The organism is Microbacterium sp. NPDC087592 (assembly GCF_044743585.1).
GTDB lineage: Bacteria > Actinomycetota > Actinomycetes > Actinomycetales > Microbacteriaceae > Microbacterium.
In genome coordinates, this window is sequence record NZ_JBIUWT010000001.1 from 2,091,235 (window position 1) to 2,147,712 (window position 56,478).

Annotated in this window: 52 protein-coding genes (2 of these 52 cut by a window edge); 31 read left to right on the forward strand and 21 right to left on the reverse strand. The window is 69.1% G+C overall.

All coding sequences use genetic code 11. The annotated features are described in order from the left end of the window. Positions 1-242: the end of a gamma-aminobutyraldehyde dehydrogenase gene (locus tag ACIOTO_RS09930; RefSeq protein WP_400857661.1), read on the forward strand. 1,210 nt of this gene lie to the left of the window's left edge; only the last 242 of its 1,452 coding nucleotides appear in the window; the start codon falls outside the window, past its left edge; the stop codon is at positions 240-242. A 52-nt stretch (positions 243-294) separates the two neighbouring features. Here ACIOTO_RS09930 and ACIOTO_RS09935 read toward each other — a convergent pair whose 3' ends face one another. Next, positions 295-1,599 carry a peptidoglycan DD-metalloendopeptidase family protein gene (locus tag ACIOTO_RS09935; RefSeq protein ID WP_400857663.1) on the reverse strand — a complete coding sequence of 435 codons (1,305 nt, stop codon included), beginning with the start codon at positions 1,597-1,599 and terminating at the stop codon, positions 295-297. 268 nt (positions 1,600-1,867) lie between these two features. Between ACIOTO_RS09935 and ACIOTO_RS09940 the strand changes: the two genes are divergently transcribed. From ACIOTO_RS09940 to ACIOTO_RS09955, 4 genes are all read left to right on the forward strand, one after another. Further along, positions 1,868-3,412 (forward strand): DUF222 domain-containing protein, encoded by a 1,545-nt coding sequence (locus ACIOTO_RS09940; RefSeq protein ID WP_400857664.1) that lies wholly within the window; start codon positions 1,868-1,870, stop codon positions 3,410-3,412. A gap of 124 nt (positions 3,413-3,536) precedes the next feature. Further along, on the forward strand, positions 3,537-4,685 hold the full coding sequence (locus ACIOTO_RS09945) for an ROK family transcriptional regulator (RefSeq protein WP_400857665.1): 1,149 nt from the start codon (positions 3,537-3,539) through the stop codon (positions 4,683-4,685). Positions 4,686-4,739: 54 nt separating this feature from the next. Then, the gene (locus ACIOTO_RS09950; protein ID WP_105711960.1) at positions 4,740-5,669 is read left to right on the forward strand and encodes a polysaccharide deacetylase family protein; all 930 of its coding nucleotides are present in this window, start codon (positions 4,740-4,742) and stop codon (positions 5,667-5,669) included. Then, the gene (locus ACIOTO_RS09955; protein ID WP_400857666.1) at positions 5,666-6,991 is read left to right on the forward strand and encodes an MFS transporter; all 1,326 of its coding nucleotides are present in this window, start codon (positions 5,666-5,668) and stop codon (positions 6,989-6,991) included. Before ACIOTO_RS09950 ends, ACIOTO_RS09955 begins: the two co-directional genes overlap by 4 nt. A gap of 1 nt (position 6,992) precedes the next feature. Here the strand turns inward: ACIOTO_RS09955 and galE are convergent, their stop codons facing one another. The 3 genes from galE to galT are packed head-to-tail and all read right to left on the reverse strand — an operon-like array spanning position 6,993 to position 10,427. Continuing rightward, entirely contained in the window at positions 6,993-7,973 is a 981-nt protein-coding gene (gene galE / locus ACIOTO_RS09960) for a UDP-glucose 4-epimerase GalE (protein ID WP_400857667.1), read from the reverse strand. A gap of 49 nt (positions 7,974-8,022) precedes the next feature. Beyond that, the gene (galK, locus tag ACIOTO_RS09965; RefSeq protein WP_400857668.1) at positions 8,023-9,216 is read right to left on the reverse strand and encodes a galactokinase; all 1,194 of its coding nucleotides are present in this window, start codon (positions 9,214-9,216) and stop codon (positions 8,023-8,025) included. Continuing rightward, on the reverse strand, positions 9,213-10,427 hold the full coding sequence (gene galT, locus ACIOTO_RS09970; protein ID WP_400857669.1) for a galactose-1-phosphate uridylyltransferase: 1,215 nt from the start codon (positions 10,425-10,427) through the stop codon (positions 9,213-9,215). Before galT ends, galK begins: the two co-directional genes overlap by 4 nt. A gap of 148 nt (positions 10,428-10,575) precedes the next feature. Between galT and ACIOTO_RS09975 the strand changes: the two genes are divergently transcribed. The 7 genes from ACIOTO_RS09975 (at position 10,576) to ACIOTO_RS10005 (ending at position 17,870) form a co-directional block, all read left to right on the forward strand. After that, a complete protein-coding gene (locus ACIOTO_RS09975) occupies positions 10,576-11,526 on the forward strand; it encodes a LacI family DNA-binding transcriptional regulator (protein WP_400857670.1) in 951 nt (316 codons plus the stop codon). Between the two features lie 123 nt (positions 11,527-11,649). Then, positions 11,650-12,813 (forward strand): Gfo/Idh/MocA family protein, encoded by a 1,164-nt coding sequence (locus tag ACIOTO_RS09980; RefSeq protein ID WP_400857671.1) that lies wholly within the window; start codon positions 11,650-11,652, stop codon positions 12,811-12,813. A 7-nt stretch (positions 12,814-12,820) separates the two neighbouring features. Beyond that, complete coding sequence (locus ACIOTO_RS09985; protein WP_400857672.1) at positions 12,821-13,993, forward strand: dihydrodipicolinate synthase family protein; 1,173 nt, start codon at positions 12,821-12,823, stop codon at positions 13,991-13,993. Further along, on the forward strand, positions 13,990-14,856 hold the full coding sequence (locus ACIOTO_RS09990; protein ID WP_372468837.1) for a sugar phosphate isomerase/epimerase family protein: 867 nt from the start codon (positions 13,990-13,992) through the stop codon (positions 14,854-14,856). Before ACIOTO_RS09985 ends, ACIOTO_RS09990 begins: the two co-directional genes overlap by 4 nt. Positions 14,857-14,900: 44 nt before the next feature. Beyond that, a complete protein-coding gene (locus tag ACIOTO_RS09995; protein WP_262001564.1) occupies positions 14,901-15,665 on the forward strand; it encodes a sugar phosphate isomerase/epimerase in 765 nt (254 codons plus the stop codon). Between the two features lie 28 nt (positions 15,666-15,693). After that, positions 15,694-16,764, forward strand: coding sequence for a LacI family DNA-binding transcriptional regulator (locus tag ACIOTO_RS10000; protein ID WP_262001563.1), 1,071 nt, complete (start codon positions 15,694-15,696; stop codon positions 16,762-16,764). Next, positions 16,761-17,870, forward strand: coding sequence for a glycerate kinase (locus ACIOTO_RS10005; protein ID WP_400857673.1), 1,110 nt, complete (start codon positions 16,761-16,763; stop codon positions 17,868-17,870). Before ACIOTO_RS10000 ends, ACIOTO_RS10005 begins: the two co-directional genes overlap by 4 nt. A gap of 31 nt (positions 17,871-17,901) precedes the next feature. On the opposite strand, the gene ACIOTO_RS10010 is transcribed toward ACIOTO_RS10005, so the two are convergent. From ACIOTO_RS10010 to pgm, 6 genes are all read right to left on the reverse strand, one after another. After that, positions 17,902-18,945: an ABC transporter permease gene (locus ACIOTO_RS10010; RefSeq protein ID WP_258134250.1), complete on the reverse strand. Its 1,044-nt coding sequence runs from the start codon at positions 18,943-18,945 to the stop codon at positions 17,902-17,904. 47 nt (positions 18,946-18,992) lie between these two features. Then, a complete protein-coding gene (locus ACIOTO_RS10015; RefSeq protein ID WP_400857675.1) occupies positions 18,993-19,628 on the reverse strand; it encodes an ABC transporter ATP-binding protein in 636 nt (211 codons plus the stop codon). Positions 19,629-19,642: 14 nt separating this feature from the next. Further along, positions 19,643-20,758, reverse strand: a complete 1,116-nt coding sequence (locus ACIOTO_RS10020) for a peptidoglycan-binding protein (RefSeq protein WP_105711941.1) — start codon at positions 20,756-20,758, stop codon at positions 19,643-19,645. Continuing rightward, entirely contained in the window at positions 20,759-21,295 is a 537-nt protein-coding gene (locus ACIOTO_RS10025; RefSeq protein ID WP_146114865.1) for a hypothetical protein, read from the reverse strand. A 5-nt stretch (positions 21,296-21,300) separates the two neighbouring features. After that, the gene (locus tag ACIOTO_RS10030) at positions 21,301-21,639 is read right to left on the reverse strand and encodes a hypothetical protein (protein ID WP_105711939.1); all 339 of its coding nucleotides are present in this window, start codon (positions 21,637-21,639) and stop codon (positions 21,301-21,303) included. A gap of 115 nt (positions 21,640-21,754) precedes the next feature. Beyond that, positions 21,755-23,398 (reverse strand): phosphoglucomutase (alpha-D-glucose-1,6-bisphosphate-dependent), encoded by a 1,644-nt coding sequence (gene pgm, locus ACIOTO_RS10035; protein ID WP_400857676.1) that lies wholly within the window; start codon positions 23,396-23,398, stop codon positions 21,755-21,757. A gap of 78 nt (positions 23,399-23,476) precedes the next feature. On the opposite strand from pgm, the gene pheA reads away from it, so the two are divergent. Beyond that, entirely contained in the window at positions 23,477-24,427 is a 951-nt protein-coding gene (gene pheA, locus ACIOTO_RS10040) for a prephenate dehydratase (protein WP_029262458.1), read from the forward strand. A 45-nt stretch (positions 24,428-24,472) separates the two neighbouring features. Here pheA and ACIOTO_RS10045 read toward each other — a convergent pair whose 3' ends face one another. The 3 genes from ACIOTO_RS10045 to ACIOTO_RS10055 all read right to left on the reverse strand — a co-directional run bounded on the left by ACIOTO_RS10045 (position 24,473) and on the right by ACIOTO_RS10055 (position 26,359). Beyond that, positions 24,473-24,682, reverse strand: coding sequence for a hypothetical protein (locus tag ACIOTO_RS10045; RefSeq protein WP_029262457.1), 210 nt, complete (start codon positions 24,680-24,682; stop codon positions 24,473-24,475). Between the two features lie 119 nt (positions 24,683-24,801). Next, a complete protein-coding gene (locus tag ACIOTO_RS10050) occupies positions 24,802-25,842 on the reverse strand; it encodes an LLM class flavin-dependent oxidoreductase (protein WP_400857677.1) in 1,041 nt (346 codons plus the stop codon). A gap of 94 nt (positions 25,843-25,936) precedes the next feature. Next, complete coding sequence (locus ACIOTO_RS10055; RefSeq protein ID WP_029262455.1) at positions 25,937-26,359, reverse strand: Hsp20/alpha crystallin family protein; 423 nt, start codon at positions 26,357-26,359, stop codon at positions 25,937-25,939. A 126-nt stretch (positions 26,360-26,485) separates the two neighbouring features. Between ACIOTO_RS10055 and ACIOTO_RS10060 the strand changes: the two genes are divergently transcribed. Further along, complete coding sequence (locus tag ACIOTO_RS10060; RefSeq protein ID WP_372468852.1) at positions 26,486-26,809, forward strand: MerR family transcriptional regulator; 324 nt, start codon at positions 26,486-26,488, stop codon at positions 26,807-26,809. A 39-nt stretch (positions 26,810-26,848) separates the two neighbouring features. Beyond that, positions 26,849-28,579, forward strand: coding sequence for a sodium:proton antiporter (locus ACIOTO_RS10065; RefSeq protein WP_105711936.1), 1,731 nt, complete (start codon positions 26,849-26,851; stop codon positions 28,577-28,579). 65 nt (positions 28,580-28,644) lie between these two features. On the opposite strand, the gene ACIOTO_RS10070 is transcribed toward ACIOTO_RS10065, so the two are convergent. The 7 genes from ACIOTO_RS10070 to ACIOTO_RS10100 form a co-directional block, all read right to left on the reverse strand. Continuing rightward, a complete protein-coding gene (locus ACIOTO_RS10070) occupies positions 28,645-30,069 on the reverse strand; it encodes a dicarboxylate/amino acid:cation symporter (protein WP_372468855.1) in 1,425 nt (474 codons plus the stop codon). Positions 30,070-30,179: 110 nt separating this feature from the next. Next, the gene (locus tag ACIOTO_RS10075; protein ID WP_400857678.1) at positions 30,180-30,632 is read right to left on the reverse strand and encodes a TA system VapC family ribonuclease toxin; all 453 of its coding nucleotides are present in this window, start codon (positions 30,630-30,632) and stop codon (positions 30,180-30,182) included. Beyond that, positions 30,629-30,874, reverse strand: a complete 246-nt coding sequence (locus ACIOTO_RS10080; RefSeq protein ID WP_400857679.1) for a CopG family transcriptional regulator — start codon at positions 30,872-30,874, stop codon at positions 30,629-30,631. Before ACIOTO_RS10080 ends, ACIOTO_RS10075 begins: the two co-directional genes overlap by 4 nt. 39 nt (positions 30,875-30,913) lie before the next feature. After that, complete coding sequence (locus ACIOTO_RS10085; RefSeq protein WP_400857680.1) at positions 30,914-31,150, reverse strand: helix-turn-helix domain-containing protein; 237 nt, start codon at positions 31,148-31,150, stop codon at positions 30,914-30,916. Then, the gene (locus tag ACIOTO_RS10090) at positions 31,147-31,920 is read right to left on the reverse strand and encodes a hypothetical protein (RefSeq protein WP_400857681.1); all 774 of its coding nucleotides are present in this window, start codon (positions 31,918-31,920) and stop codon (positions 31,147-31,149) included. The genes ACIOTO_RS10085 and ACIOTO_RS10090 overlap by 4 nt, the downstream gene beginning before the upstream one ends. After that, positions 31,920-32,567 (reverse strand): hypothetical protein, encoded by a 648-nt coding sequence (locus ACIOTO_RS10095; protein ID WP_105711934.1) that lies wholly within the window; start codon positions 32,565-32,567, stop codon positions 31,920-31,922. The genes ACIOTO_RS10090 and ACIOTO_RS10095 overlap by 1 nt, the downstream gene beginning before the upstream one ends. Further along, positions 32,567-33,190: a hypothetical protein gene (locus ACIOTO_RS10100; RefSeq protein ID WP_105711933.1), complete on the reverse strand. Its 624-nt coding sequence runs from the start codon at positions 33,188-33,190 to the stop codon at positions 32,567-32,569. The genes ACIOTO_RS10095 and ACIOTO_RS10100 overlap by 1 nt, the downstream gene beginning before the upstream one ends. 176 nt (positions 33,191-33,366) lie before the next feature. On the opposite strand from ACIOTO_RS10100, the gene ACIOTO_RS10105 reads away from it, so the two are divergent. The 4 genes from ACIOTO_RS10105 to ACIOTO_RS10120 all read left to right on the forward strand — a co-directional run bounded on the left by ACIOTO_RS10105 (position 33,367) and on the right by ACIOTO_RS10120 (position 37,989). Continuing rightward, positions 33,367-35,898 (forward strand): ATP-dependent Clp protease ATP-binding subunit, encoded by a 2,532-nt coding sequence (locus ACIOTO_RS10105; protein WP_029262445.1) that lies wholly within the window; start codon positions 33,367-33,369, stop codon positions 35,896-35,898. Positions 35,899-36,010: 112 nt separating this feature from the next. Then, on the forward strand, positions 36,011-36,511 hold the full coding sequence (locus ACIOTO_RS10110) for an amino-acid N-acetyltransferase (protein ID WP_029262444.1): 501 nt from the start codon (positions 36,011-36,013) through the stop codon (positions 36,509-36,511). Positions 36,512-36,577: 66 nt separating this feature from the next. After that, positions 36,578-37,222 (forward strand): hypothetical protein, encoded by a 645-nt coding sequence (locus tag ACIOTO_RS10115; protein WP_105711932.1) that lies wholly within the window; start codon positions 36,578-36,580, stop codon positions 37,220-37,222. A 356-nt stretch (positions 37,223-37,578) separates the two neighbouring features. Next, positions 37,579-37,989, forward strand: a complete 411-nt coding sequence (locus ACIOTO_RS10120; RefSeq protein WP_029262442.1) for a hypothetical protein — start codon at positions 37,579-37,581, stop codon at positions 37,987-37,989. Between the two features lie 42 nt (positions 37,990-38,031). Here ACIOTO_RS10120 and radA read toward each other — a convergent pair whose 3' ends face one another. Continuing rightward, positions 38,032-39,399: a DNA repair protein RadA gene (gene radA / locus ACIOTO_RS10125; protein WP_105711931.1), complete on the reverse strand. Its 1,368-nt coding sequence runs from the start codon at positions 39,397-39,399 to the stop codon at positions 38,032-38,034. Positions 39,400-39,499: 100 nt separating this feature from the next. On the opposite strand from radA, the gene ACIOTO_RS10130 reads away from it, so the two are divergent. From ACIOTO_RS10130 to moaA, 12 genes are all read left to right on the forward strand, one after another. Continuing rightward, positions 39,500-40,216 carry a helix-turn-helix domain-containing protein gene (locus ACIOTO_RS10130; protein WP_400857682.1) on the forward strand — a complete coding sequence of 239 codons (717 nt, stop codon included), beginning with the start codon at positions 39,500-39,502 and terminating at the stop codon, positions 40,214-40,216. Continuing rightward, entirely contained in the window at positions 40,203-41,618 is a 1,416-nt protein-coding gene (locus ACIOTO_RS10135) for a cytochrome ubiquinol oxidase subunit I (protein ID WP_029262439.1), read from the forward strand. The genes ACIOTO_RS10130 and ACIOTO_RS10135 overlap by 14 nt, the downstream gene beginning before the upstream one ends. 14 nt (positions 41,619-41,632) lie before the next feature. Beyond that, positions 41,633-42,661, forward strand: coding sequence for a cytochrome d ubiquinol oxidase subunit II (gene cydB / locus ACIOTO_RS10140; RefSeq protein WP_029262438.1), 1,029 nt, complete (start codon positions 41,633-41,635; stop codon positions 42,659-42,661). Next, on the forward strand, positions 42,658-44,334 hold the full coding sequence (cydD, locus tag ACIOTO_RS10145; protein ID WP_400857685.1) for a thiol reductant ABC exporter subunit CydD: 1,677 nt from the start codon (positions 42,658-42,660) through the stop codon (positions 44,332-44,334). Before cydB ends, cydD begins: the two co-directional genes overlap by 4 nt. Beyond that, on the forward strand, positions 44,331-45,998 hold the full coding sequence (gene cydC, locus ACIOTO_RS10150; RefSeq protein WP_400857687.1) for a thiol reductant ABC exporter subunit CydC: 1,668 nt from the start codon (positions 44,331-44,333) through the stop codon (positions 45,996-45,998). The genes cydD and cydC overlap by 4 nt, the downstream gene beginning before the upstream one ends. Before the next feature lie 146 nt (positions 45,999-46,144). Then, positions 46,145-47,455, forward strand: a complete 1,311-nt coding sequence (locus tag ACIOTO_RS10155) for an MFS transporter (RefSeq protein ID WP_400857688.1) — start codon at positions 46,145-46,147, stop codon at positions 47,453-47,455. A gap of 23 nt (positions 47,456-47,478) precedes the next feature. After that, complete coding sequence (locus tag ACIOTO_RS10160; RefSeq protein WP_400857689.1) at positions 47,479-51,225, forward strand: nitrate reductase subunit alpha; 3,747 nt, start codon at positions 47,479-47,481, stop codon at positions 51,223-51,225. Beyond that, a complete protein-coding gene (narH, locus tag ACIOTO_RS10165) occupies positions 51,225-52,910 on the forward strand; it encodes a nitrate reductase subunit beta (protein WP_400857690.1) in 1,686 nt (561 codons plus the stop codon). Before ACIOTO_RS10160 ends, narH begins: the two co-directional genes overlap by 1 nt. Next, positions 52,907-53,611, forward strand: a complete 705-nt coding sequence (gene narJ, locus ACIOTO_RS10170) for a nitrate reductase molybdenum cofactor assembly chaperone (RefSeq protein WP_400857691.1) — start codon at positions 52,907-52,909, stop codon at positions 53,609-53,611. Before narH ends, narJ begins: the two co-directional genes overlap by 4 nt. Continuing rightward, the gene (gene narI / locus ACIOTO_RS10175; RefSeq protein WP_029262431.1) at positions 53,608-54,366 is read left to right on the forward strand and encodes a respiratory nitrate reductase subunit gamma; all 759 of its coding nucleotides are present in this window, start codon (positions 53,608-53,610) and stop codon (positions 54,364-54,366) included. Before narJ ends, narI begins: the two co-directional genes overlap by 4 nt. Positions 54,367-54,387: 21 nt before the next feature. Beyond that, positions 54,388-55,692, forward strand: coding sequence for a nitrate/nitrite transporter (locus ACIOTO_RS10180; protein ID WP_400857693.1), 1,305 nt, complete (start codon positions 54,388-54,390; stop codon positions 55,690-55,692). A gap of 103 nt (positions 55,693-55,795) precedes the next feature. Continuing rightward, positions 55,796-56,478, forward strand: partial view of a GTP 3',8-cyclase MoaA gene (gene moaA / locus ACIOTO_RS10185; RefSeq protein WP_400858083.1) — the 5' portion only. Its footprint extends 334 nt past the window's final position; the window shows 683 of its 1,017 coding nt (coding positions 1-683); its start codon is at positions 55,796-55,798; the stop codon falls past the right edge of the window.

Here is a 56,478-nt window from a genome sequence, read left to right on the forward strand (position 1 = left end):
TGGAGATGGCGAACGACGTGCCCTATGCGCTCGCCGCCTCGGTGTGGACGACGGATCATGCCAGGGCGATGCGGTTCTCGCGCGACCTCGACTTCGGCTGCGTGTGGATCAACACGCACATCCCGTTCGTATCGGACATGCCTCACGGCGGGTTCAAGCACTCCGGATACGGCAAGGACCTCTCGCAGTACGGCTTCGATGACTACACCCGCATCAAGCACGTGATGAGCGCGCTCGACTGAGTGGCCGCGGCCGCGTGGACCGCGCAACGCGCCGACCGTTCGAGTGTGAGGGTCAGTTCACGTGCGTCTGGAGCCAGGGCATGGGGTCGATGGCGACGGTGTTGATGTGGACCTCGAAGTGCAGGCAGGAGCCGAACACGTAGCCGGTCGATCCGACGTCGCCTAGGTACTGACCTTCGTCGACACAGTCGCCGACCTCGACCGCACGGGTTCCGTAGTTCAGGTGCGAGTAGACGGTGCTCACGGCCTGTCCGTCGACGATGCTCTCGATCTGAATCGTCACGCCGTAGCCCTGGTAGCTCTCGGTGGAGCGGGAGACGCAGCCCTTCATCGCGGCGTTGATCGGGGTGCCCACGCCCGCGGCGAAGTCCTGGCCGAGGTGAGACCGGCCCGGCCGTGACGCACCGAAGCCATCGGTAAACGAATAGGTCCCGTCTGCCATCGGCATGATGATGCGATCGGCGATGGGGATGTCGACGGCGCTTCCGAGCGGCATGCCGGCAGCGAGTGCCGCCGCGACGGCACGGGAGCGTGTCTCCTCGATCTCCTCGGGCGTCGTCGCCGAGAAGGTCCCGCGCGGAGCGATCTCCGCGCGGATCTCGTCCGAGGACGACGACGCGGACGTGGATGTGTAGGACTGCGCGGCATCGGCAGCGGCCGCAGTGGTGAGGCTGGTGGTGGCGCCGGCGACGACTCCTTCGCTCCCGGTGGCGAGTGCGGGCAGTGCGGCGCCGGTGACCATCACGCCGATCGCGAATGTGGCGCCGAGCGCCTTGGCCTTCGCCCACGGACGCTTCGCGCGGCGGGGACGGACCGGAGACGATGCGGGCTTTCGCGCGAGACGCCCTCGCGGGCTCCGGGGGCGGCCGGGCGTGCCGGTGGCCTTCGGGTGCGACGGGCGTGGGGTGTCCGTGGTGGCGGTGCTCGCGCCGACGGGAGACTGCGTGTCTGTGGGTGTGCTCGCGTCGACGGGAGACTGCGCGTCTGTGGCGGTGCTCGCGTCGACGGGAGACTGCGTCTCGGTGGCGGTCGCGGTCGCGGTGGCGGTGCTCGCGTCGACGGGAGACTGCGTCGCGGTGGATGCGTCGGCCGTGCGGGGAGGCTGTGCGTTCGAGGGCGCGTCCGCCGCGCGGGGAGCTTCAGGAGTCGTGGGGGCGGAGTTCCGCCGATCGCGCCGCAGCAGCGGGCGGGGTGCGACTGGTGCTTCTTCGGGGGCTTCCGGGGCGTCGTGAGCGCGCTCGGGTGGCAGGGAGTTCGTGACGGAGTCCTTCCGGAGGGCAGATGTACGCGGCGGTCGATCCCCCCGGATGCCACCGTTACCGATCTGTAATTTAGTTGGCGAACCTGTGAGCGTCAAATCGAAGAGCGGATGCTCGACGTCATTTCGACGACGGATGCTCGGTCTCCAGCGACATCGGTGTGTGCGGTGTCGACGTGGATACTCACACTCTGCCCTGGTGGGGGCGTCCGCGTGCGTCGCAGTGCGGCGTGCTCTGGCCAGTGTGGACAAGTGTTGCGTCGGTGTTTCTGTGGAGGGCGTGTCGGTGTTTCGCGTGTTTCGGAATATTGCTCTGAACTGGGGTTATCGGGGTTCGAATGTCGGTGGTCCCGGGTTGACTGGGGGTATGAACAACCCCGCGGAGCTGCTCGGCCAGGTCGTCGCTGACCTGGATGCGGTGCTGCGCTCTGACGTGATCGCCCGGCTCGGTGACGACGAGAAGATGGGGTTGTTGCGGGTCGCGGGTGAGGTGCAGCGGCGGGTGGAGGCGGTGGTCGTGGAGGCGGTCGCGTCGGTCGATGAGCGGCCGGCGGGGTCGGGGGAGCCGGCGTTCTGCGGACGATATGGGTGTCGCACGGTGAACGAGTTGCTGCAGCGGGTGGTGCGCACGGATGCTGCGGGGGCGGGGCGGGTGGTGAAGGCCGCGAAGGCGGTGCGGCGGGAGGTGGGGTTGTCGTCGGGGGCGTGGTTGCCGGCGCGGTGGCCCGCGCTGCGGGTGGCGTTGGTGGACGGGACGATCGGGGTCGCGGGGCTGTTGGCGGCGATCGGGCCGATCGAGCAGGCCGGGTCCCGGGTCGGGGCCGCGGACCGGTTGCGGGCGGATGCGGAGTTGGCGGCGTACGCGCGGGGGTTCGCGGCTGCTGACGCGGAACCGGAACCGGAACCCGATGCGGACACGGACTCGGACGCTGGCGGGGAGGTTGGATCGGCGGCGACGCCGGAGGATCTGCGGTTGTTGGCGCAGGTGATCGTGCAGTATCTCGATCCGGATGGTGCGGAGCCCGCGGATGACATCGCGATGCGGGTGCGGGGGCTGACGCTCGGGCGCGCGAAAGACGGGGTGGTCCCGGTCCGGGGACGGTTGCTGCCGGAGGTCGCGGGACAGTTGCAGCGCCTGTTCGACGCGTACCTGAACCCGAAAGTCGACGGACCACCCGTCCCCGGAGTCGTGTTCCGGCCCACGGGGGAGACGAACTCGGAAACGAACTCGGAAACCCTCGATGACGGTGCGGGTATGGATGACGACGCGCTTCCGTCCGGTGACCCGGGACGGATGGTCGACCCGCGCTCCCGGTCGCAGAAGCAGCACGACACCCTCGCCGCGATCCTCGGCATCGCCGCCCGCCATGACGACACCCCACGCCTGGGCGGTGGTGCGCCCACCCTGGTGGTGTCCGTCACCGCAGAGGACTACACGTCCGGTCGTGGCTGGGCGCACGTCGACGGCATCGACACCCCCGTCCCCACCCGTGTCGCCGTCCACACCGCGTGCGCGGGCGGGGTGCAACGGGTGCTGTTCGACCCGCACGGGCGGATCATCGGCATCAGCACCACCGACCGGATCTTCACCGCGCATCAGCGTCGCGCGATCACCCTCCGCGACCGCGAGTGCCTCATCCCCGGCTGCCACGTCCCCGCGACCTGGTGCGAGATCCACCACGTCCACGAGCACGCCCACGGCGGTCCCACCCACACCGACAACGGCGTCGCCCTCTGCTGGCACCACCACAGAACCCTCGACACCTCCGGCTGGGAGATCCGCATGCGCCACGGCACACCCCACGTCCGCGGACCCGCCTGGTGGGACCCCACCCGACGCTGGCGCACCCCACGACCCCCGACACCACGACCCGCACCTGCGGCCCGCCGCTCGACTGCGCTCAGAGCATGAGCGGCCACGACCGGGCTCGGCGCGAACTGTCGACCTGTGCGACACGATGTGGCATGCTTGCGGGCATTGCGCCGGGCCCCGTTTCTGGGGCCGTCCGTGAATCGAGAGGTAGACGCCGGAACACATGTCCAGACCACTCGCGGGACCGCAGGGCCTGCTACGCACGCTCAACGGTCGCGCGATCCTGGAGGCGCTCGCGCGCAGCGGTCCGCAGACCCGCGCGGAGCTGATGTCGGCGACGGGGCTGTCCCGCACGGCCGTCACCCAGGTGCTGCGGATGCTCGAGGCAGCGGGCGCCGTCGCCTCGGCAGGCATCGACCGCGAGACGCGCGGGCCTGCCGCCGGTCGCGTGACCCTGCATCCGCGGCTCGGGTTCGCCGCCGCTGTGCACATCGACCACCACGCCGCGCACGTGGTGCTCGTCGACGCCCGCGGAGTCGTGCACGCCGAGGAGCACGCCGTACTGCCCATCCAGGAGGACCGCGTCGAGCACATCGTCGCCCTCGTCGACCGTTGCCGAGGCTCGGTGAAGGCGGCCAAGGGGGCGATCCACCTCGCCGTCGTCGGCATTCCCGGGATCGTCACCGCCGATGGCGGCATCCGCGACGATCTCGGTCCGGACGGCGGCGCCTTCCGCGCTGCGCTGACCGCATCGCTCGGCTGCCCGGTACGCATCGAGAACGACGTCAACCTCGCCGCCCTCGCCGAGCTCACGGCGGGCGTGGGCGGCGACCTCGCCAGTTTCGCGCTGCTGCTCCTCGACGACGGGCTCGGTGCCGGCATCGTGATCGACGGCGCACTGCACCGCGGATTCTCCGGTGTCGCGGGCGAGGTCATGTACCTGCCGCAGACTCCCCTCCCGATCGGGGCGCCCATCGTGAGCGACGCCGTGGTCGGAGATCTCGCACTCGGGGCGGGGCGAGACGCCGAGGCCACGCTGGAGGACCATCTCGAAGCCGCCGGTCGCGGTGACGAAGCCGCGATCCGGGTCGTCGCCGAGATCGGCACACGCATCGTGCTCGTCGCCGGCAGCGTCGGTCTCGTGCTCGACCCCGAGGCGTTCATCCTCAGCGGCAAAGCCGCCCATCCCGTGCTGGTCGAGGCGATCCAGCGCGTCGCCGACGAGTACGCGCCCCAGCTCCCGCTGCGGTTCCTGGTCTCGTCGTTCGGCCCGGAGGCCCCGCTGGTCGGCGCCGTCGACGAGGCGGCTTCCGCCCTCCGGAGCATGCTGTTCACCCGCATCCTGACCCCGGCGGCGAAGTCCGGCCGCTGAGCTCTGCCCCGATCGCCGCCCTCGATCGCCCGTCCCTACCCGACAGGATCCCCGATGACCGCTCCCTCCGACCTCGCCGACCGCCTCGGCCTCGCTCCCGGCGCGCGGGCGATCATCCTCAACGCCGACGACTTCGGCATGTGTCATGCGGCGAACACCGCGATCGTCGAGCTGCTCACGACCGGGCACATCGACTCGACGACCGTGATGGTCCCGTGCTCGTGGTCGCCCGAAGCGCTGGCCTTCGCGGCTTCCCGCACGGACCTCGACGTCGGCGTGCACCTGGTGCTCACCAGCGAGTGGAGGCGCTACCGCTGGCGCCCATTGACCGGCACGGGAACGAGCCTCGTCGACGCCGATGGTTTCTTCCCCGCTGATGTCGCGACCGTCGAGCGGGATGCGACCGACGACGATGTCGCCGCCGAGCTCGCCGCCCAGCTGCAGGCCGCGCTCGACGCCGGGGTCGACGTGACGCACCTCGACAACCACATGGGCTCGGTCTACGGCCTCGTCACCGGCCACGACTTCCTGCGCCCGGTGTTCGAGCTCGCCGCCCGCAACGGCCTCCCGTTCCGGCTGCCGCGGACGATGGACGGGGTGGGGGAGGATGCCGCATTGCAGGCCAAGCTCGACGACGCGGCGGCCGCAGCGGACGCCAGCGGCATCGAGATCATCGATCGGCTCTGGTCGCATCCCTTCGAGCTCCTCCGCGAGGGTGAGCCCGACGAGGAGACCTACGAGCAGGTGCGTGACGGCTTCATCGCGTTGCTGCGCGCTGTTCCCGCCGGCGTCACCGAGATCTACCTGCATCCGATGATCGACGACGACGAGCTCCGGGCCGCGGTCGACTTCAGCGCGGCGAAGCGTGGGTACGAGCTGCGTCTGCTCACCGACCCCGCCGTGCTGCAGGCCATCGAGGACGAGGCTCTCGTGCGCATCGGCTGGCGTGACCTGCGCGACCTGCAGCGGTCGTCCGCGCGATGACGGTTCTGGGCGAACGCCTGCGCGATCGACGGCTGGATGCGGCGCCGACCAGGGCGCAGACGATCGCATTCGGGGCATCCGGGTTCCCGACCCAACTGATGGCGCAGACCTTCTCGGCCTTCATCGTCTACTTTTACGTCTCACACCTCGCGGTCCCAGCCGGATGGGTGGCCGCGGCGATGATCGCCCACGGTGTGCTGAACGCGGTGCTGAATCCGGTCGTCGGCACGATCTCCGACCGGCTGCGCACTCCCTGGGGTCGGCGCATCCCGTGGATCGGTCTGGGCATCGTGCCGCTCGTGGTCGCCTTCGCGCTGGTGTGGATGCCGCCCGAGCTCCCGGCCGCCGGCCTCATCGTGTGGTTCCTCGTGGTCGTGGCCGTGTACGACATCGCGTTCGTCGTCGTGGTGCTGAACATCTCCGCGCTGTTCCCCGAGATCTTCCGCACCACCGAGGAGCGCGCCCGAGGCAACGTGCCGCGGCAGATCTTCGCGATCCTCGGCATGGTCCTCGGCACCGCCGGCGCGCCCGCCCTGTACAGCGCGCTCGGGTGGCCGGGGATGGCCCTGGTGCTGGGCGCCGTCTGCCTGGTGTTGCTCGTGTGGTCGTTCCTCGGCGGGATGATCGAGCGCCGGGTCCCGGAGGCGGCGTCCGAGGCCATGCGGTGGGGCGACCAGCTGAAGTACACCTTCCGCAATCGTGCCTTCGTCCCCTACGTGCTCGGGTCGCTGTTCGTGCAGACCTCGATCGCCGTGATCCTCGCCGCGATCCCCTTCTACGTGCGGTACTCGCTCGGGGCTGCCGAGGGGGAGGGGAGCCTGCTGCTCGGGGCCATCTTCGTCACTGCGATCCCGTCGATCGTGCTGTGGAGCGCGGTCGTCCGCCGCACCTCGCCGCGCACGGCGGTGCTGTGGAGCGTGGCGGTGTTCGGCGTCGCCGTGCTCGGCTACCTGGTGCCGTCGGACGTGATCGGCGCGGTGTCGGTCGGCGTCGCGGTCGGGGTGGGCGTCGGCGGCCTGCTGCAGCTGCTCGAGGTCATGCTCGCGCAGATCATCGATGAGGATGCCGTGCGCACCGGGCACCGCCGCGAGGGGGCCTACTTCGGGGTCAACGGCTTCGTGGTGCGAGGATCGGTCGTGCTGCAGGCGGTCGTGGCCGCGGTGGTGCTGACGGCATCCGGATTCGATGCCACGCTCGGCGACGCGCAGCCCGAGAGCGTCGACGGCGGAATCCGTCTGATGCTCGCCGTGATCCCGCTCGGGTTCACCGCCCTCGCGTGGCTGTGCTTCTGGCTCTACCCCATCCGCGCCCGCGACGTCTGAGTCAGGCCGACGCCGCCTGCCGCGCCTCCCACCCCGTGCGCACCATCTCGTCGACCGTGTACCGCATGGTCCAGTCGAGGTCGCGGGCGGCGAGCTCGCCGGTGGCGACGATGCGGTCGGGGTCGCCGGGGCGGCGGGGGCCGATCTCGGGGGTGAAGTCGATGCCGGTCACGCGGGCGACGGCATCCATGATCTGCTTCACGCTGAGCCCGTCACCGGAGCCGAGGTTGTACGCCGCCTCGATGGGGCTTCCGTCGGCGAGGCGCTGGGCGGCGGCGACGTGCGCGGCGGCGATGTCGCCCACGTGCACGTAGTCGCGCACATTCGTGCCGTCTGCGGTGTCGTAGTCGTCACCGAAGATCTTCGGGGTCTTGCCCGCGAGCAGCGCCTCGAACACGATCGGGAAGAGGTTGTGCGGGCTGACGTCGTAGACGGTCGGGTCGGCGGAGCCCACCACGTTGAAGTACCGCAGCGAGGTGTGCCGCAGCGGACGCGCGGAGTCGGCCGTCGCGATCGCCTGGTCGCGCAGCAGCCATTCGCCGATGAGCTTCGATTCGCCGTAGGGGCTGGCCGGCTTCTTGGCGGTGTCCTCGACGACGAGCGCGACGTCGGGGGTGCCGAACACGGCGGCCGAAGAGGAGAACACGATGTTCGAGACGCCCGCGGCTTCCATCGCCTCGAGGATGATCCGGGTGCCCGCGACGTTCTGCGCGTAGGTGTGCAGCGGGCGCTGCACCGAGACGCCCGCGTACTTGTACCCGGCGACGTGGATGACGCCCTGGGCGTCGTGGTCGCGCAACGTCTTCTCGACCAGGTCGCGATCGAGGATGCTGCCCTGCACGAACGGCACGCCCTCGGGCACGAACGACGCGACGCCGCTGGAGAGGTCGTCGAGCACGACCGGGGTGAGCCCGGCTTCTGCGAGGGCCCGCACGACGTGGGCTCCGATGTAGCCGGCGCCGCCGGTGACGATCCAGGACATTGCATTCCTCTCCTGCCGCGGAGTGATCGCGGCTCGATCGATCATTCTCTCAGGCGTCGCGGAGCGGACCTGCGGAGGGGGTGACCGTGAACAGGTGCGGGGCGCCGAATCCCGAGGCGGCGAACGCGGCGGTCACGGCACCCGACACCGCCTCGACGGCATCCTGCTCGATCAGCGCGATCGCGGCTCCCCCGAAACCCCCACCGGTCATGCGGGCGCCGAGAGCGCCGGCGGCCAGTGCGGTGTCGACGGCGGTGTCGAGCTCGACGGTCGAGATCTCGAAGTCCTCACGCATCGACACGTGCGATGCCACGAGGAGGTCGCCGATGGCCCTGGCACCCTGCTCCTGCAGCACCTGGACCGTGTCGAGCACGCGCTGGTTCTCGGTGACGATGTGACGCACGCGGCGGAAGGTCACGTCGTCCATCAACTCCTGAGCGCGGGGGAGTTCGGCGATCGACACGTCGCGCAGGGCAGGCACGCCCATGAGCGATGCTCCGAGTTCGCACGATGCCCGGCGTTCGCGATAGCCGCCCGTGGAGTGGGCGTGCTTGACACGGGTGTCGATCACGAGGATCGCGAGTCCGGCTTCGGCGATGCCGAGCGGCACCGGCCGGGCCTCGAGCGAGCGGCAGTCGAGGAAGATCGCGGTGTCGGGCTGTCCGAGCATCGACGCCATCTGGTCCATGATCCCGGTGGGAGCTCCGACGGCCTCGTTCTCGGCACGGCGTCCGACGCGGGCCAGAGCCGTGGCGTCGAGGCCGGTGCCCCAGAGCTCGTTCAGGGCGGATGCCGTCGCCCCCTCGATCGCGGCGGACGAGGAGAGCCCGGCCCCCACCGGCACGTCGGAGGCGATCGCGATGTCGAGGCCGCGGAACGGGCCGTCTTCGGCGGTCGCGTGCCGCAGCGCCCAGGCCACGCCCAGCGGGTACGCGGCCCACTCCGGGACGGCGGGGTGTGTGCCCGGCGCGGTCGGGAAGAGTCCGTCGAGCTCGTCCAGGCCGACCTCGACCGGCTCCTCGGCGAAGGTCGAACCGACCAGGACCCGGCCGCGATCGTCGCCGCGCAGCCCGACCGCGGCGACCGTGCGCTGCGGGATGGCGAACGGCAGCACGAAGCCGTCGTTGTAGTCGGTGTGCTCGCCGATGAGGTTGACGCGGCCCGGTGCCGACCAGAGGCCGTCGGGCTCGCGGCCGGTGAGGTCGGCGAACAGTGCGCGGGCGTCGTCGTGGGCGGCGGTCATGCGGATGCTCCGTCGGAGGTCGGGTTCGGGGTCTGGTTCGGGGATGAGCGTTCGATCGCCTCGCGGAGGCGTGCGGCGCCCACCTCCGGCGGGACCTCGGCGGCCCACGCCCCCATCGCGGCCTCGGAACCGGCGAGGAACTTCAGCTTGTCAGCGGCCCGGCGCGGGCTCGTCAGCTGCAGGTGCAGGCGCACGGTGTCGCGGCCGATGTGCACGGGCGCCTGGTGCCAGGCGGCGATGTACGGGGTCGGGGTGTCGTACAGGGCATCCACGCCGCGGAGCAGGCGCAGGTAGAGCGGGGCCAGCTCGTCTCGTTCGGCCTCGGTCGTCTCGGCGAAGTCGGGCACGTGGCGGTGCGGCATCAGGTGCACCTCGAGCGGCCAGCGGGCGGCGAAGGGGACGAAGGCCGTCCAGTGCTCGCCGCGGAACACCACGCGCTCGGAGGCCTGCTCGGACTCGAGGATGTGCTGGAACAGGTCGGGCGCGGTGCGGTCGATCGACTCGAGCAGTCGCGTGGTGCGCGGCGTCACGTAGGGGTAGGCGTAGATCTGGCCGTGCGGGTGCGGCAGGGTGACCCCGATCGCCTCGCCGCGGTTCTCGAACGGGAAGATCTGCTGGATGCCGGGCAGCTTCGAGATCGCGGCCGTGCGGTCGGCCCAGGCCTCGATGACCGTGCGAGCGCGGGTGACGGACTGCGTGCCGAAGGAGCCGGAGTGGTCGGGACTGAAGCAGACCACCTCGCAGCGGCCGACCGACGTGCGGGTGCGACCGAGGCCCAGGGCGGCGAGGTCGTCGAGGCCGCGCGGCGCGTTCGATGCCTGCGGCGCGGTGCCGACGGCCTCGGCGAGGGCGGGGCCGAATGCGGGGGAGCGGTTCTCGAACACCGCGACGTCGTAGCGCGACGGCACCTCGGAGGGGTTGCCCGGTGTCTGCGGCGCGAGCGGGTCCGCGTCGGCGCTGGGCATCATGACGCGGTTCTGCCGGTTGGCGGCGACCGTGATCCAGTCGCCGGTGAGCACGTCGAGGCGCATCGTCGCGGTGTCGGGGCGCGGGTCGAGGGTGCGGGCATCGACGGCGCGCTCGGCTCCGAGCGCGGTGCCCGGATCGTCGTAGTAGATGAGGTCGCGGCCGTCGGCGAGGGTGGTGGCGCGTTTGACGACGCCGGCGCCGAGGGTCTCGGTGCGCAACTCAGAAAGATCGTGCGTGTTCACGTAAACATGGTAGCCACAGGGCCGTGATAACGTCAACATTGCGGAGTTGTGCACGGGCGGCGAACGGAGAAAGTGCGTGGGAGACGAACGCGACCTGGTCGGGGAACCGCGCTCGGGACGGCACGCATCACCGTCCGGGCGTGTATCGATGGCCATGGTCGCCGCCCGCGCCGGGGTCTCGGGCCAGACCGTGTCGCGCGTCGTCAACGGCAGCCCGCGTGTCGACCCGGACACCCGCGCCCGCGTCGAGAGCGCGATGGCCGACCTCGGGTATCGCCCGCACCGTGCCGCCCGCGCCCTGCGCACCGGACGCTCGCAGACCATCGGCCTCGTCGTCACCACCCTCGCCACGGTCGGCAACTCGCGGATGCTGCAGGCCACGGCCGAAGCGGCGGCGGAACGCGGATACGCCCTGACGCTCGTGACCGCGACCGACGGCGTCGCCGAGGCGTTCGAGCGGCTCGCCGAGCAGGAGGTCGACGGCGCGATCGTGCTCAACGAGGCCTCGGCACTCGTGCCCGCGACGCAGCCCCCCGAGGGACTGCGCCTGGTCGTGGTCGATGCGCCGACCGACGCGGGGGTCACCTCCGTGCACAGCGACCATGCGGGCGGTGCGGCTGCGGCGACGGCTCGGCTCCTCGCCCTCGGACGCGAGACGGTGCAACACCTCGCCGGCCCCGAAGATTCCTTCGCGGCCGCCGAACGCGAACGGGGGTGGCGAGTGGCCCTCAGCACCGCCGGCATCCACCCGCCCGCCGTGGTCCGCGGTGACTGGAGTGCCGACTCGGGATACTCGGCGGGGGGAGCGCTCGCCGGAGCTTCCGCGGTCTTCTGCGCCAATGACCAGATGGCGCTCGGACTGATGCGCGCCCTGGCCGAGTCCGGCCGCCGGGTGCCCGAGGATGTCGCGGTCATCGGCTTCGACGACGTGCCGGATGCGGCGAACTACCGTCCGCCGCTGACCACGATCCGGCAGGACTTCGCCGCCCTCGCCCACCGTGCGGTCGCAGCGCTGGTCGATGCGATCGAGGGTGCCCCGCGGTCCGAGGGCTCCGCGGTCATCCCGACCGAGCTCGTCGAGCGCGACAGCGCGGGCTGACCTCGGGCGCGAAAGCGCTTCGGTTGCGTTCGGCTCTCGTCTCGTGGCATGATCTCGGAAAGCGCTTTCCACTCACGGTCGAGAGGAAGCACCGACAGCTTCCCGCGAAAGAAACGGAACACCATGGCCCAGGCGAACACCCGCGAGATCGGCATCATCATGAACGGCGTCTCCGGACGCATGGGATACCGGCAGCACCTGGTGCGCTCGATCCTCGCGATCCGCGAGGAGGGCGGCATCGAGCTGCCCGACGGCTCCCGCATCACGGTGAAGCCGATCCTCGTCGGTCGCAGCGAGGCCAAGCTCGCCGAGCTCGCCGCGAAGCACGGCATCGAGGACTGGACGACCGATCTCGACGCCGCCCTCGCCGACCCCCAGTGGGAGATCTACGCCGACTTCCTGGTGACCAAGGCCCGCGCCACCGCGATCCGCAAGGCCATCGCCGCGGGCAAGGCCATCTACACCGAGAAGCCCACCGCCGAGTCTCTGGAGGAGGCGCTCGAGCTCGCCCGCCTCGCGAAGGACGCCGGCATCAAGACCGGCGTCGTGCACGACAAGCTCTACCTGCCGGGCCTGCAGAAGCTCAAGCGCCTGATCGACTCCGGGTTCTTCGGCCGCATCCTCTCGGTGCGCGGCGAGTTCGGCTACTGGGTGTTCGAGGGCGACTGGCAGCCGGCCCAGCGCCCGAGCTGGAACTACCGCACCGAAGACGGCGGCGGCATCATCACCGACATGTTCCCGCACTGGAACTACGTGCTCGAGAACCTCTTCGGCGAGGTCAAGAGCGTATACGCGCAGGCGGCCGTGCACATCGCCGACCGCTGGGACGAGAAGGGCGAGCACTACACCGCCACGGCCGAAGACGCCGCCTACGGCATCTTCGAGATCGAGGGCGGCGTGATCGCCGAGATCAACTCGTCGTGGACCGTGCGGGTGAACCGCGACGAGCTCGTCGAGTTCCAGGTCGACGGCACGCACGGATCGGCCGTGGTCGGGCTGTTCGGTGCGAAGATCCAGCCCCGCAACGCCACGCCCAAGCCGGTCTGGAACCCCGACCTGGAAGACACCCGCGACTACGACGCCGACTGGCAGAAGGTGCCCACCAACGACGTGTTCCTCAACGGATTCCGTCAGCAGTGGGAGGAGTACCTGGTCTCCTACGTCGAGGGCACCGACTATCCGTTCGACCTGCTCGCCGGCGCCCGCGGTGTGCAGTTCGCCGAGGCCGGTCTGACATCGAGTGCCGAGGGCCGCAAGATCGCCCTCGAGCCGCTGACGCTGGGCTGAGGCGCGCATGAGCACCCTCCGACTTCTCCGCGCGACCGGGGAGACCGCCGACGTCTCCCTCAACGACTCGGGCGCGTACACCCGTCCGACCACCCCGCTGCAGAGCCGGGTCGCCTACGCCGCCGCGCACGTGGTGCCGAAGGCGCACGCCGACAACACCCCGGGGCAGCCGGCCGACATCGACTGGGACGCCACGCTCGCGTTCCGCCGCAACGTGTACTCGTGGGGGCTCGGCGTCGCCGACGCGATGGACACCGCACAGCGGAACATGGGACTGGATGCCGCGGCCACCCGCGAGTTGATCGCCCGCAGCGCCGAGGTCGCCCGGGAGGAGGGCGGCTCGGTCGTCGTCGGCGTCAACACCGACCACGTCGCCGAGACGCACATCTCACTCGAACAGGTCATCGCCGCCTACCTCGAGCAGCTGCACTTCACCGAGGAGCAGGGGGCCGGCCCCGTGCTCATGGCCTCCCGCCACCTCGCCCGTGTCGCGACGGGCGCCGACGACTACCGTCGCGTCTACCGTGAGGTGCTGTCGCGCGCGACCGTGCCCGTGGTGCTGCACTGGCTCGGCACGGCCTTCGACCCCGAGCTGGCCGGATACTTCGGCGCCGACGACTGGCAGACGGCATCCGCAGTGCTGCTCGATGTGATCGCGGAGAACCCCGACAAGGTCGCCGGCGTCAAGATGAGTCTGCTGAACGCCGAGTCCGAGATCTCGGTGCGGGAGCGACTGCCCGAGGGCGTGCGCATGTTCACCGGCGACGACTTCAACTACGTGAGCCTGATCGGCGGCGACACCGTCGGCGACGGCGCGGGGCACTCGGACGCACTGCTGGGGGCGTTCGCGGCGATCACCCCGGTGGCGTCGGCGGCGATCCAGGCGCTGGATGCCGGCGACCCGGAGGCGTACCTGCGCATCCTCGGCCCGACCGAGGAGCTCAGCCGACAGGTCTTCGCCGCGCCGACCTTCTACTACAAGACCGGTGTCGCCTTCCTCGCCTGGCTGAACGGGCACCAACCGGCGTTCCAGATGGTGGGAGGCCTGCACTCCGCGCGCAGCCTGCCGCATCTGAGCCGCATCGTCGAGCTCGCCAACGCCTCGCTCGCGCTCGAGCAGCCCGACCTCGCCCGCGAACGGTGGCACGGGATGCTGCGCCTGAACGGAGTGGACGCGTGAGCGCCGTGGATCCGCGCCTGTCGATCAACCAGGCGACCATCAAGTACGCCGACCTGGCCACGGCCCTGCGGGTCACCGCCGACGCCGGCATCCAGGCGATCGGACTGTGGCGCGAGCCGGTCAACGAGGTCGGCCTCGACATCGCGGCCCGGATGCTGTCGGACTCGGGGCTGCGCTTCACGACCCACTGCCGTGGCGGCTTCTTCACGCTGCCGGCCGGGGCGGAGCGGGATGCCGCGCTCGACGACAACCGTCGGGCGATCGAGGAGACCGCGACCCTGGCCGCCGCCGGTGCCGAGGGCTCGACTGCGGTGCTCGTGCTCGTCGCGGGTGGCCTGCCTGAGGGGTCGCGCGACCTGATCGGGGCGCGCGAGCGTGTCCGCGATGCGATCGGCGTTCTCGCTCCCGAGGCGAAGGCCGCGGGGGTCACACTCGCGATCGAGCCGCTGCACCCGATGTTCGCCTCCGATCGTGCCGTCGTCTCGACGCTCGGTCAGGCGCTCGACATCGCCGCCGATTTCGAGCCCGAGGTGGTGGGGGCGGCGGTCGACACCTTCCACATCTGGTGGGACCCGCAGGTGCTCGAGCAGATCGCCCGCGCGGGTCGCGAAGGCCGCATCGCCACCTACCAGGTGTGCGACTGGAAGACGCCCCTCCCGTCCGACGTGCTGCTCTCGCGGCATTACACCGGCGACGGGGTGATCGACTTCGGCTCGCTCACCCGTGCGGTCATCGCGACCGGGTACGACCGCGACATCGAGGTCGAGATCTTCAACGCCGACATCTGGGCGGATGCTCCTTCGAACGTCGTGCGCCGCACGGCTGACACCTTCGCCGCGGCCGTCTCCCCGCACCTCGGATGACGCCCGCCGGTCACCGGCAGGAACGGGACTGAGAGGATGACGCCATGACCCGCACCCGCCCAGGACTGTGCTCGGTGACCTTCCGCGCGCTCGCGCCCGAGCGGATCATCGAGCTCGCAGCGGATGCCGGGCTCGAGGCGATCGAGTGGGGCGGCGATGTGCACGTGCCGTCGGGAGACGTCGTCCGAGCCGGGGAGGTCGCCCACCTCACCGCGGACGCGGGCCTCGCGGTCGCGTCGTACGGGTCGTATTTCCGCGCCGGAGCGGACGAGCCCCTGACCCCGGTGCTCGACAGCGCCGAGGCCCTCGGAGCCGATCGTGTGCGCATCTGGGCAGGCAGGATCGGCTCGGATGCCGCGACCCCCGACGACTGGAGCGCGGTGGTCGACCGACTGCAGGCCGCGGCAGCAGAGGCGGCGGGCCGCGGCATCGCCCTCGCTCTCGAGTTCCACTCCCGCACGCTCGCCGACACGGCGCCGACGACGCTGCGGCTCCTCGCCGAGGTCGGCAGCCCGGCGCTGTCGACCTACTGGCAGCCGACGGTCGGAGCCTCCGTCGACACCGTGCTGGAGGAGTACCTCGCGCTCGCCGCGCACACGCGGGCGGCCCACGTCTTCTCCTGGTGGCCACAGGACGAGCGGCTGCCCCTGCGCGCGCGGGACGCGCTGTGGACCCGGTTCTTCGCGGCGGCGGCATCGGCCGCGGCGCCCCCACGGGATGCGCTTCTCGAGTTCGTGCCCGGCGACGATCCGGCCCTGCTCGCCCGCGAGGCGGCAGCGCTGCGCGACTATCTGGAGAGGCCCGCGTGACGAATTTCCGGGAAGTAGGCTCGGAGACATGACCAACCCCGCATCGCCCGCGGAGCGGCCTTCGTCGGAGCGCGCCTCGCGTCATCCCCGCGGCCCCGCGCCCACGCTGCACGATGTGGCGCGGGAAGCCGGTGTCTCCCTGGCGACGGCCTCGCGCGCGCTCAACGGCTCGGAGCGCAAGGTGGCCGAGTCGTTCCGCGAACGCGTCGAAGCCGCGGCCGCGAAGCTCGGCTACACGGCCAATGTCTCCGCCCAGGCGATCGCCCGGGGAACGTCTCCCGTCATCGCCCTGCTCGTCGCCGACATCGCCGACCCCTACTTCGGGCTGATCGCATCCGGCGTCGCGCGTGGTGCCGACGAGCACGGACTGGTCGTGACCATCGCGATCACCGAACGCGATCAGGAGCGGGAAGCGCGGATCGTGCGTGCTCTGCGCGGCCAGCGTCCGCGCGGGCTGATCCTCGCGGCCTCGCGCACGCAGGAGCCCAGGGAGGTCGACACCGCGCACGAGCTCGCCGAGTTCGCCCGCCTGGGCGGCACGGTCGTCGCTTTCGGGCCGGACGGCGACGCGGATCGGCGCATCGAGATCGACAACCGTTCCGGCGCCGAGGCGCTCGGTCGGCGGATGGCCGAGCTCGGCTACCGCTCAGCGATCGTGCTCGGCACCGCCGAGGGCGTGCGCACCTCGGATGATCGTCTGGCCGGTTTCCGCGCCGGGTTCGAGGCCTCCGGGGGCGCGGTGGAGAGCGTGCGGCGGGGGGACTTCCGGCGCGAATCGGGTGCGGCGGGCATGGCGGCCGCCCTCGCCGACGGGGTGCCGGCGGGAACCCTCGTCTTCGCGATCAGCGATGTCGTCGCGATCGGTGCGATGTCCGCCATCCGCGAGGCCGGTCGCGAGATCGGCGCGGACATCGCCGTCTGCGGCTTCGACGACGTGCCCGCGAGCAGCGACGTGTCCCCGGCGTTGACGACCGTCCGCGTACCGCTGACCGAGGTGGGCTACCAGGCCTTCCGCGCGACGGTCGACGCCGATTGGGAGCAGTCGCCGCTCCCGCTCGAAGTCGTCGTGCGGGCGAGCACTCCCGCGATCCCCCGATGACCCGCGTGGTGCTGGCGCCCGACAGCTTCAAGGGCACGCTCACGGCGGCCGACGCCGCGGCGGCGCTCGCCGAGGGATGGACCGCGGTCGATCCGGCCGCGGAGTTCGTGCATCGACCGATGGCAGACGGCGGCGAGGGCACGGTCGCCGCGTTCGAGGCCGCGGTCCCCGGTGCGGTTCGGATGCCCGTGGTCGTCGACGGGCCTGCCGGCACCCGCATCGACACCTCGTGGCTGCTGCTGCCGCCGAGCGAGGATGCGCCCGCGGGAACCGCGGTGGTCGACCTCGGTTCGACCTCCGGAATCGAGCTCCTCGACGAGCTGCGGCCCTGGGATGCTGACACGACGGGCCTCGGCCAGGCCATGGCCTCAGCCCTCGATCACGGTGTCTCGTGTCTCGTGGTCGGCATCGGATCGAGCGCCTCGACCGACGGCGGCACCGGGATGCTCACCGCGCTGGGTGCGCGGTTCCTCGACGATTCCGGCGCCCCCGTGGCCCGCGGTGCCCGAGGGCTCGCCGAGATCGCCTCGGTCGACCTGACGGGGTTGCGAGCGGCGCCCGAGGTGCGTGTGCTGACCGACGTCACCAACCCGCTCACCGGCCCACGGGGTGCGGCCGCAGTGTTCGGCCCGCAGAAGGGGCTGCGCGCGACGGAGGACATCGCGCTCGTCGACGACGGTCTGCGCCGCCTCGCCGACCTGCTGGGCATCGACCCGGCGGGGGAGGGGTACGGCGCGGCGGGAGGCACCGGTGCCGCGCTCGTCGTGTGGGGCGGCGTGCTCGCTCCCGGCGCCGCCGAGGTGGCCGAGCTCATCGGCCTCGCCGACGCGATCGCCGACGCCGACGTCGTCATCACGGGCGAAGGCTCCTACGACGGACAGTCCGGCGACGGCAAGGTGCCCTCGTTCCTCGCCGGTCTCGCCGCCGTCGCGGACACCCGCGCGCTGCTCGCCGCCGGGCGCATCACCGCGGATGCGGACACCGCGCTGTTCGCGGCATCCGTTTCTCTCACCGATCTCGCCGGCTCCTCCGAGGCCGCTCTCGTCGACCCCGCGCGCTGGCTGCGCGAGGCCGGCGCCGTGCTGGCTCACTCCGCCGCCTCCTGAGGTCGCGCGCTCCCTGTTCTGGCGACAGAATTCACGGGATTCGGAGTTCGTTGATCGGTTCTCGACGGCTCGCCAGAATCGCCGGAGCGATGGCAGCGACGAGAGCCGTGTTCACAGCGACCACCGCCAGCGCTCCGGTGAAGGTCGCCCCTGGCCAGGGGTCGCCACTCGCGGCGAGCGCGACGAGCGAGATGCCGATTCCGATCCCGGTGCCGATGACGCAGAGCACCGCGGTTTGCATCAGGAGGAGGGTGATGATGAGCGCGCGACTCGCCCCGAGCGCCCTCCTCCGGCCGAAATCCTTTCGCCTCATCAGCACCAGGCCGTACTGCAGAACAGCGACCAGAAGGGCGGTCAGAGTGAGGAGAGCGATCACGAGGCCTCGGGAGAATCCGCGGAGTTGCGCGTCGATTAGTCCTCGCAGATCGGCCAGCGCCTCACTCGTCTGTACCTTCGTCTTCGAGGCGTCCTCGACGCCGAGCAGAGATACGACTGTCTCACTGATCGGGCCGACGAGTTCGGGTGACGTGGCGATGACGATAAGGACAGCGATTCGCTCGTCGCCATCGACGGGGTGTGGGACCAGCGCCAGAGGCTCGAATCTCCGAAGAAATTCTGGAACCTCAAGTCGCCCGCCTATGCCGAAGGCGCCGCCCGAGTCGACGATTGAGACTCCACCGACGAAGTCTGGAGTGCCGAGCTGCTCCGCTGCCTGATCCGACTCCCAAACCAGGGCGCCTGGTAACGGGGACTCATGGGGTATTCCTAGTCGCTCGAGGTCGGCGCCGTAGGCGAGGCGAACGGGAACGTGCGCCCCGCCTGGCACGCGCGAATTGGTGGCATCCACCGCAGCCGACAAGCCCGCGGCCCACTCGATCCCTTCGATCCCGTCGATTCGGTCGAGAACGTCGGCGGTGAGGCCGGAATCGGGATCGGCGCGGATCGTTATCGAGCGCGTGCCTGCAGAGTCGATGGAGTTGAGAACGTTCTGCTCGGCTCCGACGGTGCGCCCGGTGGTGAGCATGACGACGACGATCATGCCCACGACCATCAGGACCGTGATGATGGAAGCCACCGGTTGGGAGCGGATCGCCGCTCGCGATTCGCGGAGAACAGGACCGATCACAGTGTGATCTCCCGGTCGCACGCGCTCGCGACCTCGGGGGAGTGCGTGACGATGATGACAGCGGCCCCCGCGCGGGCATGATCCTGCAGTGCCTTGACGACGACGCTTGCCGTCGTCGGGTCCAAGTTTCCCGTGGGTTCATCGGCCAAGAGAATGTCCGGCGCGTTGAGGAGAGCCCGGCAGAGAGCGATGCGCTGTGCCTGACCCCCGGACACTTGCCCGGGTTTGCGTTGCGCCGGCACATCGACACCGAACCGCGCGAGAAGCTCGTGTCCTCGCGGCTCGAGAGCGTGTCGAGGCAGTCCGCGGTACAGAGCCGTCTCAGTGACGTTGTCCAGCACGGATCGCGTGGTGTCGAGGGCGGCATCCTGAAAGACGAATCCGAACCTTTCGGCGCGCAGATGCGCGCGCTGCGCATCGCGGAACACACGGCTCGAAGTCCCATCGATCAACACTTCCCCGCTGCTCGGCTTCAGCATGAGGCCGAGCAGGTACAGCACCGTTGACTTTCCGCGGCCAGACCGGCCCGTCAGCGCCGTTGTCGAACCGGCGGGAAATTCTGCCGACCAGCCTTCGATGAGCGGATGATCGGCGTCGTACCGGAAGGTCAGGTCATCGGCGCGCAACCTCATGCCGGTCGCGGGACTCATTTCGTCGCACTCCCGGGGATCTGTACACGCAACCCCTGCCGCGCTCCGGTGATCGCCGACATCCCTTTCGCAGACGCAACGACCTTCACCGCGACCTCACGCCCGTCCTCATCGACAACAGCTGTCGATCCGTCTGCGACGGTCACCAGCGCCGCAGAGGGCACGACAAGTCCTTCGACTTCGGCGACGACGATGATCCGTGAACGGAGGGCGGTCGTGCCCGTAGGCGGTATCTCGCTGCACGCGGTTGCGCAGATGAACTCTCCGTCCGGTGCGCTCAGACGGATATCAATGGCGCCTTCGTCACCGCGCAGTTGTTCTTCGGCGGTCGCCTCCCATGTCTCTCCGCGCGGAGAGGTGATCTCGACTTTCGTTCCGGTGGGCATCATCGCCGCCTGAGCCTCGGTGACGGGGATCTGGAATGTCGGAGCGGGCGAGAGTCCGCGTACGACACTCTCGCCCCCGGTGAGCGTTGCCCCGCGATTGATCACGGCGGTGTCGAGCGTCACGCGCGCGGGTAGCGACGGCACAAAGATGACGTCACCGACGTCGACCATCCCCGACGGTTGTGCGCCAAGCGTCCTCTGCCAGCGGCTGACGGCGCCCTTGGTTCCCTCGCCGAACACCCCGTCGATGCTGCCGCCGTACTGGCCGCTGTCGCGAAGCATCTCCTGCAATTGGCGAACGTCCGCGCCCGCGCTGTCGAGACCGAGGGATCGGAACATCGGAACGGCGCCCTGAGCGACGACGACCGGACGCAGATCGACGGTGTAGAGCACCGTGCCGGAGGTGACCGCGGTGCCTGCTTCGACGGCGATATCCGTGACGATACCGGCGGCACGGTTGGTGCCGATGGGCTGCTGCGCCCACTCAGTCATCGTGTTGAGGCTCACCGCGTACCCGACACTGCCGTGTTCCACCGCGACGAAGGAGTGTCCCGCCGAGGATAGAGGATCGTCGGCGGGACGGAGGATCGTCACGACGGCCCAAGTACTCGCGGCACCGATCACCAGCAGGGCGATGGCCGCGAGGATCATCGCACCGCGCAGGCGACCGCGAGGCCGTCCGGCGATGTCCTCGCGGTATGCCGAGTCGACAGGTGATGACGACATCTAGTATCCCGGCCGAGGGCACTCTTCGAGAAGTGCGAAGTACTCGTCTTCGGTGACCTGGGAGTTCGAGGTCGTGTACACCTCCGCGTACGGGTCCCATGCGTTCCCATCGGCGAGTGCACCTTCCACGAAGGTCTGCTCGCTCGGTGGGCTCCCTGGATCGAGGCCCTGACCGCGGATGCACTCGGCCGTGTCCAGCTCCATGAGATAAAGCAGCCTCAACTCGGGTTCGGTGAGTGCGGGAGCGATCTTGTCGAGTCCGTTCTCCTTCGCGCACTCCGCGAGGTCTGCGTCATACGGCTCTTCCTGTCCATCGGGGACGTTGCTCAACACTCCGCCGTCGCCGGTGACGTCCGCGTCCCATCCGTGATCGACCATGCATGACGCCATGGTGCTGCCGAACTCTGGATCGATCCCCAGATCCACGCTTTCCGCAGTCGCGCGCGGCTCCGGGGCTGAGCTCGCGCATCCTCCGAGGAGTAGTGCGGGGGTTGCGATGATTGCGCTGAGTAGCACCGCTGCGGTTCGCTTCATCACCGACCTCAGTAGCTGCAGTCGTAGCCTTGATATACCCAACGGGAGGCGCTCGTGTACGCTGATCCGCTCTGCTGATCCTCGTTGGGGCTGTTCACGTAGCGGCGGGTGGCGACGGCGCCGTTGCCCCAGGTTCCGGACTTGGTTCCCGTTCGCGCCGTCCCGGTGATCTTCAGCGTCACGGTGTTCGTAGCGGAGCCTTCCACATACGCGTGCATGGGCCAGTAACAGTCGTGCGGGCCGTAGTACGTCGTCATCGCGGCGGCGGGCAGCGCGGTGAGCGCGACCAGTGCTATCGCGCTGAACGTTCCGATCAGCCCCAGTCGAATCTGCTTCTTCGTTTCCATAGTGATGGCCTCTCCCTATCGTGAGTGATGTGTAAAACATTACTGACGATACGGGTAGAGGTGAGAAAAGTATGTCCCCCTTCTGGGGGACATACCCGTTTTGGTGGCGGTTGCCTCAGCCCTCGAGCGCAGCCGACACCACGGCGCGCGCCTCGGCCTGCACCTCGGCGAGGTGCTCCGGGCCGCGCAGGCTCTCGGCGTACAGCTTGTAGACGTCTTCGGTGCCCGACGGTCGGGCGGCGAACCAGGCGTGCTCGGTCTGCACCTTGAGGCCGCCGATGGCCGCGCCGTTGCCCGGTGCGTGGGAGAGCTTCGCGGAGATGTCCTCACCGGCGAGAGTCGTCGCCGTCACGGCCTCGGGAGCGAGCTTCGCGAGCGTCGCCTTCTGCTCGGGCGTGGCGGGCGCATCGACGCGCTGATAGGCGGATGCGCCGAAGGCAGCCTCCAGCTCGCGGTAGCGCTCCGACGGCGTCTTGCCGGTGACGGCGATCATCTCGGCGGCCAGCAGGCACAGCAGGATGCCGTCCTTGTCGGTCGACCAGACGGAGCCGTCTCGACGGAGGAAGGATGCGCCGGCCGACTCCTCGCCGCCGAACGCGACCGAGCCGTCGAGCAGACCGGGCACGAACCACTTGAATCCGACGGGCACCTCCAACAACCGCCGGCCGAGTGACTCGGCGACGCGGTCGATGATCATCGACGACACGAGCGTCTTGCCGATCGCGGCATCCCGCGGCCAGTCCTGCCGGTGCGAGAACAGGTAGTCGATCGCGACGGCCAGGTAGTGGTTCGGGTTCATCAGCCCGGCATCCGGGGTGACGATGCCGTGCCGGTCGGCATCGGCGTCATTCCCCGTGAGGACGTCGTAGGAGCCTTTCTTCGCGACCAGCGAGGCCATCGCCGAGGGGGAGGACGGGTCCATCCGGATCTTCTCGTCCCAGTCCAGGGTCATGAAGCGCCAGGTCGGGTCTACCTCGGGATTCACGACGGTGAGGTCGAGATCGTGCATCTCGGCGATCAGCGACCAGTACTCGACGGATGCTCCGCCCAGGGGGTCGGCGCCGATGCTGACCCCGGCGTTGCGGATCGCATCGATGTCGATGATCGAGGGCAGGTCGCGCACGTAGGCGTCGCGGAAGTCGTAGCCGTTGAGCCCGTCCCAGTCGACGTCGGCGAAGCGCACCAGCTTGACGCCCTCGAGCCCCGCGGCGATCAGGGCGTTCGCCCGGTCGGCGATCCAGCCGGTGGCATCGGTGTCGGCCGGTCCGCCGTGCGGCGGGTTGTACTTGAAGCCGCCGTCACGCGGAGGGTTGTGCGACGGGGTCACGACGATGCCGTCGGCGCGGCCCGGGTCGTCCGCCGCGCGGCCGCGGTTGTACGTGAGGATCGCGTGGCTGAGCGCCGGCGTCGGCACCCAGGAGTCGCGCGAGTCGACGCGCACGTCCACGCCGTTGGCGAGCAGCACCTCGATCGCGCTGCGCTCGGCCGGCAGTGACAGCGCATGCGTGTCGCGACCGAGGAACAGCGGACCGGCGATGCCCTGGGCGGCCCGGTAGTCCACGATCGCCTGCGTCGTGGCGAGGATGTGGTTCTCGTTGAAGCTGTTCGACAGCGACGACCCACGGTGGCCGCTGGTGCCGAACACGACCCGCTCGGCGGCGACGTCGGGGTTCGGTGCGCGGTCGTAGTAGGCGGCGATCAGCTCGTCGACGTCGATCAGGTCACTTTCCTCCGCGGGGAGGCCGGCACGGCTGGTCATCTCTTCAGTCTGCCCCCTGATCGGCAGGATCGCATCCGCGAAGTCATCCGCATATCGGTCTGTCAGCTGGGGGATAAGGTGAAACCCGTGACTGAACGCCGTACCTACAGCTATCTGGGCCCTGCCGGAACCTTCACGGAGGCGGCGCTGGAGCAGGTGGCCGAGGCCCGCGGTCAGCAGTGGCGCTCCGTGCACAACGTGGGCGAAGCTCTGGCCGACGTGCTCGAGGGCCGCAGCGACGCCGCGATGATCGCGATCGAGAACTCGATCGAGGGCGGCGTCTCCACCACGCAGGACGCCCTCGCGACGCTCCCCGGCCTCCGCATCATCGGCGAATACCTGGTGCGTGTGAACTTCGTGCTCGTCGCGCCGCGGGGGACCACGCTCGACCAGGTCGAGGTGATCGCGGCGCATCCGGTCGCGTACGCCCAGTGCCACGGCTGGCTCGGCGCCCATCTCCCCTCGCACTCGCACGTGCCCGCATCGAGCAATGTCGCATCCGCGATCGGCGTCCTCGACGGCACGCTGCCCGCGCAGGCGGCCATCGCGGCGCCCGGCATCGTGAACCACTACGACGTCGACGTGCTCGCGGAGGGCATCGGCGACAACGCCCAGGCCGTGACTCGCTTCGTCCTCGTCACCCGCACGACCCGTTCGCCCGAGCCGACCGGGGCGGACAAGACCTCGCTCATCGTCGAACTCCCGCACGACCACCCCGGCTCGCTCCTCGAGATGCTCGAACAGTTCTCGACCCGCGGCATCAACCTGTCGCTCATCGAGTCGCGGCCGATCGGCGACGAGCTCGGCCGCTACCGGTTCGTCATCGACGCCGACGGTCACATCGAGCACGAGCGCATGGCCGACGCGCTGCTCGGCATCCGGCGATTCAGCCCTCGGGTCGTGTTCCTCGGCTCGTATCCGCGCGCCGACCGGCAGATCGTGCACTACCCCGAGCGCTACTCCGACGACATCTTCATCGAGGCGCGCGACTGGCTGCGCGGCATCCTCTCCGGCGAGCCCGACGTCTGACGTCACCCGCCCGACCGCCCAGCACGGTCAGGCGGATGCCGTGGTTCAGTGCTCCTGGAAGCGGGGCCAGTCGCTGCCCGGAGCCATATGGGAATGCAGGGAGCCCTTCGCTGAAGCGAGGTTCGGGTACGTCCCGGTCGCCTCGTCGGAGCCGGCCATCGTCACCGTGTAACCGGCGTCATCGTGGCGGATGCTGCCGACGACGCCGTTGCGGCCATAGGCGACCCAGAGGGCGAGAGTCTTGGTGGTGCTCATCATCGAACTCCTTCTGCTGCTGCCGACAGTGCGATCGCCGAAGGGGCTGCGCCCCTGTCGACGGCACTGTGCGTGACGCTACGCCTGTACCGGCGGGAAAGCCAGGGCTTGACAGGAGCTCAGCGCGCGGCGGCGATGAGCTCGAGCGTCTGTGCGCGACCGGTCGGTGCGTCGTTCGGTTCGGCATCGTAGGCGCCGGCGACCGGCGACAGCATGACCTCGTCGACACCGTATCGTTCGGCGAAGGCGCTGATCTCCGCGGCCACGCTCTCGCCCGTGCCGACGAACCACCGCGAGCGGGCGGCCTGTACGACCTCGTCGGTCGCAGCGTCGGTCTCGGCGGCGGCCGCCTCCTCGACGGTCTCTAGAGCGGCGAGCGGCTGGTTCAGGCGCAGTCGCGCCATCATGCGCAGCTGCGGGAGGGCGCGCGCCTCCGCCTCCTCCTGCGTGGGTGCGGCGACCGCGTTGACCGTGAGGAAGGTGCGCGGCTCCGGGTGCTCCTCGCTCGGACGGTAGCCGGTGCGATACAGGTCGAGCGCGCGCTCGAGGCCCTGGCCCGAGAAGTGGTTCGCGAAGACGTAGGGCAGACCGTGCGAGGCGGCCAGCTGCGCCGAGTAGTCGCTCGACCCGAGCAGCCACACCTCGGGGGTGCCGGTCGCGGCGGGTGTCGCGCGCACGGTGTACTCGCCGCCCGAGGTGAACCGCAGCGCGGCGCCCTCGGCGGAGAGCAGCGCCGCGATGTCCTGCACGTGGCGGGGGAACTGCTCGACGTCGCTCGTGGTGCCCGAGCCGCGCAGCAGCTGGGTGATGACGGGGTCGCTGCCGGGAGCGCGGCCGAGACCCAGGTCGATGCGTCCCGGGGCGATGGCCTCGAGGGCGGCGAACTGCTCGGCGACGATGAGCGGGGCGTGGTTGGGCAGCATCACACCGCCGGAGCCCAGGCGCATGCGGGAGGTGCGGGTGGCTGCCGCCGCGATCAGCACCGGGGGAGTGGTGGATGCCACCGACGGCATGTTGTGGTGCTCGGCGAACCAGTACCGGCGGTAGCCGAGCCGATCGGCGATCTCGGCGAGGGACAGGGAGGCGGCGATGGCCTCGGCACTGGTCTGGCCGGTGCGCACCGGGACGAGGTCGAGGACGGAGAGGGCGACGTCATTCATCCCGAGGGACAACCCGCCGCCGCTCTCCGGCATTCCCCGATCAGGCCGCGACCGGCGTGGCGGGGGTGGCGCGCGCGGCGCCACCCCCGGTAGGTCAGGCGTCGATGGCCTGGCGCTGCTCGGTCGACTCCACGGTGATCTTGCGCGGCTTGGCGCGTTCGCTCACGGGGATGATCACCGAGAGCACGCCGCTGTCGTACGAGGCGCTGATGCCGTCGAGGTCGACGCCCTCGCCGAGCGAGAACTGTCGCAGGAATGAGCCGGCACCGCGCTCGCGGGCGAGCCAGCGCACGCCTTCTCGACTGTCGGCCGTGCGCTGCGCCCTGAGGGTCAGCTGGCCGCCGTCGAGGTCGACGTCGATCGATCCGGGATCGACTCCCGGCAGGTCGGCGTGCAGGATGTACCGGTCGCCGTCGCGGTACAGGTCCACCGGCATCAGCCGGGGTGCGCGAACGGAGTCCAGCACGCTCGCGGCGAAGCGATCGAGCTGACTGAAGGGATCGAAGGTGAGTGCCATGGGGTGTCTCCTTTCGTGCGGCCCAGTTGGGCGGTGATTCGATGCAGGTTATCTGCATATCGTGCTATAGATTTTTTATAGAACAACTTCGGAGAACTCGCAACCCGAGCTGAGGGACTTTTCAGGATGACGCACCGCGACTCACGCACACCGCTCTACGGCATCGCCGTGGCAGCTCAGCTCGTCGACCTTCCCGAGGCGACGCTCCGGTTGTTCGAAAGCAAGGGTCTGCTCCTGCCGGCGCGCAGCGAGGGCGGCACCCGGCGCTACAGCGACGACGACATCGACCGGCTTCGGCGCGCGGCGCAGCTGCGAGACGACGGCCTCAACATCGTCGGGATCGCCCGGGTACTCGAGTTGCAGGACGAGAACGCCGACCTGCGCGAATCCCTCGCCGACGATTCCGCGTCCGCCTCTGATCGGGAAAGGCCCACCTCCCGCCGCTCCTGAGCGCCGGGAAGCCATGCAGGGCGGCGATACGCTTCCCTCATGGAAGCAGGCATCTTCTACGTCCTCGTCGGCTCGGTCGCGGTGGCGGCGTTCGCGCGCTCACGAGGGTGGCCGGCGCCGCTGCTGGTGACGGTCGTGGCGCTCGCCGTCTCCTTCCTCCCGTTCGTCCCCGACATCGACATCGACGGGCACCTGCTCCTCAGCCTGGTGCTGCCGCCGCTGCTGTACTCGGCCGCGCTCGACGTCTCGTTCGTCGGGTTCAAGCGCAGCCTGCCGCAGATCCGCCGGCTCGGGATCTGGCTCGTGCTGATCACCGCCCTCGCTGTCGGATTCGTAGCCTGGTGGATCTTCCCCGCGCTCACCCTCCCCGGCGCGCTGCTGCTCGGTGCGATCGTCGCCCCGCCCGATGCGGTGTCCGCCGCGGCGATCGGTCGCCGACTCGGTCTGCCCCGCCGGATCATGACCGTCCTCTCCGGCGAGAGCCTCATCAACGACGCCACCTCGCTCACGTTGTACCGGGTGTTCGCGGCGATCCTCGCCGGCGCCACGGTCTCGGTCTGGGGTGGGATCGGGCAGTTCCTGCTGGCCGTCGCGATCGGGGTCGGCATCGGCCTCGTGTTCGGGATCGTCCTGCACCAGCTGCGAATGCGCATCAGCGATGCGGTCGTGATCGGCACGTTCGGGCTCCTCGCTCCGTTCGGCGCCTATGCGATCGCCGAGCATCTGCTGGGCTCCGGGGTTCTCGCCGTCGTCGCCATGGGCCTCTACGTCGGCTACAACTCCCCGCGCACCGACTACACGACCCGTCAGCAGGAGAAGCCGCTCTGGCTCTCGGCCGACCTGCTGCTGGAGAGCTTCGTGTTCGCCTACATCGGGCTGCAGTTCCCGCGCGTGCTCCGCGATCTCGGCAGCGAGTCGGTCGGACACATCCTCCTGCTCTCCGGTGCCGTGCTGCTGGTCGTCCTGGTCGTGCGGCCGCTCTACATCTATCCGACGAGCGCCTGGGCGAACTTCCAGGACCGCCGGAAGCTCGAACGATGGGATCGCGGTGTGCAGAGCGGTGAGTTCGAGAAGCGGCACCGCAAGTCCCGGCGCTGGGGGGACTACACGGCCGACGAGCTGCGCAGCCAGATCGTGCGCGACCGGATGGCGGGGCTCAAGCTCACTTGGAAGGACAGTGCCGTCATCTCCTGGGCGGGCATGCGCGGCGTGGTCACCCTCGCGATCGCGGTGGCCGCCGCCGACCTCGCGACGCTCGACGCCGAAGCCTCGCACGCCATCGTTGTGGTCGCCTTCATCGTCACCGTCGGCACGCTGCTGCTGCAGGGGCTCACGCTGCCGCTGCTCATCCGGAGCCTCGGGATCGCCAGCGACGCCGATGAGAAGGAAGACGAAGCGGCGCTCGCCGAAGTGCGGGCGAAGAGCCGCGAGGCCGGAAAGAAGTTCCTTGCCGAGAGGCGCGTCGAGTGGGAGGCGAAGTACGGCGAGGTCGACCTCGGTGTGTTCGACGCGTTCACGAAGCGCATGACCCGGGTCGAGAAGGACACCGACGAGGCGCAGAAGGTGGAGGATGCCGCGAGCCGCCCGTCCTACGAAGACCTTGTCGCCCTGTCCCGGGGATGGCTGCAGGTGCGGCGCGAGATCCTCCTCGCCGAGCGTGATGCCGGCAACCTCGACGAAGAGGTCATGCGCGAGCTGATCGCCGCGATGGATGCCGAGGAGCTCGCGCTCGACACCCGCGGCGCCACCCGTCAGCAGAGCCGGGCCTGACCTGAGACGCCAGAGCGCCCCGTCCCGAGAAGGGGCGGGGCGCTCTGTGCGAGGCCGGAGTGGGGTCAGCGAGCGCCGACCGGCTCCTTGTCGGAGGTGGCATCCGCTTCGGGAGCGTCGTCGTCGCCGGAGTCGTCGGCGAAGGGCAGGCCCTCGCGCGGCGCGTTGTAGAGCTCCTCGTTCAGGATGCCCTCGCGCTTGGCGACGATGGTCGGGATCAGCGCCTGGCCCGCGACGTTGACCGCGGTGCGGCCCATGTCGAGGATCGGGTCGATCGCGAGCAGCAGCCCGACGCCCTCGAGCGGCAGGCCCAGGGTCGACAGCGTCAGCGTGAGCATGACGACCGCGCCGGTGGTACCGGCGGTGGCCGCCGAGCCGACGACCGAGACGATCACGATCAGCAGGTACTGCACGAAGTTCAGCTCGATGCCGAAGAACTGGGCGACGAAGATCGCGGCGATGGCCGGGTAGATCGCGGCGCAGCCGTCCATCTTGGTGGTCGCGCCCAGCGGCACGGCGAACGACGCGTAGGAGCGCGGGACGCCGAGGTTGCGCTCGGTGACGCGCTCGGTGAGGGGCAGCGTGCCGATCGAGGAGCGGCTGACGAAGGCCAGCTGCACGGCGGGCCAGACGCCCGAGAAGTACTGCTTGATCGACAGGCCGTGCGTGCGCACCAGGATCGGGTAGACGACGAACAGCACGAGCGCGAGGCCGATGTAGACGGCGGCCGCGAACCAGCCGAGCGAGGCGAGCTTCTCCCAGCCGTACTTGATCACGGCCGAGCCGATGAGACCGAAGGTGCCGAGCGGGGCGATGCGGATGATCCACCACAGCACGCGCTGGATGACCTTCAGCAGCGACTCGGTGAAGACGAGGAAGGGCTCGGCTTTCTTGCCGGCCTTGAGTGCCGCGATGCCGATGACGGCCGCGACCACGATGACCTGGAGGATGTTGAAGCCCACGCTCGACGAGAACGTGCCGTCGGCTGCGCCGGGCGAGGTGTTGACCGTCAGGCCGAGGAAGTTCTGCGGGATCAGGCCCAGCAGGAAGTTCCACCAGGTACCCACGGTGTAGGGCTCCCCGGTCTCGAGGCCCTCTCCGGCGCGGTTGCCCGGCTGGATCACGAGACCCAGCACGATGCCGATGATGACCGCGATGAAGGCGGTGATCGCGAACCACAGGATCGTCTGTCCGGCCAGGCGTGCGGCGTTCTGCACGCGACGGAGGTTCGAGATGCTGGCGACGATGGCCGTGAAGATCAGCGGGACGACAGCGGCGCGCAGCAGCGTCACATACGAGTTGCCGATCGTGTCGAGGGTGGCCGACAGACCGTTGGGGTTCTCCGCCGTGGCTCCGAGCTGGCGGCCGATCAGACCGGCGGCGATGCCGAGGACGAGGGCTGCGAGGATCTGGAAGCCGAACGAGGTCAGCAGCTTCCGGACCGGCCCGCGGGTGTCAGGCGCCTTCTGGGCGCGTGCGGTGGTGCTCATGAGGGTGGGGACTCCAGGATCACGGCGCGCCGAGTGCGCGCCCTGAGGCCCAACGCTATGACCGCCTGGGAATTCCCTGGGCGGATATGACGAACGATGACGCTGTTCGCTCAGCTGCCGCCGCGGGCTCGCGCGTCCGTCGCCGGATCGAACCATTTCAGGTCGGGGAATCGCGCGAAGCCGCGGTCGCGGGTGGCGAGACGTGCGCCGTTCGCCAGAGTGAGCGCGGCGATGTACGCGTCGGGCACGAGGTTCCCGCGGACGCCCTGATCGCTTGCGGCAAGATCGTCGAGTCGGTTCCAGGCCGGTGCCCCTGCCGTGAGCCACTGTGTGCGCGGGGCGGCGATGAGGCTGCGGGTGAAGGCCATCGCCGCGTCGATCGGTGCCGGGGCCGTGGTGATCCGCGGATGGGTGACGATGCGGACGAACCCACTCAGGATCGTGTCCGAGACGCCGATCGGTTCGAGGGTGAGCACCTCGTTCAGCCATGGGGCGTAGGTCTGATGTTCCGCGGAGTCGGCACGGAACGCGTAAACGAGGATGTTGACGTCGGGAACGATCACCGGATCGGAGTCTCTTCCAGTGCTTCCCACAGCGCGTCGCGGTCGTCGATGTCGACGAGGAATCGTGAGGTGCGCGGGTTGCCGAAAGTCGGCAGGGGCTCGACGGGCGCAGCGGGTTGGAGCTTCGCCAAGTGCTCCCGCAGGGCCTCTTCGATGAAGCTCGTGAAGGTCCGGCCCTCCGCGGCTGCGCGCGCCTTCGCCTCGGCCGCGAGGGCTTCAGAGAGGTTCAGGGTGGTTCGCATGCAGATGAGCATACTCGTCCATGCAGACATCTGCCTGCATCAGCGCGGGGCCAGCACGAGCAGGTCGCCCACCTCACAGTCGAGCGCCTCGCAGATCGCGCGCAGCGTGGAGTACCGGATGGCGCGGGCGCGGTCGTTCTTCAGCACCGACAGGTTCACGATGCTCACCCCCACCGTGGCGCTGAGTTCGGTCAGGGTCATCCCCCGGTCGGCGAGCAGCTCGTCGAGCCGGCAGTGGATGCCGGTGAGCTCGTCGTCGCTCTCGGCCGGGGTCACACCAGTCCCTCCGTGTCCTTCTGTAGACGCTCGGTCTCCTCCTGCAGGCGAGCCCTGTCCTGCTCGAGCCGCGACCCCTGGCGGAAGACGGCGGCGAGGGCGACGAGGGCGAGCGCCGCGCCGAAGGGGAGAGGGGTGATGGTGAGCTGATAGGCCGAGGGGTACCACTCGCTGTCGGGCGGGAACACCTCGCGCAGCCCGGCGGTCGCGGCGATCCCGCCCAGGAGGTCGGCGGCGACGCCGAACACGAGGACCGCGATGGCGCCGCCCACGAGAGCCCGCGTGACCGTGCGCGAGAACACGCGTCCGCGCAGGGTGTGGAAGCAGATGACCGCGAGGATCACGGCGGGCATGGTCGTCAGGGCGAGGGTGCTCAGCTGGGCCGCTGCGGCGAGGAGGCGGAGCCCGAGGGACGCGTTCCCGACGGTGAAGTCTGCGAGCGACGACCCGCTGCAGGTGAGCATGGTCGTCGCGCTGTCGCCGAATTCTGAGCACGGAAGGTCCGCCGGCCAAGCCACCCAGACGTTCGTCTCGCCGTGGAGCTCGGCCCAGTCGACGGTGAACGCTTTCGCGATGACGATCACTGCGCCCACGGCCGAGAGCAGGATCCACCACGCGGAGAGGGTGAGGGCGGCATCGAGGGCGACGGTGCGGCTCCCACGGCGGCGACTGTTCCATACGACGACCGCCACGATCAGGGCGATCACCGCGAGCCCGATCCCGATGTAGAGCAGGGACTGTCCGAGTTCGTCAGATCCGAAGGTGAGCATCAGACGAGTCCCTCCGTCTCCTTCTCGAGCGCCGCCTTCTCGTGCTGGAGGCGGATGCCGCGGCGGAATGCGACGGCGACCAGGCCGACGGTCACCCCGGTGGCGAAGAACGGCGCGATCGTCCAGAACTCGACCAGATGTACGGGCTCACCGTCGCCGAGACCGAGAGCGCTCGTCACGCCGTTGCGCCCCATCGTCTCCAGCATCACGATCAGGATCGGCGCTGCCACGAGCGTCCATCCGATCGCATTGAACGCCCAGACGTTCGCGCGGACGAAGAACCGGCCGCGCAGGAAGTTCCAGGCGACCAGGGTCACGCTCGCGATGACGAGGAGCGCCGCGAGAGCCCACAGCGCGATGGCGGCGACGATCGCGACGATCGACACCGTGTCCACGCCGCTCGCGATGATCATCGCCTCGTCGGCGAACCCTTCGATCGAGATGGCGCCCGAGTCGGTCGTCGCCGAGATCGGCTGCTGGTCGATCGGGATCGTCCAGGCGATTCCGGTCTCGCGGAACGTGCGCGCGACGCGCAGGATCGTGGCGAACGCGACCGTGACCAGCGCCGCGGCGGCGTAGAGGATCACGGTGATGGCATCCGCCGTCTCGGATCGGGTGGCTCTGGTGGTCGTGTTCGTCGTGGTCATCAGACGAGTCCTTCCGTGTCGCGCTGCAGTCTTCGGCCGATCTCGAACAGACCGGCGACGAGGGCGAGGGCGAACGCCCAGCCCACGGGTGCGAGGTCGAACTGCACGAGGAGCGTCCACAGCACGTCCTCGACCTGCGGATCGGTGGTGGCGAGGTCCTGCACGATCATGGCCCGGCCGACGCCGCCGGCGAACTGGCCGAACAACGAGCCGGCGATCATCAGGATTGCGGCGACCGCGAACATCCAGCCGAGCGATGCGCGGAAGGGTCGTGAGCGGATGAGGGAGACGCCGAGCCACCAGACGCCGGCGCACAGCGCCACGGTCGCGAGGGCCGGGAGCAGCGTCTCGAGGAGCAGCATCCAGCGGGCCCCCGAAGGCATCGCCGGAACCGTGACGAGCGCGGTGTCGACCGTCGCCGCGCTCACGCCGGAGACTCCGTCCAGCGCGGTCAGGTCGACGTCGTGCACGGGCATCGACACGGTCGGCGCGGTGCCGAAGATCTCGGATGCGGCCGAGGTCACGGCGACGATCGCGCCGATCCCGACGCTGACGGCGCCGGTGGCGATGAGTCCGAGGGCGATCCCGTCGACGAGTGAGGGGCGTCCTTCTCTGGTGCGCATCGCTGCCTCCTTGAGTTCGGTTGTTATCGACTGTCGTTAACATAACGACTGTCGATAACACGGTCAAGCCCCGGTATGCCCACGGCGAACACGGGCATACGTGCCCGATGTGGTGGTTACTCTCGATGTACAAGCGCTTCACGCGTCTTCGCCCCGTGCGAATAAGGAGTCACAGCATGTTCGAGAGATTCACGGACCGAGCCCGTCGAGTGGTCGTCCTCGCCCAAGAAGAGGCGAAGATGCTCAACCACAACTACATCGGGACCGAGCACATCCTGCTCGGCCTCATCCACGAGGGTGAAGGCGTCGCCGCCAAGGCCCTCGAGAGCCTCGGCATCTCCCTCGACGCCGTGCGCGAGCAGGTGCAGGACATCATCGGCCAGGGTCAGCAGCAGCCGACCGGGCACATCCCGTTCACGCCGCGCGCCAAGAAGGTGCTCGAGCTCAGCCTCCGCGAGGCCCTGCAGCTCGGCCACAACTACATCGGCACCGAGCACATCCTGCTCGGCCTCATCCGTGAGGGTGAGGGCGTCGCCGCTCAGGTGCTCGTCAAGCTCGGCGCCGACCTCAACAAGGTCCGCCAGCAGGTCATCCAGCTGCTCTCCGGAGCCCCTGGCCGCGAGCCGGCATCCGTCGGCGCGCAGACCAACGACTCGCCTGCCGGTACCCAGGGTGGTTCCGCGGTGCTCGACCAGTTCGGTCGCAACCTCACCCAGGCCGCGCGCGACAACAAGCTCGACCCGGTCATCGGGCGCGAGAAGGAGGCGGAGCGGGTCATGCAGATCCTCTCCCGCCGTTCCAAGAACAACCCCGTCCTGATCGGCGAGCCCGGCGTCGGCAAGACCGCCGTCGTCGAAGGTCTGGCCCAGGCGATCGTCAAGGGCGATGTTCCCGAGACGCTGAAGGACAAGCAGCTCTACTCGCTCGACCTCGGCTCTCTCATCGCCGGTTCCCGCTACCGCGGTGACTTCGAGGAGCGCCTGAAGAAGGTCACCAAGGAGATCCGCACGCGCGGCGACATCATCGTCTTCATCGACGAGATCCACACCCTCGTGGGTGCGGGTGCCGCCGAGGGCGCGATCGACGCGGCCAGCATCCTGAAGCCGCTCCTCGCTCGTGGTGAGCTCCAGACCATCGGTGCCACGACGCTCGACGAGTACCGCAAGCACTTCGAGAAGGATGCGGCGCTCGAGCGCCGCTTCCAGCCGGTGCAGGTCAACGAGCCGACGCTGCCGCACACCATCAACATCCTCAAGGGGCTGCGCGACCGCTACGAGGCGCACCACAAGGTGCAGATCACCGACGGTGCGATCGTGGCCGCGGCGAACCTCGCCGACCGCTACGTCTCCGACCGGTTCCTTCCGGACAAGGCGATCGACCTGATCGACGAGGCCGGCGCACGCCTGCGTCTGTCGATCCTGTCGAGCCCGCCCGAGCTGCGTGAGTTCGACGAGAAGATCGCCACGGTGCGCGAGCAGAAGGAAGTCGCCTCCGAGGAGCAGGACTTCGAGAAGGCCGCATCCCTCCGCGATGAGGAGAAGAGTCTCCTCGCCGAGCGTCTGCGTCTCGAGAAGCAGTGGCGTGCGGGCGACGTCGCGACCTCCGCGGTCGTCGACGAGGGTCTGATCGCCGAGGTGCTCGCACAGGCCACCGGCATCCCCGTGTTCAAGCTCACGGAAGAGGAGTCCAGCCGACTCGTCTTCATGGAGAAGGCCCTGCACCAGCGCGTCGTCGGTCAGGAAGAGGCGATCGCCGCCCTCTCCAAGACCATCCGTCGTCAGCGTGCCGGTCTCAAGGACCCGAAGCGCCCCTCGGGCTCGTTCATCTTCGCCGGCCCCACGGGTGTCGGAAAGACCGAGCTCGCCAAGGCTCTCGCAGAGTTCCTGTTCGACGACGAGGCGGCTCTCATCTCGCTCGACATGAGCGAGTTCGGTGAGAAGCATACGGTCTCGCGTCTGTTCGGTGCCCCTCCCGGATTCGTCGGATTCGAAGAGGGTGGCCAGCTCACAGAGAAGGTGCGCCGCAAGCCGTTCAGCGTGGTGCTCTTCGACGAGATCGAGAAGGCCCACCCCGACATCTTCAACTCGCTGCTGCAGATCCTCGAAGAGGGTCGGCTCACCGACGGCCAGGGTCGGATCGTGGACTTCAAGAACACGGTCATCATCATGACCACCAACCTCGGTGCACGTGACATCGCGGGCGGTCCTGTCGGCTTCCAGATCGAGGGCAACGACTCGACCAGCTACGACCGGATGAAGGGCAAGGTGAACGAAGAGCTCAAGCGGCACTTCAAGCCCGAGTTCCTCAACCGTGTCGACGACATCATCGTGTTCCCGCAGCTGTCCAAGACCGAGCTGGTGCAGATCGTCGATCTGTTCGCCAAGCGCCTCGGCGAGCGTCTGCTGGACCGTGACATGACGATCGAGCTGTCGCAGGCCGCCAAGGAGCGTCTCATCGAGATCGGCTTCGACCCGGCGCTCGGCGCCCGACCGCTGCGTCGCGCGATGCAGCACGAGGTCGAGGACCGCCTGTCGGAGAAGATCCTGCACGGCGAGCTCAACTCGGGTGACCACGTGAAGGTCGACGCGAAGGACGGGGAGTTCCTGTTCGAGCACGGCCCGCGCGGCGAGAAGGTCGCGGTCGGCGCCAACACCGGCGGCGGCGCGATCGCCGGCACTCCCGACCTGGCGGTCGCCAGCGGGGAGTGACCTCCGGCTGAATCACGAAGGCTGAATCACGAAAGGGGCGGATGCTGCGGCATCCGCCCCTTTCCTGTGTCCGGCACAGGCAGCGACGGGTCATGGGTTCTAGGCTTGTCCCGTGAGCGAGTACATCGTCCGACCGGCCCGCAGCGCCGACATCGTCGGCATCCGCAACCTGCTGCAGCCCCTCGTGGAGCAGCGCATCCTGCTCGGTAAAGACCTGGCGGTGCTCTACGGCGCGGTGCAGGAGTTCGTCGTCGCCGAGGCCGACGGTGTGCTGATCGGCTGCGGCGCGCTGCACGTGTTCTGGGAAGATCTCGGCGAGGTGCGCACCCTGCTCGTGCAGGATGACTGGCTGCACCACGGCGTCGGCCGGGCCATCGTCGATCGTCTCGAGGAGAACGCGCGCACGCTCGGGCTGTCGCGCCTGTTCTGCCTCACGTTCGAGGTCGAGTTCTTCAGCCGCCGCGGCTTCACTCCCATCGGCGAGCAGGTCGTCGACCCCGACGTGTACTCCCAGCTGCTGCGCAGCGGTGACGCGGGTGTCGAGGAGTTCCTCGATCTCGCGCACGTCAAGCCGAACACGCTCGGCAACACGCGCATGCTCAAGGTGCTCTGAGGGCCCACGGCAGACCACCGCCGCGGCCTCCCAGGCTGCACGGGCGGGATCGCTTAACCTGGAACCATGCCCCGTCCTTCCGCTGCCGTCTATCGTCGTCGGCGACTGGTCGTGGTGATCGGGCTCATCCTGCTCGTCGCCGCGATCGGCATCGGGATCTGGCTCCTGATCGCGAAGCCCTGGGCAGCCGCGGATGCCTCTCCGAAGCCGACATCCTCGTCGTCGGAGACGCCCACCACGACCCCGACGACCGACGCCGAGTCGCCGTCGCCGAGCCCTTCGTCCGAGCAGACGCCGGCGATCGTCGCCTGCGAGGCGAAAGACGTCGAGGTCTCGGCGGTCACGGACGCGGAGACCTATGCCGCGGGTGTCCTGCCGAAGCTCTCCATCTCCTTGACCAACAAGGGCACGAAGGACTGCACGCTCGATGTCGGCTCGACGACGCAGGTCTTCACGATCTCCAGCGGCGCCGACGTCTGGTGGCGGTCGACGGACTGCCAGGAGAACCCGAGCAGCATGATCGCGACGCTCACCGCCGGCACGACCGTCACCAGCAAAGACCCGGTGACCTGGGATCGCACCCGCTCGAGCGTCGAGACCTGCGACCAGGAGAACCGTCAGCGCGCTCCCGGCGGGGGAGCCTCGTACCACGTCGAGGTTTCCATCGGCGGATTCACGAGCCTCACGACCACGCAGATCCTCCTGTACTGATCCGTCGTTCGAGTTCGCTGTTCGCACTTCGAAGTGATCGCGCCGCAGCGCCTTCGAAATGCGTCGCGTCGAGCGGCTTCCCATGCGGAAAGGTGCGACCTTGGCATCCTCGGCTGTCTGAGGCAGACAGGTGCGGATCTTTGGGATACCATTGAGGTGACTCTCCGCATCATGCGGCAACATGCCATCCCCAGTGGCGTCGAACTACAGCGTCCCCAGCGCTTCGACATCGCCGCACCGAGAGTCCGAGGGCCCTCTCGAGTACCCCAGTCCCCAATGGAGGACTCGAGAGGGCCCCTTACGTCTCCGCTGTCGATTCCGCGCGCGGCGCCTCGCCGTCTGCATAAGCTGGATGCATGGCAGCGAAAAAGGCGAAACCCGGGAAGAAGAAGCCCGCCCCCGAGGACTTCCGTTCGGAGGCTCTGGCCCTGGCGCTCGAGAAGCAGGACGTCGCAGCGGTCGCCCTCGCCCTCCGTAACGGCACCACGGTCGTGCCGCTGATCAAGCCGGGAGCCCGCGACAATCCGCTCGACAGCGGAGAGGTATGGACCTACCGTGACGCGAACACCGGCGACCTCGCGCTGCTGCTGTTCAGTGACGCGAAGAACAAGCCCGCCAACCTCCCGCCCGGCGTGGGCATCTACACGTCAGACTGGCTCCGGAGCTTCCTGGCGGCGCATCCGATCACGACCGTGTTCCTCGACATCGCGGGCCCGCATCCGATGCAGGCGGATCCGGTCGAGCTGCTCAAGGCGCTCGACGCCTGAGAGCCGAGACCCTCGGGGGCTGCAGCGACCCGCCGGGGTCGATCAGAACGGCGGAACGTCGCGATCGGAACGGCGTGACGTGTTGCGGGCGCGGACATCGCCGAGCGCGGCGCGGAGGGTCTTCGATCGGTCGTCGACGACCTGCTCGTAACCGAGACGGGCGGCCTCGGATCGACGTTGCGCCGCTTGGGTGACCGGACGGATCTCGCCCGCGAGGCTGAGCTCACCGACGGCGGCGACCGTGCGCGGCACCGAGAACTGCTGGATGGAGCCGGCCACGGCGATGGCGATGGCGAGGTCGGCGGCCGGTTCGGTGAAGCGCACGCCGCCCACGGTCGACACGTAGACGTCGAGCGTGCTTGTCTTGATGTTCGCGCGCCGTTCGAGGATCGCCAGCACCATCGCCACGCGCGACGAGTCGACCCCGTGCACGATGCGGCGGGGATTCGGAGCGTTGCTGGGCACCGTGAGTGCTTGCACCTCGACGGGAAGCGCGCGGCGCCCCTCGAGGGAGATCGCGACGCAGGTTCCCGGCTCGGTGGCACCCTGCGAGAGGAAGAGCCCAGAAGGGTCGGGGACTTCGGCGATTCCGTCGCCCGTCATCTCGAAGCAGCCGACCTCGTCGGTCGGACCGAAGCGGTTCTTGAGCGCGCGGATGAAGCGCAGCGACGTCTGCCGGTCGCCCTCGAAATGGCACACCACGTCGACCAGGTGCTCGAGCACGCGGGGGCCGGCGACCTGGCCGTCTTTCGTCACGTGGCCCACGATGATGATCGGCAGATCGCGGTCCTTCGCGATGCGGATCAGTGTCGCCGCGACCTCGCGCACCTGGCTCGGCTGCCCGGCGGCACCGTCGATCAGCGACGACGAGACGGTCTGCACCGAGTCGACGATCACGAGCTGCGGCTTGACCTCGTCGATGTGGCCGAGGATGGTCGCCAGGTCGGTCTCGCTCGCCAGGTACAGCTCGTCGTGCAGGGCGCCGGTACGTTCGGCGCGCAGGCGCACCTGGCCCGGCGACTCCTCGGCACTGGCGTACAGGACACGGCGACCGCCGCGAGCCGCCTGGGCCGCGACCTCGAGCAGCAGGGTCGATTTGCCGACGCCCGGCTCGCCGCTGAGCAGGATCGCGGCTCCGGGCACGATGCCGCCGCCGAGCACCCGGTCGAACTCCCCGACGCCGCTCGAGCGCCGCGGAGCATCCTGCGTCGTGATCTGCGTGATCGGTCGTGCCGCGCGATCCGCCGTCGGAGCGACGGGGCCGACGCGTCGGAGGATGCCGGTCTGCGCTGCCTGCTCCTGAACCGTGCCCCACTGCTGGCATTCGCCGCAGCGGCCGACCCACTTGGCGGTGGTCCACCCGCATTCCGTGCAGACGTAGGCTGGAGGAGCGGGTTTTCGGGTGGCCATGCTGCCAGGCTATCGCCGGGATCGGACATCCCTATCGACCAGGTGTTTATTCACGGCCGGACACCGGTGCAAAGTCCCGGTATCACGGGATACTGGGACCATGGCCAACGGCGGGTCCGTTTGCGGGCCGATATCGAGCTACTCCCGGGTGCAGATCCTGCACCTGCTCTTCGAGGCGGGAAGCACGAGGGCGCGCGCCGAACTGACGATCGCGGAGCTGTGCGAGGCCACGGGTCTGCATCCCAACACGGTCCGCGAGCACCTGCAGCGCCTGATCGAAGGCGGCCACGTCATCCCGACCGTCGAGCACCGCAAGACGCGCGGACGACCGCGCACCCTCTACCGGGCCGCCACGGGCGCGCCGGGCGCGTCCAGCCCGGTGGCGCGCGACAAGGCCAAGGCGGCTGCGCGTCGGGGCGACCTGATGCGCAGCATGATTCCCGACGCGGCGTCCGACCTCGGCCGTGAGGCCACCTATCAGCTCGATGCGCTGGTGGAGCACCTGGAGGAGAGCGGCTTCGAGCCGGTCGTCGACGACGGCAGCCTCTCGGTCGACCTCAGCCCGTGCCCGCATGCGGCCAGTCGGTCCGAGGACCGTCCGATGCTGTGCCGCGTGCATCTCGAGCTCATGCAGAGCGTGCTGAACGAGGCCGGCGGACCACTCGAAGCCGAGTGCGTCCGCGACGCGGTCCTCGCATCGGATTGCACCGTCCAGCTGCGCGACGCCACGGCGCGGATGGCTGAGGGAACGACGCTGCGGCGTCACAGCGCGGGGCAACGGCCTCACAGAACAGGAGTAGCGCATGGAATGGCTTGATCCGCTCGCTCTCGCCCGATGGCAATTCGGGCTGACGACCGTCTACCACTACCTCTTCGTTCCGCTGACGATCGGCATGGCCCTGGTGGCCGCGATCTTCCAGACCGCGTGGGTGCGCACCGGCAAGGTCCAGTACCTGCACCTGACCCGCTTCTTCGGCAAGATTTTCCTGATCAACTTCGCCATGGGCGTCGTCACCGGCATCGTGCAGGAGTTCCAGTTCGGCATGAACTGGTCGGACTACTCCCGCTTCGTCGGCGACGTGTTCGGCGCCCCGCTCGCCTTCGAGGGGCTCCTCGCGTTCTTCTTCGAGGCGACGTTCATCGGACTGTGGATCTTCGGCTGGGACAAGCTCCCGCAGAAACTCCACCTCGCCACGATCTGGTGCGTCTCGATCGGCAGCATCCTCTCGGCGTACTTCATCATCGCGGCCAACGCGTTCATGCAGAACCCGGTCGGCTACACCTTCAACGAGGCGACCAACCGCGCCGAGTTGACCGACTTCTGGGCCCTGCTGACCAACCCCGTCGCGCTCGCCGCGTTCCCGCACACGATCTTCGGCGCGTTCATGTTCGCCGCCGGTGTCGTCATCTCGGTGTCGGCCTGGCATCTCTCGCGCGGCCAGCACTTCGACACGATGCGCATCTCGCTCAAGTTCGGGCTGTGGGCGATGATCGTCTCGACCGCCGGGGTCGTGCTCACAGGAGACCAGCTCGGACTCGCGATGTACGCCGCGCAGCCGATGAAGATGGCGGCAGCGGAGGCGACGTTCAACACGGTCTGCGGACCGGATGCCTCCTTCAGCCTCTTCACCCTGGGCACGCCGGACGGCAGCTCCGAGCTGTTCTCGATCCGGGTGCCGTACCTGCTGTCGCTGCTGTCGACGCACACGCTCGACGCGTGCGTGCACGGCATCAACGACCTGAACGCCGAGTACGCCCAGACGTACGCCGCGACGGGGCTCGAGGACTTCGCCCCGGTCCTGTGGATCACGTACTGGGCGTTCCGCTGGATGATCGGCCTGGGCATCGCGGCCGCACTCGTCGCCGTCGCCGGCCTCTGGCTCACCCGCAAGGGCGCCAAGAAGCCCCCGGCGCAGTGGATGTGGAAGCTCGCGATCTGGTCGTTCCCGCTCGCGCTCGCCGCCAACATCATGGGCTGGGTCTTCACCGAGATGGGCAGACAGCCCTGGATCGTGTTCGGGTTGATGACCACCCAGGACGGTGTCTCGCCGGGAGTCAGCGGCCTCGAGGTGCTGATCTCGCTGATCTCGTTCACGGCGATCTACGCGGCGCTCGCCGTCGTCGAGATCCGCCTCATCATCCGGGCCGCGCAGAAGGGACCGGACACCGACGAGCAACCGCACGAGGAGACGGCCCAGCTGCCGTCGGTCGTCTACTGAGAGGGAGGAGCATCATGGATCTCGCAACACTCTGGTTCTTCATCGTCGCCTTCTTCTTCGTGGGCTACTTCGTGCTCGACGGGTTCGACTTCGGAGTCGGCATGTCGCTGCCGTTCCTCGGCAAGGACGACGTCTCGCGCCGTCAGGTCATCAACACGATCGGTCCGGTCTGGGATCTCAACGAGACCTGGGTCATCGTCGCCGGCGCCGTGCTGTTCGCGTCGTTCCCCGAGTGGTACGCGACGCTGTTCAGCGGGTTCTACCTGCCGCTGCTGCTGATCCTGCTCGCGCTGATCCTGCGCGGCGTCTCGTTCGAGTACCGGCACCAGCGCGACAGCGCGAAGTGGAAGGCCGGCTTCGACCGGATGATCGTGATCGGCTCGGTCGTGCCGGCGCTGCTGTGGGGCGTCGCCTTCGGCAACATCGTGCAGGGCGTCGCGATCGACGAGAACCACATCTACGTCGGCGGCTTCTTCGCGCTGCTGAACCCGTATGCCCTGCTGGTCGGCGTCACCACACTGCTGCTGTTCTTCCTGCACGGCGTGCTTTTCGTCGCGCTCAAGACCGACGGTCAGGTGCACGAGGATGCGCGGCGTCTGGCGAAGAGGGCGGCCATCCCGACCATCCTCGTGGCGGCCGCAACGGTGATCTGGACGGTCGCGATCGCGATGGGGCGCGAGGCTCCGCTGCTCTGGCTCGTCATCGGTGCCGGTGCGCTCGCGGCGGTCAGCCTCATCGCAGCTGTCGGGCTCTCGCTCGTTCGGCGCGACGGCTGGGCGTTCTTCTCCGGCATGCTCACGGTGCTGTTCGCCGTGGTGATGCTGTTCGCCGCCCTGTTCCCGTTCGTGATGCCGTCGACGATCGACCCGGCCTACAGCCTCACGATCGCCAACGCATCCAGCACCCCGTATACGCTGCAGATCATGAGCTGGACCGCCCTGATCGCGATGCCGCTCGTGCTCGCGTACCAGGCGTGGACCTACTGGGTGTTCCGTAAGCGCGTCACCCGGAAGTCCATCGAGGGGGCTCCGGCGCACGCGTGAAACCCGTCGATCCGAGACTGCTGCGCTACGCGGGTGCCGCGAGGGGGTTCCTCGCGGCATCCGCGTTGATCGGCGTCGTCCAGACGGCGGTCGTTATCGTCTTCGCCTGGCTGCTGACGGATGCCGTCACCGGGGCGATCGCGGGGCGTGACGTCTCGGCATCCCTGATCTGGTTGCTGCTCACGGCGCTGCTGCGCGGGCTGCTGATCGCCGCCTCGGATGCCGCGGGCACCCGGGCCGCCGCGAAGACCGGGATGCAGCTGCGCTCGGCCCTGATCTCCGCAGTCGGTCGATTGGGACCTGGGTGGCTCGCGCAGCGGAACCAGACCGAGCTCGCCGTGACCGCGGGACACGGACTGGAAGCGCTCGACGCGTACTTCGCCCGCTACATCCCGCAGCTCGTGCTGACCGTGATCGCGACGCCCGTGGTGGTGGCCGTGATGTGGTGGCAGGACTGGCCGAGCGGGCTCACCGCGATCATCACCCTGCCGCTGATCCCGCTGTTCCTCATCCTCATCGGGATGGCGACCCGCACCGTGCAGACGCGGCAGTGGCAGACGCTGCAGCGCCTCGCCGCCCGCTTCGCCGACACGGTGCAGGGGCTGTCGACGCTGCGGCTGTTCGGGCGTGACCGGCGGGCGGCCGACCGCATCGAGGTCACCGCCGACGAGTATCGCCGCGAGACCATGAAGGTGCTGCGGTTCTCGTTCCTGTCCGGCTTCGCGATGGAGCTGCTGGCCTCGCTCGCGGTCGCACTGATCGCGGTGTCGGTCGGGTTCCGGCTGCTGTCGGGCGACCTGACACTCGAGGTCGGGCTGTTCGTGCTGCTGCTCGCGCCCGAGGCGTTCCTGCCGATCAGGCAGGTGGGGGTGCAGTTCCACGCGGCCGCCGAGGGGGTCGCGGCGACCGAAGACGTGTTCGAGGTGCTCGACGCGGCGCGGGCCCGGGTACAGATGCAGGACGGTTCCACGGATGCAGGAGGAATCGCTGGCGAATCGTCCGGCATGCGTGAATCGATCCTGCAAGTGGGACCGGCGGGACCGGCGGGACCGGCGGATGCGGGAGCCCTCGTGGTCGAAGGGCTGCGCGTGCGGGATCTGCCGCCCGTTTCGTTCACCGCCGAGCCCGGAACGATCACGCTGATCGAGGGGCCGAGCGGCGCGGGCAAGTCCTCCCTGCTCGCGGCACTTCGGGGCGCGGCCGACTTCGACGGGACGGCCACCTTCGCCGGGCACGACCTCCGGGGGCTCTCCCCGGCGGCCTGGCTCGCCTGGGCCGGGCAGACTCCGGGGCTGATGCGGGGGACAGTGGCGGCGAACGTCGCACTCGGCGATCCGGAACCGGATGCCGACCGCATCCGAGTGGCGCTCGACGACGCCTGTGCGGAGGGCATCGACCCCGCCCTCGAACTCGGCGTGCAGGGCAGCGGTCTGTCGGGCGGTCAGGCGCAGCGCGTCGCTGTCGCCAGAGCGCTGTACCGTCAGTCGTCCGAACCGCGCCGGATGCTCGCGCTCGACGAGCCCTCGAGTGCTCTCGACCCCGACACCGAGGACCGGCTCTGGCGGTCGCTGCGCGCACGAGCGGATGCCGGGGCGAGCATCCTCCTGGTGTCGCACCGTCGGACCGCGCGGGACATCGCCGATCACATCGTGACGCTGGGGGTGAACGCATGAGCGGGTCGACACGTCGCGAACGGTTCCGCGGTGTCCTGCAGCTCGCGCAGCCGCCGATCGGACGCTTCGTCCCCGGACTCGTCTGGGGCGTGCTGTCGGCCGCCGCCGCCGTGAGCCTGCTGGCGGTCAGTGGCTGGCTGATCGTGAGCGCGTCCATCGTCGACTCGCTCGTCCCGCTGTCGATCGCGGTCGTCGGCGTGCGGTTCTTCGCGGTGTCCCGCGCCGTCACGCGCTATCTCGAGCGCCTCAGCGGCCACGATGCTGCGCTGCGTCAGCTCGCCTCGACGCGGGCCGACATGGTGCGGAGACTGACACCGCTCTCTCCGGCCGGGCTCGGTGCGACGGATCGCGGACAGATGCTCACCGCCCTGGTGGACGACGTCGAGAACCTGCAGAACCTGCCGTTGCGCGTGGTGCAGCCGCTCGGGGTCGCCGCGGTCGTCGCGGTCGGCGCCGTCGGTTTCATCGCGTTCGTCTCGCCGCCGGCCGCCCTCACCCTGGCGCTGTGCCTGGTGGTCGCTGCGGCCGCGGCGATCGGACTGGGCTGGGTGTTCGGCTCGCGTGCCGAAGCGCTCGTGTCGGTACGACGGGCCGAGCTCTCGGCCGCGCTGGTCGACTACTTCGGCAGCCTCGACGTACTCCTGGCCTATGGCGCCGAGGCGCAGGCGCGCGAGCGGATCGCGGCGGCCGACGCCGCATTGCGACGCGTCGTCGATCGCGCCTCGTTCGCGCAGGCCATCGCCGCGGGTGTCGTCTCCGCGGTTGCCGGCGCGGCGTCCGTGTGGGCGCTCGCCGCTGCCGCGCCCGGGCTCGTCGACGGTTCCATCGACGGGCCGTGGCTGGCCGTCGCAGTCCTCGTGCCGATGGTGGTGTTCGAGATCTTCGGCGCGGTGCCGGTGGCCGCGGCCTCGTGGCGGAGCGTCCGTTCGAGCGCGGAGCGCATCGTCGACGCACTGCCGGAGCGGATGCCCGACGAGCTGCGGTCCGACGCGGGCGACGACGTCGAGTTCGACGGTACGCCGACGATCCGGATGCGTGGCGTTCGCGCGAACTGGCCCGGCGGCGCTCCTGCGCTCACGGGGGTCGACCTCGATCTGCGGCCCGGGGAGCGGGTGCTGGTGGCAGGGCCGAGTGGGGCGGGGAAGAGCTCGCTGGCGGCTGTGCTCGTCGGCTTCCTCCGCGTGCAGGGCGAGTACCGGATCGACGGGCGGGACGCTGCGGAGATGTCCGGGCCGGCGCTGCGTCGGACCATCGGCCTCTGCGAGCAGAGCCCCCAGCTGTTCGATGAGGACATCCGCCAGAACCTGCTCTTCGCGCGCGACACGGCGACCGACGACGAACTGTATGCCGTGCTCGACCGGGTCGGCCTCGGGGAGTGGGCCCGGGAGCGCGGTGGCCTCGACGCGAGGGTCGGCGACCGCGGCGCGCTCGTGTCGGGTGGTCAGGCGCAGCGCCTCGCGCTCGCCCGCGCCCTGCTGCGTGGGTTCCCCGTGCTGGTGCTGGACGAGCCCACGGCGGGAGTCGACCCCGACGCGTCCGACGCGCTGCTGCGCGACCTGCTCGAGGCGGCGGGGGAGCAGTCGGTGCTGTTGATCTCGCACGTGGCACCGCCTGCGGGCACGGTCGATCGCGTCGTGCGGCTCGAGGGTGGGCGCATGCGCTGAGCCGAGGCGCAGCTCCGGCGACCGATGCCGATGGTCTCGGCGTGACGAGACCCCGAATTAAAACGGTTCGGCTCGCGACCTGATCCGACACCGCCCGCGATACTGGATGTAACACGTTACATGCGTGTTCTGAAGGGATCGTGCACGTGAAATCCGGGGAAGCACTCGCCAAGGACCTGTCCAACTGGAATCCGGAAGACGATGCCACGTGGGACAGATCCCTCGCCTGGCGCACGCTCTGGATCACGACCTACTCGCTGCTGCTCGGCTTCGCGACCTGGTACCTGGTCAGCGCGATCGCCCCACGGCTGAACGCCATCGGCTTCGACCTCGACCAGGGGCAGCTCTACTGGCTGGCGGCGATCCCCGGTCTGGCCGGCGGTCTCCTCCGCTTCGCCTTCATGTTCCTCCCGCCCATCGTGGGCACCAGGGCGCTGGTGGGATGGAGCTCGCTCCTGCTCGCCCTCCCCATGCTCGGGTGGACGCTCGCGGTGCGCGACACGTCGACGCCCTACGCAGTGCTCCTGGCGCTGGCCTTCGCGGCGGGGATCGGCGGCGGCGTCTTCTCGGGCTACATGCCCTCGACCAGCTACTTCTTCCCGAAGCGCATGCAGGGCACGGCGCTCGGACTCCAGGCCGGCATCGGCAACTTCGGCATCGGCGTCGTCCAGGTGCTGGTTCCGTGGGTGATCGGTTTCGGGCTCCTGGGCACCTGGTTCCTCGACCCGCAGTCCACGGTCGACGGCGGTGCGAACATGTGGCTGCACAACGGCGGCCTCGTCCTGATCCCCTGGGCGGTGCTGGCGAGCATCCTCGCCTTCGTCTTCCTCCGGCGCGTTCCGGTGCAGGCGAACTTCCGGGAGCAGCTCGACATCTTCCGCCTGAAGCACACGTGGATCATGACCGCGATCTACATGATGACCTTCGGTGCCTATGCGGGGCTCGCGGCGCAGATGGGACTCATCATCGTCAACGTCTACGGCGGGTTCGAGAACGCGCCGGACCCGCTCGCCTACATGTGGATCGGTCCGGCACTCGGGGCCCTCGTGCGCGCAGTCGCCGGCCCGCTGTGCGACCGGTTCGGCGGGGCGCCGTTCACGTTCATCTCGGGCATCGGCATGACGGCCGGGACCATCATCACGCTGTTCTTCCTCGCGCCGACGGACGTGAACGAGTTCGGGGGATTCATGGCCGGAATGATCACGATCTTCTTCTTCGCCGGCCTGGGCAATGCGGGCACGTTCAAGCAGATGCCGATGCTGTTCCCGAAGCGCCAGGCGGGCGGCGTCGTGGGCTTCACCTCGGCGGTGGCGGCGTTCGGACCGTTCATCGTCGGGATGTCGTTGTCGGCCGTCGCCCCGTTCGCGTTCTTCGTGATCTGCGGCGCCTGGTGCCTGTTCTGCACGGCGCTGACCTGGTACTACTACGCGCGTCCGGGCGCGCCCGCCAAGAGCTGACCGCACGATCTGAGAGTTGCGCCATGACACCGACCACGCATGACATCCATCCGGCCACCGATGGTCCTCTCGCCGACGCGCTGCTCGGCATGGGGCGCTTCCTCCGACGCGGCGAGGTCTCGGAAGACCTCCGGTCGCTCTTCCTCGAAGGAGGCCGCTCCGGCGACGTGTTCTACCGCGACCGGTGGGCGCACGACAAGGTGGTCCGCTCGACCCACGGTGTCAACTGCACCGGCTCCTGCTCGTGGAAGGTGTATGTCAAGGACGGCATCATCACGTGGGAGGCGCAGCAGACCGATTACCCGTCGGTCGGTCCGGACTCGCCGGAGTACGAGCCGCGCGGTTGTCCGCGTGGCGCGGCCTTCAGCTGGTACACCTACTCGCCTACCCGCGTGCGCTACCCCTACATCCGCGACACGCTCGCCGAACTGTATCGCGCCGCGAAAGCGCAGCACGGCGACCCCGTGACGGCCTGGGCGTCGATCGTCGACGATCCCGAGGCATCGCGGTCCTACAAGAGCGCGCGCGGCAAGGGCGGGCTCGTGCGCACCACCTGGGACGAGGCGCTCGAGATCGCTGCGGCGGCTCATGTGCACACGGTGAAGACCTACGGCCCCGACCGCGTCGCGGGCTTCTCTCCGATCCCGGCGATGTCGATGGTGTCGCACGGCGCCGGTGCCCGGTTCCTCAACCTGCTCGGCGGGTCGATCCTGTCTTTCTACGACTGGTACGCGGATCTGCCCGTCGCGAGCCCTCAGGTCTTCGGCGACCAGACCGACGTGCCCGAGTCCGCCGACTGGTGGAACGCGGGCTACCTGATCATGTGGGGCTCGAACGTGCCGGTCACGCGAACGCCGGATGCGCACTTCATGGCCGAAGCCCGCTACCGCGGTCAGAAGGTCGTCACGGTCTCGCCGGACTACACCGACAACACGAAGTTCGCCGACGAGTGGGTCGCGCCGCACCCCGGGACGGATGCGGCGCTGGCATTGGCGATGGGCCATGTCATCCTCACCGAGCACTTCGTGCACAAGCGCACCGAGCGTTTCGAGGACTACATGCGCCGGTTCACGGATGCCCCGTATCTGGTGACGCTCGAGCGGCACGGTGAGCAGCTCGTCGCCGGCAAGTTCCTCACCGCGAGCGACCTGGGTGGCGCCGAGGCGGCTACCGCCCGCGCGGACTTCAAGACCGTGCTCCTCGACGAGCACGGCGACGCCGTCGTGCCGAACGGGTCGCTCGGACACCGGTTCACGCCCGAGGACGAGGGGAAGTGGAACCTCGACCTCGAGGGCGTCGAACCTCCGCTCTCCATCGCCGACCTCGCCTCGTGGGATGGAGCGGCCGCCGAGGTCGCCCTTCCTCGGTTCGACCTCCCGCCCGAGGCCGGTGCCGAGCATGCGGGCGGTTCCGGTGTCGTCGTCCGGGGCGTGCCGACCCGCGAAGTCGCCGGAAAGCTGGTGACGACCGTGTTCGACCTCATGCTCGCGCAGTACGGCGTGGGTCGCGACGGCATCCCCGGTCACTGGCCGACCGGCTACGACGACCCGACGTCTCCGGGCACACCGGCGTGGCAGGAGGAGATCACCGCCGTGCCCGCCGAGCAGGCGCTGCGCATCGGTCGGGAGTTCGCCGACAACGCCGAACGCTCCGGGGGTCGATCCATGATCCTGATGGGGGCCGGGACGAACCACTGGTTCCACTCCGACACGATCTACCGCACGTTCCTGGCGCTGACGACGATGACGGGGTGCCAGGGCGTCAACGGCGGAGGGTGGGCGCACTACGTCGGTCAGGAGAAGGTGCGGCCCATCACCGGGTACTCGCAGTACGCGACCGCCGGCGACTGGAACCGCCCACCCCGGCAGATGATCGGCACAGCCTTCTGGTACCTCGCGACCGACCAGTGGCGCTACGACGGGCTGCCCGCGGATCAGCTCTCCTCTCCGCTCGCCCGCGGGGCCTTCGCCGGCCGCACGACGGCCGACTGCCTGGTCGAGTCGGTCAAGCGCGGATGGATGCCGAGCTACCCGACCTTCTCCCGGAATCCGCTCGACCTGTGCGACGAGGCCGAAGCCGCGGGCAAGGAGCCCGCGCAGCACATCGTCGACTCGCTGAACGACGGATCGCTGCACTACGCCGTCGAAGACCCGGACGCACCGGAGAACTTCCCCCGCGTCGTGTCGGTGTGGCGGGCGAACATCCTCGGGTCGTCGGGCAAGGGCAACGAGTACTTCCTCAAGCACCTGCTCGGGACGGACTCGGCCATCCGCGCTTCCGAGACGGAGGAAGGCTCTCGTCCGCGCGACATCGTGTGGCGGGAGGACGCACCGGTCGGCAAGCTCGATCTGCTCATGACGGCCGACTTCCGCATGACCTCGACGACGCTGTTCTCCGACCTCGTCTTCCCCGCGGCGACCTGGTACGAGAAGTACGACCTGTCGTCGACTGACATGCATCCGTTCCTGCACTCGTTCAACCCGGCCATCAACCCGCCGTGGCAGACGAAGACGGACTACGACCTGTTCGGCGAGCTCGCCGAGCGATTCAGTGAGCTCTGCGAGGGGCATCTGGGTGTGCGCCGCGACATCGTGGCCTCCCCGCTGCAGCACGACACCCCCGACGTGATGGCGTACGCGCACGGCGTGGTCCCGCAGGACGCGCCTCTCGTGCCGGGCGTGACGATGACGAAGCTCATCCCCGTCGAACGCGACTATCCCGCGCTCGCCGCGCGCTGGAAGTCGCTCGGACCGCTCACCGCGAAGCTGGGCATGACGACGAAGGCGATCACCTACCGGCCCGACAAGGAGATCGCGTCACTGGCGCAGTCCAACGGGGTGTTCCCGTCCGGGCCGGCCGCCGGACGTGTGAGGCTCGACACGGACAAGCGCGTGTGCGAGATGATCCTGGCGTTCTCCGGAACGAGCAACGGCCGGCTGGCGGTGCAGGGGTTCCGCGAACTCGAGAAGCGCACCGGACAGCAGATGGCCTTCCTCGCCGAAGAGGAGGAGGGCAAGCGCATCACGTTCGCCGACGTTCAGGTGCAGCCGCGAAGCGTTATCACCTCGCCGGAGTGGTCGGGATCGGAGCACGGTGGGCGGCGGTACACGGCCTTCGCGATCAACGTCGAGCATCTGAAGCCGTGGCACACCCTGACCGGGCGCCAGCATTTCTATCTCGACCACGACTGGATGGAGGAGCTCGGCGAGAACCTGCCGACGTTCCGGCCGCCGCTGGACATGCACCGGCTGTTCGACGACCCGAAGGTCGGCGCGACCGGGCGGAGCACCCAACGAGGTGCGACGGGCCAGGCCGAGGTCGCGGTGCGGTATCTGACTCCGCACTCCAAGTGGTCCATCCACTCGGAGTACCAGGACAACCTCTTCATGCTGTCGCTGTCGCGGGGAGGTCCCACCATCTGGATGAGCCCGCAGGACGCCGACAAGATCGGCGTGCGCGACAACGACTGGATCGAGTCGTACAACCGCAACGGCGTCGTCGTCGCGCGGGCGAACGTCTCGCACCGGATGCCGGAGGGCACGGTGTACATGTACCACGCGAAGGATCGCACGGTGGATGTGCCGATCGCCGAGACGAGCGGTCAGCGCGGAGGTATCCACAACTCCCTAACGCGCATCCTGCTCAAACCCAGTCACCTGATCGGGGGCTACGCGCAGTTGGCGTGGGCGTTCAACTACCTCGGCCCGACGGGGAATCAGCGAGATGAGATCACGACGATCCGTCGTCGTGACCAGGAGGTCGAGTACTGATGAAGGTCATGGCGCAGATGTCGATGGTGATGAACCTCGACAAGTGCATCGGGTGTCACACCTGCTCGGTCACATGCAAGCAGGCCTGGACCAATCGCACCGGTGTGGAATACGTCTGGTTCAACAACGTCGAGACCCGCCCCGGCGTCGGCTACCCCCGCAGCTATGAGGACCAGGAGCGCTGGGGCGGCGGGTGGACGCGCACGAAGCGGGGGCGCCTCAAGCTGCGCAGCGGCGGTCGTCTGGCGAAGCTGGCACGCATCTTCTCCAACCCGAAGCTCCCCGAGATCCACGACTACTACGAGCCGTGGACCTACGACTACGACATGCTCATCAACGCGCCGAAGGGTGCGCAGGTGCCGGTCGCTCGGCCGAAGAGCCTCCTCACCGGCGAGAACATGAAGATCTCGTGGTCGGCGAACTGGGACGACGACCTCGGCGGCTCGATGGAGACCATGCAGGACGACCCGATCCTCCAGAAGATGAGCGAGCAGGTCGAGGCGGAGTTCTCGAAGGCGTTCATGTTCTACCTGCCGCGCATCTGCGAGCACTGCCTCAACCCGTCGTGCGTCGCCTCCTGTCCCTCGGGCGCGATGTACAAGCGTGCGGAAGACGGGATCGTCCTCGTCGACCAGGACCAGTGCCGCGGATGGCGGATGTGCGTGTCCGGCTGCCCGTACAAGAAGGTCTACTTCAATCACAAGACGGGCAAGGCCGAGAAATGCACGATGTGCTACCCGCGCATCGAGGTCGGCCTGCCGACGGTGTGCTCCGAGACCTGCGTGGGGCGCCTCCGTTACCTCGGGCTCGTGCTCTACGACGCGGACCGCGTGGCAGAGGCGGCGAGTGTGGAGGACGACAAGGCGCTCCTCGCGGCGCAGCGCAGCATCCTGCTGGATCCGAACGATCCGGCCGTGATCGAGCAGGCGCGACGGGACGGCATCCAGGAGGACTGGATCGAGGCCGCCCAGCGCAGCCCGATCTGGCGGCTGATCCAGGAGTACGAGGTGGCGCTGCCGCTGCACCCCGAGTACCGGACGATGCCGATGGTCTGGTACATCCCGCCGCTCTCGCCCGTCGTGGACGTGATCTCGGGTTCCGGCAACGACGGCGAAGACGCGCGCACGCTGTTCGCGGCCATCGACAAGCTCCGGATCCCGCTCGGCTACCTCGCCGAGCTCTTCAGCGCGGGGGAGAGAGGGCCGGTCGAGCATGCGCTCCGGCGGCTCGCGGCGATGCGCTCCTACATGCGCGGGGTCAGCATCGACGATGTCCGCGATGAGCGCATCGCCAAGGCGGTCGGGATGACGGGCGAAGAGGTCGAGGCCATGTACCGCCTGCTGGCGATCGCGAAGTACGAACATCGATACGTCATCCCCTCGGCCCATGCGGAGCAGGCGCACTCGCTGGAGGAGATGGCCTGCTCGCTCGACTTCGACGGCGGGCCCGGCATGGGCGGGGCGGGGCCGTTCGGACTCTCCAGCGGCCAATCCGTTCCCGTCGCTGTGGAGAACTTCCACATGCTGGCCGATCGGCAGAGCGCGGACCGGCCTTCGACGCCCGGCCGCGTGAACCTCCTCAACTGGGATGGCAACGGCGGCACGGATGGGCTGTTCCCTCCGCAGTCGACAGGGCCCGTGCGCACGACGGGCAAGGGCGATCCCGACGGAGGGGACGAGTCATGAGCACGATCCTGCCGCGCGTGACCCCGCGGCGCGAGCTGCCGACGGAGATCGCCCCGGTGGCGCTCTCCGCCGATCGGCGCGCGACCGCGCACATGATCGCGTCGCTGCTGCTCGACTATCCCGACGATGCCTGGTTCGCCCGGCTCCCGCTCCTGCAGGAGCGTGCGGCCGCTCTGCCCACACCGATCGCGGAAGCGCTGACGGGGTTCATCGCGGCTGCGACAGCCGCGGGCACGACCGAGTGGCAGCGACGGTACGTGGTCACGTTCGACCTCAAGCGCAAATGCAGTCTCTACCTGAGCTACTACGCCACGGGGGACACCCGTAAACGAGGGACAGCGCTCGTCACGTTCCTCGAGGCCTATCGTGCGGCGGGGTGGGAGTTCGACGCGCAGGAGCTGCCGGACTATCTGCCGGCCGTGCTGGAGTTCTCGGCCCTGAGTGATTCGCCGATCGCGGAGGCACTCATCGCCTCGCACCGGGAGGGGATCGAGGTGCTGCGGGCCGCCCTCGAGGCGATGGGCAGCGAATGGGCCGCCGTGGTGCGTGCGATCACGCTGTCGCTTCCGCCCGTCGACGCCCGCACCCGGGAACGATTCCTCGCGCTCGTGAGCGAGGGGCCTCCCACCGAGACCGTCGGGCTGAGCTTCCTCGGTAACCTCGCGCCCTTCGCGCCGGTGTCGCAGCGAGGAGAGTCATGAACGCGGCGGGCTTCATCCTCTGGGTGGCGATCCCGTACGCGGCGATCGCCGTCTTCATCGTCGGCCACATCTGGCGCTACCGGTACGACAAGTTCGGCTGGACGACGCGTTCCACTCAGACATATGAGAACCGGCTTCTCCGTTGGGGATCTCCGATGTTCCACCTGGGCATCCTCATGGTCATCGCGGGACATGTGGTCGGGCTTCTCATCCCGCGCGAATGGCTCTACGCGATCGGCATCTCCGAGGAGATCTACCACTTCGGCGCGACGTCGCTCGGAACGATCGCCGCGATCCTGACGCTCGCCGGGCTGGCGATCCTCATCTACCGGCGGCGGACGGTCGGGCCCGTCTTCCTCGCCACCACGGCGATGGACAAGGTGATGTACGTGTTCCTCGGGGCGACGCTCGGCTTCGGCACCCTCGCGACGGTGGTGTTCCAGGTGTTCGGCTCCGGCTTCCACTATCGCGAGACGATCTCGCCGTGGATCCGGTCGATCCTCTTCTTCCAGCCGCAGCCCGAACTCATGACCGACGTGCCGCTGCTCTTCCAGATCCATGTCGTCACGGCTTTCGCGCTCTTCGCACTGTGGCCGTTCACGCGTCTCGTGCACGTGTTCTCGGCACCGGTCGGGTACCTGTTCCGCCCCTACATCGTGTACCGGTCCCGTGACGACCAGCGCGGTGCGCGGCAGGTGCGCCGCGGCTGGGACCCCGTGCAGGCACCGGATCCCGACAAGCTCCGCAAGCTCTAGGCCTCGGAAGGGACCACTGCTGTGTCTGTCACCCCGCGTCCGGGTGCTGTGAGCGTCCTGACGCTCTCCACCATCGCCTTCACGCTGATGTTCGCCGTCTGGCTGATGTTCGGCATCCTCGGCATCCCGATCCGAGACGAGTTCGGGCTGTCCGATGTGCAGCTCTCCTGGCTCACCGCGGTCGCGGTGCTCAACGGATCGATCTGGCGGTTGCCGGCCGGCATCATCACCGACCGTTTCGGTGGGCGTCGGGTGTTCGCCGTCATGCTGCTGGCCGCCGCGGTGCCGACGTTCCTCGTCTCGTTCGCCCAGGACTACGGGATCCTCCTCGTGCTCGCGTTCTTCGTCGGCATCGCCGGGAACTCGTTCAGCGCCGGTGTCTCGTGGAACAACGCCTGGTGGCCCGATGCGCGGAAGGGGTTCGCCCTCGGCGTGTTCGGTGCGGGCAACGTCGGGGCGTCGGTGACGAAGCTCATCGGCCCGGGGCTCATCGCGGCGACGGCGGGCTCCACCTACCTCGGCTGGATCGTGGGCGGATGGCGACTCGTGCCCGTGCTGTACGCCGTGCTCCTGGTGATCATGGCGGTGCTGGTGTGGGTCCTCGCGCCCCGTCCCGATCTGCTCCCAGGGCAAGGGCGGTCGCTGCGCTCACAGCTGCGACCGCTGAAGCATCTGCGCGTCTGGCGCTTCAGCCTCTACTACGTGGCCGTCTTCGGCGCGTACGTCGCCCTCTCGGCCTGGCTTCCGCTGTACTACGTCGACAACTACGGTCTGGATCTGGCGGTGGCTGCGCTCCTGACGGCGAGCTTCATCTTCCCGGCCTCGCTGCTTCGTCCGCTGGGCGGGTGGTTCTCCGATCGGTTCGGGGCGCGACGCGTCATGTACGCGACGTTCACCGTGATGCTGGCGGTGCTCTTCTTCCTGTCGCTGCCCTCGGGACACCTGGTCGTGCAGACCGTCGACGGGTCGGCGACGGCGCTGCCGTTCACGATGCCGCTCGCGGCCTTCGCGTCGTTGGTCTTCGTGCTCGGATGCGCGATGGGGGTGGGTAAGGCCGCCGTGTACAAGCACATTCCCGACTACTTCCCCGCCGATGTCGGCTCGGTCGGCGGGCTCGTGGGCATGCTCGGTGGTCTCGGCGGTTTCATCCTCCCGCCGGTCTTCGCCTACACCCTGGCGCTCACGGGGCTTCCGACCAGCACCTTCGCGATCCTCTTCGTCCTGACCGCGGCGTGCGCCGTATGGATGCATCTGACGGTATGGCGGATGCTGCACACGCACGCCCCGCAGCTCGCGGGCCGCCTCGAGTCCGGGGAGCTCGCGTGAGCAGGCGGCGTACGCTCGGAAGAACATCACTCCGTCCACGAAGGGAGGGGCCATGAGCGCGATCCCGGTGCAGATCGGCCGTCGCGTTCCCGTCGTGCCCGAGATGCGCGCCGACGGGCCCCTGGTCGACACGCACGGTCGTGTCCATCGCGACCTTCGGATCTCGCTCACCGATCGCTGTTCGTTGCGCTGCACCTACTGCATGCCGGAGCAGGGGAACGAATGGCTCGCGCGCGAGTCGATCCTCTCGGTCGACGAGATCGTGCAGGTCGCCCGCGTCGCCGCTGCCGCCGGCATCACCACGTTCCGGCTCACCGGCGGGGAGCCGTTGCTGCGGCGCGACATCGTCGAGGTGGTGCGACGCCTCAGCGCGATCGAGTCCGTCGACGGGCCGGTGCAGGTGGCGATGACGACGAACGGCATCCGTCTCGACGACGCGCTGGACGACCTGATCGCGGCCGGGCTGCAGCGTCTCAACATCTCGATCGACACCGTGCGGCCCGAGCGGTTCGCCGCGTTGACCCGTCGCGACCGGCTCGATGATGTGCGCCGCGGTATCGAAGCGGCGGCCGCATCGGACCTTCGTCCACTCAAGCTGAACGCGGTCGCCATGCGGGGGGTGAACGACGACGAGCTCTGCGACCTCGTCGACTTCGCGATCGCGCACGGTGCCGAGATGCGCTTCATCGAGCAGATGCCCCTCGACGCGGGGCATGAGTGGGATCGCGGCACGATGGTGACGCGAGACGAGATCCTCGCCGCGCTCTCGCAGCGGTGGGAGCTGTC

What these genes read in the sequence shown, in the direction of transcription:
- ACIOTO_RS10135 (WP_029262439.1), top strand. Translation starts at nt 40,203, where the DNA reads ATGGAATGGCTTGATCCGCTCGCTCTCGCCCGATGGCAATTCGGGCTG.
- narJ (WP_400857691.1), top strand. Translation starts at nt 52,907, where the DNA reads ATGAGCACGATCCTGCCGCGCGTGACCCCGCGGCGCGAGCTGCCGACG.
- ACIOTO_RS10115 (WP_105711932.1), top strand. Translation starts at nt 36,578, where the DNA reads ATGCCCCGTCCTTCCGCTGCCGTCTATCGTCGTCGGCGACTGGTCGTG.
- ACIOTO_RS09995 (WP_262001564.1), top strand. Translation starts at nt 14,901, where the DNA reads ATGACCCGCACCCGCCCAGGACTGTGCTCGGTGACCTTCCGCGCGCTC.
- ACIOTO_RS10050 (WP_400857677.1), bottom strand. Translation starts at nt 25,842, where the DNA reads ATGAATGACGTCGCCCTCTCCGTCCTCGACCTCGTCCCGGTGCGCACC.
- ACIOTO_RS09945 (WP_400857665.1), top strand. Translation starts at nt 3,537, where the DNA reads ATGTCCAGACCACTCGCGGGACCGCAGGGCCTGCTACGCACGCTCAAC.
- narI (WP_029262431.1), top strand. Translation starts at nt 53,608, where the DNA reads ATGAACGCGGCGGGCTTCATCCTCTGGGTGGCGATCCCGTACGCGGCG.
- ACIOTO_RS10015 (WP_400857675.1), bottom strand. Translation starts at nt 19,628, where the DNA reads ATGAGGTTGCGCGCCGATGACCTGACCTTCCGGTACGACGCCGATCAT.
- ACIOTO_RS10105 (WP_029262445.1), top strand. Translation starts at nt 33,367, where the DNA reads ATGTTCGAGAGATTCACGGACCGAGCCCGTCGAGTGGTCGTCCTCGCC.
- ACIOTO_RS09975 (WP_400857670.1), top strand. Translation starts at nt 10,576, where the DNA reads ATGGCCATGGTCGCCGCCCGCGCCGGGGTCTCGGGCCAGACCGTGTCG.
- ACIOTO_RS10070 (WP_372468855.1), bottom strand. Translation starts at nt 30,069, where the DNA reads ATGAGCACCACCGCACGCGCCCAGAAGGCGCCTGACACCCGCGGGCCG.
- ACIOTO_RS10055 (WP_029262455.1), bottom strand. Translation starts at nt 26,359, where the DNA reads ATGGCACTCACCTTCGATCCCTTCAGTCAGCTCGATCGCTTCGCCGCG.
- ACIOTO_RS09980 (WP_400857671.1), top strand. Translation starts at nt 11,650, where the DNA reads ATGGCCCAGGCGAACACCCGCGAGATCGGCATCATCATGAACGGCGTC.
- ACIOTO_RS10090 (WP_400857681.1), bottom strand. Translation starts at nt 31,920, where the DNA reads ATGCTCACCTTCGGATCTGACGAACTCGGACAGTCCCTGCTCTACATC.
- ACIOTO_RS10005 (WP_400857673.1), top strand. Translation starts at nt 16,761, where the DNA reads ATGACCCGCGTGGTGCTGGCGCCCGACAGCTTCAAGGGCACGCTCACG.
- ACIOTO_RS10120 (WP_029262442.1), top strand. Translation starts at nt 37,579, where the DNA reads ATGGCAGCGAAAAAGGCGAAACCCGGGAAGAAGAAGCCCGCCCCCGAG.
- ACIOTO_RS10045 (WP_029262457.1), bottom strand. Translation starts at nt 24,682, where the DNA reads ATGAGCACCACCAAGACTCTCGCCCTCTGGGTCGCCTATGGCCGCAAC.
- ACIOTO_RS09985 (WP_400857672.1), top strand. Translation starts at nt 12,821, where the DNA reads ATGAGCACCCTCCGACTTCTCCGCGCGACCGGGGAGACCGCCGACGTC.
- ACIOTO_RS10100 (WP_105711933.1), bottom strand. Translation starts at nt 33,190, where the DNA reads ATGCGCACCAGAGAAGGACGCCCCTCACTCGTCGACGGGATCGCCCTC.
- ACIOTO_RS10065 (WP_105711936.1), top strand. Translation starts at nt 26,849, where the DNA reads ATGGAAGCAGGCATCTTCTACGTCCTCGTCGGCTCGGTCGCGGTGGCG.
- ACIOTO_RS09955 (WP_400857666.1), top strand. Translation starts at nt 5,666, where the DNA reads ATGACGGTTCTGGGCGAACGCCTGCGCGATCGACGGCTGGATGCGGCG.
- ACIOTO_RS10030 (WP_105711939.1), bottom strand. Translation starts at nt 21,639, where the DNA reads ATGGAAACGAAGAAGCAGATTCGACTGGGGCTGATCGGAACGTTCAGC.
- galK (WP_400857668.1), bottom strand. Translation starts at nt 9,216, where the DNA reads ATGACCGCCGCCCACGACGACGCCCGCGCACTGTTCGCCGACCTCACC.
- ACIOTO_RS10000 (WP_262001563.1), top strand. Translation starts at nt 15,694, where the DNA reads ATGACCAACCCCGCATCGCCCGCGGAGCGGCCTTCGTCGGAGCGCGCC.
- ACIOTO_RS10060 (WP_372468852.1), top strand. Translation starts at nt 26,486, where the DNA reads ATGACGCACCGCGACTCACGCACACCGCTCTACGGCATCGCCGTGGCA.
- ACIOTO_RS09950 (WP_105711960.1), top strand. Translation starts at nt 4,740, where the DNA reads ATGACCGCTCCCTCCGACCTCGCCGACCGCCTCGGCCTCGCTCCCGGC.
- ACIOTO_RS10160 (WP_400857689.1), top strand. Translation starts at nt 47,479, where the DNA reads ATGACACCGACCACGCATGACATCCATCCGGCCACCGATGGTCCTCTC.
- ACIOTO_RS10080 (WP_400857679.1), bottom strand. Translation starts at nt 30,874, where the DNA reads ATGCGAACCACCCTGAACCTCTCTGAAGCCCTCGCGGCCGAGGCGAAG.
- ACIOTO_RS10130 (WP_400857682.1), top strand. Translation starts at nt 39,500, where the DNA reads ATGGCCAACGGCGGGTCCGTTTGCGGGCCGATATCGAGCTACTCCCGG.
- pgm (WP_400857676.1), bottom strand. Translation starts at nt 23,398, where the DNA reads ATGACCAGCCGTGCCGGCCTCCCCGCGGAGGAAAGTGACCTGATCGAC.
- ACIOTO_RS10095 (WP_105711934.1), bottom strand. Translation starts at nt 32,567, where the DNA reads ATGACCACGACGAACACGACCACCAGAGCCACCCGATCCGAGACGGCG.
- cydC (WP_400857687.1), top strand. Translation starts at nt 44,331, where the DNA reads ATGAGCGGGTCGACACGTCGCGAACGGTTCCGCGGTGTCCTGCAGCTC.
- galE (WP_400857667.1), bottom strand. Translation starts at nt 7,973, where the DNA reads ATGTCCTGGATCGTCACCGGCGGCGCCGGCTACATCGGAGCCCACGTC.
- radA (WP_105711931.1), bottom strand. Translation starts at nt 39,399, where the DNA reads ATGGCCACCCGAAAACCCGCTCCTCCAGCCTACGTCTGCACGGAATGC.
- ACIOTO_RS09940 (WP_400857664.1), top strand. Translation starts at nt 1,868, where the DNA reads ATGAACAACCCCGCGGAGCTGCTCGGCCAGGTCGTCGCTGACCTGGAT.
- narH (WP_400857690.1), top strand. Translation starts at nt 51,225, where the DNA reads ATGAAGGTCATGGCGCAGATGTCGATGGTGATGAACCTCGACAAGTGC.
- ACIOTO_RS10020 (WP_105711941.1), bottom strand. Translation starts at nt 20,758, where the DNA reads ATGTCGTCATCACCTGTCGACTCGGCATACCGCGAGGACATCGCCGGA.
- cydB (WP_029262438.1), top strand. Translation starts at nt 41,633, where the DNA reads ATGGATCTCGCAACACTCTGGTTCTTCATCGTCGCCTTCTTCTTCGTG.